This window comes from Corynebacterium sp. 212_CJEI (genome assembly GCF_001055915.1).
In the GTDB taxonomy this organism is placed as follows: domain Bacteria; phylum Actinomycetota; class Actinomycetes; order Mycobacteriales; family Mycobacteriaceae; genus Corynebacterium; species Corynebacterium jeikeium_D.
This window is the reverse complement of record NZ_JVPT01000078.1, coordinates 57,837-115,507: the sequence shown is the minus strand read 5'-3', so window position 1 is coordinate 115,507 and position 57,671 is coordinate 57,837. Positions and strand designations below refer to the sequence as shown.

Here is a 57,671-nt window from a genome sequence, read left to right as displayed (position 1 = left end):
GTAACGGTCTCTGGTTGGCAGCAGGGTTGGACGATTCCGGCCGGTATTGGTGGTGCGGTCGAGCTGACCTACCCACCGCAGCAGACCTGGCGTACTAGCATCCTGGCAGGCGGCGCACTCGCAACCGTGTACGCACTGGTCACTGTGGGGCTGGCTTTCGCTTGGCGACGCTTCGCTCTCACCACCCCGATTCCCGCGTCTTCGCTGAGCAATGACTTGCCGCGGGCGACTATTGGCATTGCGGCTGCCGCGACAGTGACGCTGGTATCCAGCTGGCCTGGCGTGGTCGTTGCCCTCGTGGTGGTTGCCACTACCCTTGGTGCGGTTTTCTGGGCACGGAAGCGTGGGGACGTCGTCAAGCCATGGCTGAACGTGCGAAACGCCCTTATTGTGACACTTGCTGCGACGATGTTGATTGCGGGCTTGGTGCTGGCGGCGAACCCGTGGCCGAAGGATGACTACGCCGGTGCCGACTGGCCGCTGCAGTTACTGGTGACGGCGGCGCTGACGATCGTGGCGTGCTGCTCGATGCTTTCCGGTGGCGGTGCTGATAACGACACCGACAACACCGCTGATTAAAAGCCGTTAGCGGTTGACCCAGACGCGTGCGAAGAAGCGGCGGGCAGGTTCCTCGACGAGCGCGTAGGAGGCGGCGGCCACCGGAATCGACAGTGCGACCGTGACAATGGTGACACTGAGCAGATGTCCGGTGAACAGCTTCACGCCAAGCAGCGGGAATGCAATGGAGAGCATCGCCACGTGCCAGAGGAAGATACCGTACGACCAGCGCCCTAGCGCCTGCATGATGGGGTGTTCAAGGAAGCGAGACTCCGGCGCTATCGTCCAGGGGCCGATGATGGCGGCACCGAAGACCAGACCGCACAGCAGGCGGCGGGTGAATTCCCAGTTGGTGAGCTCGACTAGCCCTTCGGGACCCAGGTAGGAAGCCAGAACCAGCGCACCAACGGCGATCGCCAGCCACAGCGAACGGCGGCGTGCCCAGCGCTGCATGGTCTCCACCTTCGCGCGGGCGGCATCGGTATCGACGCCCTGGAGCGATTCCAGCTCGGCGAGAATCATGCCAGCTGCGAACCAGGAAAAGTAGGCAATCGGCTGAATATGCGGGTTAACGCCTTCTGGGTACGGCAGTGGCAGGTAGGGCCAGCCGAAGCTCAAGATCGCAAGCAGGGAAATTGCCACTATGCGGCGCCCCTGCTGGCGATGCGGGTCCAACCGGCTAAGCCCAATGGCAAACAGCGGCAGCGAGATGTAGAACGCGACCTCCACCGACAACGACCACAGGTGCGTCAACCCACCGTGCAGCGAGCCGGAGAAATACACCTGTGTCAGCGTCAGATTTGTTAGCCAAATCTTGAGATCCGCGCCGCGCCCCACCGGCAGTGCGATGAGCACAATAAGCACTAGCACCCAGTACGCGGGCATAATGCGCGCGACGCGCTTCTTGTAGTACTTCGCCCAGCTCTTCTTCCGTCCGCCGTCGGCATCGGACAATGCTTTACGACGGGGAATTCCGCCGTAACCCGAGCGGTGAGAACGCCACAACAGGAATCCGGACAGCACGAAGAAAACGGCCACGAAGAAGTCGAAGCGGCCGAGGATGCGCTCCCACAGGGCTCCCACATCATGCCCGGTCTGGAATGCGACGTGCGTGCCGATGATGCCCATCGAAGCCACAGCTCGCAGGCCCTCCAGCGAAGGCAGGAAGCCTGGGCGGAATGTGGTGGCAGAGCTCGATGCAGTGCTGGATCCCGAGCTGGATACAGTGTTCGGCGTAGAGTTCGGCACAGAGCTCGACACTGTGTCTTGCCCAGCGTTTGGCGCTGCCGCATATGCCTTGGACGTCATAGTACTTTCTTACACGGATACCGGAATGAGTAAAATCACTTGTATTTTATTATGAAATAAGTCCTGTTCAGGCCGGTTTTTCCAAAACTCTTTTGTTTTCCCGACAAGTTATTTTTAAAAAACACACCACATAACTCCTAACTTCCTGCTAGGTTTTGCAGCAGAAAGTTACGTACAGTTAAAGGACTATCCGCTGATGAAGAGAACTCTCGGACATGCACTGATTATTATCGGTGCTGCATTGATTGTCATTGCCGTCCTTCTGCCAACCTTCCTGGTGCCTCGCCTCCGGGTCATCCCACTTGACACTGTGAGCGATACCATCACGGAGGTGCGCGACGGCACTCTGTTGGACTCCAGCCAGCTGGGCAAGAATGAGCCAACGCCAAACCGCAAGAATGACCCGCGCTGCAAGGCAGAGACGGACGAAGAGAAGCGCGATCTCCCGGTCCACTGCTTCATCAACGACAAGACTCCGATGCAGTCGAAGCGCCACGTTGAGATTGAGGAGCCGGCTGACGACAAGATTGCAACTCTCCAGGTCGGTACCACTCTGCTGCGCGATGACCGCGAAGAGCCGAAGAACCTCATCAATGCGACCCTCGACCGCATCACTGTTGACCGCAGCACTGCGTACCCGGTAGATGACCCGATCTCCAGCGTTGCTATTAACGCACCGCAGGGTGGTTCGGACACCAAGCCGCCGACGTTCACCCGTCCGGGCATCCAGTACCAGTTCCCGTTTGGTGCTGAGAAGAAGTCCTACCCGTACTACGACGTCCAGGCGATGCGTAACTTCGAGATTGACTTTGTCGGTGAGGAAACTCAGGATGGCGTCAAGGTTTACAAGTACTCCATGACCATTCCGCCGCAGAACCTCTACGAGTCCCTGACCGAGCACTTCACTCGCGACGGCCGCAAGCTCACCGAGGCTGACAAGTCCTCGCTGGCTTCCATGCGCCTGAGCTTCCCGGCTCACAAGTGGGGCCTGGAGGGTGACGACGACGTCGAGCTGGATCGTTACTACACCAACGTCCGTACTGTCCGCGTCGAGCCGACCTCTGGCGTGATCGTCAACGGTACTGAAGAGATGTTCATGTTCTACGCCAAGGATCAGAAGGAAGCCGAAGAGATTGCTTCTAAGGCTGGCCGTGAAAAGGAGGCCAAGGAGCAGAACCGTACCGCGATGAAGTACACCGCTCAGTGGGACGAAGGCTCCAAGGGCCGCCAGATGGACCGCGCTAAGGAAGCCCGTAAGTCGCTGACTATCGGTGGCACTGTCGCACCGTGGATTCTCGGTATCCTCGGCCTGGTTCTCATCGTGATTGGCTTCCGTGTTCGCAGCAAGTCCGCCTAAGACGCGAAACTACGGTGCCACAGGCTCTCGCTTACCCTAAGTTTCACTGAGGAAAGCGAAAAATAATTTAATATAGGGCACGTGACACAACGTTTCCGCACTACTCTGACCCAGTCGGCTCACTCTCATTCGGAGCGAGTCGCCTGGGTTTTTGTGTTGTCGTGGATTCTCCTGCTGACCGCTGCCGTGTGCTGGCCGCTCTTTGTGCCCCACAAGGCCCCGGCCGATGGTCGCTTTGGGGCACCGATGTTTCTGCTGCGCGACATGGTCATCCCCAATCACCCACCGCTTACCGACGCGGCCCTGGGACTCGGCCCCGCTGCGGCACGAGCTGTTCCGCAGGACACCGCACTGTGGGCACTGGGCTACTTTGTGGATGCCAGCCATTGGGTGCGCTTCGGCATGGTGGGCGCCTGTTTGATTGGTGGTCTTGCAGCTGCTGAGCTCGCCCGCAGGTTCACTCGCCACGGCTCGGGCACCAGTAGCGCATCCGGTGCGGGCCTTGTACCCATGACTCCGAGCTTAGCCAGCCAGCTGATTGCACCGACGATGCTGCTCTGGAACCCGTTTGTGGTCGAGCGTTTGCTCCAGGGACAGTGGTCACTGGTCATCGCCGTATTGCTGCTTCCGGCAGTTGTTCTGGCAACGCAGATGGGTAGTGCCTTGTGGCGCACCAGCGCAATTGCCGCTGCGGGTCTCACGCCGACCGGTGCCCTTTTGGCTGGTATCACCGGCATTGTTACCGCTCGCAATAGCCGCGACCGCGCTTGGATTGTGGCCACAACAGTAGCGGTCAGTTCACCGTGGCTAGTGGCATCTTTGCTGAACCCGAGTGCAGCTGGGTCCTCCGATGCGGCTGGCGCTGCCGCATTTGCGGCCAGAGCAGAGGCACACGTCGGCACGCTCGGCAGCCTGTTGGGATTGGGTGGCATCTGGAATAAGCAGGCTGTGCCACTGACGCGCGAGGTTGGTTTTTCGGCGATTATGGTGCTGGCACTCCTGGTGCTTATGGGTCTGGGATTCCGTCGTGCCTGGCATTCGCAAGAGCGCTGGCGGGGGCTGATTATCACTGGCGCCACGGCCATCATGCTCGTCGCTCTCGCCGCAACAACGCCGGGCATTTTGATGATGGGTTGGGCGCTGGAGCACATCCCGGGCGCGGGCCTGCTTCGTGATACGCAAAAGTGGATCGCGCTCGCCGTCCCCGCCTATGTCATCCTCGCCGCAAGCGGTGCGGAATACCTGGCACGCCGCGCTCGCGGGACCACCGCCAACATCGGCCAGTGGTTGGCTACTGGCGTCAGCGCGCTCATCATCATCGCCGCTGTCCCCACGCTGCCCGCCGATGTCGCTCCACTCCGCCCCATTCCGTCATGGGAAGGATGGTCGGCGGTTTCCGGTGTGGTCGCGCTTGACGACGATCGCGTTGCGGTTCTACCTGCCGGTTCTTACCGCATTATTAATGGGCGTCCTGTCCTCGACCCGGCTACGAAGATTTTGCCCGCTCCGGTGGTGAGCTCCGGCGAACTGATTGTCTCTGGGCAGTCGGTGTCTGGCGAGGGAGCCACAACCGTTGAGCGCACGCTGCTCGGTGGTGCGAAGAGACACGAGGAGCTTGAGTCTGCGCTCCAGAGTCTTCGAGACCAAGGCGTTGGCTGGGTCCTAGTGGAGAATTCGCCCGGCAACTTCGGCGACTCCGCTGACATTGTGGCAGCGTTAGACCCCGTCTATGAAACACCTGACCTGCAGCTATACCATGTCCCCGGTGTAATCGAGCCGGCCACACAACCAAGCCAGGGGGCCTATGCAGCTGCGTGGACAGCCTTTGGAATCTGGACTCTTTGCCTACTCGCTGGGCTGCTGGCGGGACTACTGACTGGAGTAATGGAAGCGCTACTGCCCCGCCGCAGGTAGCAGCTTGTCCAGTGTTGGGTTTTCCAAGACATTCAGAACTGCCTCACCGGTCTTGTCCCAGCCAAATTCCGCGGCACGGGCGACGCAGGCCTTGGACATTGCGCGATGCAGTTCACCGTTATCGAGAATCTGTCGTGTCTTGGTAATTAGGTCCGCTTCATCGCTGGCCAGCAGGCCAGTTTCACCGTCGTTGACCGAATCGCGCAAGCCCGCCGAGGAACGGTAACCGACCGTCGGCACGCCGTGCTGCGCCGATTCGATGACGGCGAGCCCCCAGCCCTCCTTGCGCGAAGGCATCAGGTGCAGACACGCCTTGGAGAGGATGCGGTGTTTATCCGCCTCGGTGACCTGCCCGTGGAATACCACGTGGTCCGAAACGCCCTTGTCACGGGCATATTCCACCAGGTTGTCGTGCCACCATCCCGAGCCAATAACATCGAGAATCGCACCTGGACGATCTTGTACAAGATCTGCAAGCACATCGATGGCGTGCTCAATCTGCTTATGCGGAACCAATCGCGACAGCGTCACCAAATGCGGTGCTGGACCGTCGCACTCGGATAGGTCCGCCATGATTTCGGTCGACTGCAACTCCTCCGGAATCGGGTCCACACCATTGCGGATTACCGCGATGCGCCCCGGCGACACTCCAAGTTCTACCAGTTCAGCGGCACTTGGCTCGGAAACTGTGATGTAGCGGCAGCGGCGGTGAATCATCGGCGACAGACGCGACTCGATGAACCACCCAAGCTTGCTAATAATCGGCCCTGCCACTGGCCACTGTTCGCGGTGGCAGTGATGTGTTAGCAGCACCGTCGGTGCGCCGGAGAAAATCCGCGCGAAAAAGGGGACACCGTTTTGGGTGTCGACCACGACATCCGGCTTGCCGCCGAGCACCTTGGCAATTGGGCCCACGCCAAATCGCGCACCCAGCATCGCGGTCCAGGAGCGCACATAGACGGAGAAGTTTCCACCAGCGCGGGAGAACGTCACGCCATCACGACGCGAAAGGGCTGGTGCGTCTGGGTAACTGGCCGTGCGGAACACCACGGTGTGACCTTGGTCGGCAAGGTAACCTGCGACGCGCTCCAAATAGCGCTCACTACCTCCACCTTCGGGGTGACCAGTGTCGCGCCAACACAACAGTAAGATTTTCATAACAATATGAGCCTAACGCTCGGCGCGGCTTTCGTTGCCGCTTTAGCTCAAATCCATACTCCCAAACCCAACCAGTCCATTAGATTGTTTGACGTGACCAGCTTTCGCTTTCCCGCTTTTATCGTCCCGCCCGCTCTGAAAGAGCTGCGCAGCTTTGCTACGCTGTCGCGCTCATTCGGGCTGCTCAACGACTTCAAATACGAGCAAACCGATCCCGATATCTTCTACGGGCACCTGGCCGAGGACACCATCGGCCTCCTAGAAGGCATCGCGGCTGGCGCGGATGGTGCGACGGGGTCGGCGGACGCAGGGGGCACGTCGTCAAGCGTTACGACGAACACCGCTCTGCGAGGCAAACGCATCCTTGATGTCGGCGGCGGCCCCGGGTATTTTGGCCGCGCATTTGCCCAGCGTGGCGTGGAGTATTACACCTGCGAGCCAGACGTGGGTGAGATGGCGGCGGCGGGGATCAAGCTGGAGTCGTCCGTACGCGGATCGGGGCTGGAGCTGCCATTTCGCGATGACGCCTTTGACCTGACGTACTCGTCGAATGTCGCCGAGCACGTGCCCGAGCCGTGGACGATGGGCGAGGAAATGCTGCGCGTGACCAAGCCGGGCGGGCTGGTCGTGTACTCGTACACCATTTGGTACGGCCCGTTCGGTGGCCACGAGATGGGGATGACGCATTACCTGGGCGGCGACCGCGCGCGACGTATGTATGAGAAGAAGCACGGCAAGCGACCGAAGAACTACTTTGGCGAATCCCTGTTCAAGGTCGGTTGCGGTGAAGGGTTGAAGTGGGCGCGCGCTGCGGCGGATGCTGGCGACTGCGAACTGCTGGCCGCATTCCCTCGCTACCACCCGTGGTGGGCCTGGTGGATGGTGCACGTGCCGGGGCTGCGCGAGTTCGCGGTGTCGAACCTGGTGCTGGTGCTGCGGAAGCGGTAGGGGGTCAGTTTCTCCCGGAGCGTGCTCCCCTGACTTCGTATCGTCTGCCACTAGACTGGAAACTCAAGCATTTTTACTGATTGAGCGGGGATTTTCACTATGAGTGACGCAGACCGGGCACAGCTGCACAGGACTATTTGGAACATCGCCAACGACTTGCGTGGCAGCGTGGATGGTTGGGATTTTAAGTCTTATGTGCTCGGCATGATGTTCTACCGCTTTATCTCGGAGAAGCTCACCGAGTACATCGATGACGGCGAACGTGCCGCTGGAAATGAGGACGCGGACTACGCTTCCCTTTCTGACGAGGATGCCGAGTGGGGCCGGGCCAGCATTGTCGAGGAAAAGGGCTACTTCATTGTGCCCTCTGAGTTGTTTACCAACGTCTGCAAGCAGGCGGCTGACGAGCACTACCGCGAGAACCTCAATGAACGACTGCAGCAGGTATTCAAAAATATCGAAGCATCTGCAAAAGGCACCGCTAGCGAAAGCGATCTTCAAGGGCTTTTCGACGACATCAACCTAGACAGCAACAAGCTTGGCAACTCGGTCATCGAACGCAATAACAAGATTTACGATCTGATGAGGCACATCGGCAATATGCCTCTCACCGTTAAAGCCGATGACAACTCCATCGACCTATTCGGTGATGCCTACGAGTACTTGATGGGTATGTACGCCTCTCAGGCAGGCAAGTCCGGAGGCGAGTACTACACGCCGCAGGAAGTCTCTGAGCTGCTGACCCGGATTACCGTGGTGGGAAAGAAGAGCGTGAACAGGGTGTACGACCCAGCTGTCGGCTCTGGTTCGCTGCTGTTGAAATTCAAGAAGGTGCTTGGCGAAGGCGGTGTCCGCGAGGGCTACTACGGCCAGGAAATCAACCTGACCACGTATAACTTGGCACGCATCAACATGTTCCTGCACGATGTGAACTTCGATAATTTCGACATTGCGCTGGGCAATACCCTCACCGAACCTGCACACTGGGATAACCAGCCGTTTGAGGCAATCGTGTCCAACCCGCCCTACTCCATCAAGTGGGAGGGCGACAACAATCCTCTGCTGATTAACGATCCACGCTACGCACCGGCGGGCGTCCTGGCCCCGAAATCGAAGGCCGATTTGGCTTTTACGATGCATATTCTCTCGTGGCTTGCGACGAACGGCACTGCCGCAATTGTTGAGTTCCCCGGTGTGCTTTACCGTGGCGGCGCGGAGAAGAAAATCCGCAAGTACCTGGTGGATAACAACTATGTGGATACGGTTATCCAGTTGCCGCCGGATCTTTTCTTCGGCACTACCATCGCGACCTGCATCATCGTGTTGAAGAAGTCGAAAAAGGACAATTCGGTTCTCTTCATCGATGCCTCCGCAGAGTTTGAGCGAAGTGGCAACAAGAACCGACTAAATGAGAAGAATCAGAAGAAGATTCTGGATTCCTTCACTGCCCGCGAGGATGTGGAGTATTTCACCAAGCTGGTGCCCGCTGAGGAGATTGCAGAAAACGACTACAACATCGCGGTTTCCTCCTATGTCGAGCCGGAGGACACCCGCGAGGTCATTGACATCGTGGAGCTGAATAAGCAGATTGTTGGCATCGTGGAGCGCCAGCGTCAGCTGCGCGAGGCCATCGATGAGATTGTGGCAGATCTTGAGGGAACCCGCACCGATGTCTGACACGAACGGCGACATGAGCATGGCGTCTGCGGGCGAGCTGGTGATGTTCCGCACGGACGACGGCGCTACTCGCATTGAGGTACGGCTTGTCGACGAAACCGTGTGGCTCACTCAGGCCCAGATGGTGGAGCTGTTTCAATCGTCAAAGGCGAACGTCTCCGAACATATTAGGAATGTGTTTGCGGAAGGTGAGCTTCCCAGGTCAGAGGCAACTGTTCGGAAATTCCGAACAGTTCAACTCGAAGGTTCAAGGGAAGTTTCGCGCGAGCGGGAGCACTACAACCTCGACGTGATTATCTCCGTGGGCTACCGAGTGAGGTCCTTGCGGGGTACTCAGTTCCGACAGTGGGCACTAGGGGTTTTGCGCGAATACCTGATTAAGGGCTTCGCCATGGACGATGAGCGGCTGAAAGAGGGCGGAGGCGGAACGTACTGGCGTGAATTGCTGGAGCGTATTCGTGACATTCGCTCTAGCGAGAAGGTCATTCATCGTCAGGTTCTAGACTTGTATGCCACCAGCGTGGATTACGACCCGCGGGCCGCTGTGAGTAAGAAGTTCTTTGCGACAGTCCAGAATAAGCTTCATTTTGGTGCTCACGGCCACACGGCAGCCGAGGTGGTTTACGAGCGTTCGGATGCCACAAAGCCAAACATGGGGTTGACGAATTGGAAGGGCGAGCGCATCACCAAGGCCGAGGTGGAGATTGCCAAAAACTACCTTGCCGAGGACGAACTAAAACGCCTGAATACCTTGGTTTCTGCCTACTTCGATGCGGCAGAATTCCGTGCGCAGATGCACCAGCCAACGTATATGGCGGACTGGATGGATCACCTCACCACAATGATTGCGGCCATGGGTGGCAAGTCTTTGGAGGGAGAAGGAACGGTTTCCCACCGCCAAGCTGTACAGAAGGCCCATGAGGAATACGAGAAGTACAAAACTGTGATGGATACCCAACCCAGTGGCGTGGAACGGGATTATCTCAAGGAAATCACTGCAGTTCAGAAACAGATTCAGCAAACACCGAAGGAGCAGAAGTGAACCAGATTGAAAAGCTCATCGAGGAACTCTGCCCGAATGGTGTGGAGCACAAACCGCTGGGCGAGGTTGGCACTTTCAGTCGTGGTGGTGGGCTCCAGAAGAAAGACTTCACCGAAAGCGGTGTCGGCTGTATCCACTACGGCCAGATTTATACCCACTACGGAATCTGGGCTACGGAAACTAAGTCGTTTGTCAGTGATGACTTCGCCGCTAAGAAGCGGAAGATGTTACCTGGCGATGTGTTCATCGCTACCACGTCTGAAAACGATGAGGATTTGGGCAAAGCCACGGCTTGGCTCGGCACTGAGGAAATTGTTACAAGCGGCGACGGTTATGTCTTTCGACACAGTATGAATCCAAAGTTTGTTTCATACTTTTTTAATAGTTCACTTTTCCACCGATCAATCGAGCGCTGGATTACTGGAACAAAAGTTCGTCGTATTTCTTCAGCGGCAATGTCGAAAGTGATGGCACCATGCCCTCCTTTAGAAATCCAACAAGAAATCGTAAAAATTCTCGATACCTTCCAATCGCTGGAAGCGGAGCTGGAAGCGGAGCTGGAAGCGGAGCTGGAAGCGAGGAAAAAGCAGTATGAATTTTATCGTGACCAACTGCTGACGTTTACCGAGAGAGAGAGAGTCCGGTGGGTGACCTTGAACGAAGTGGCCCAACGCATTTCCTCTGGTGGTACGCCTCGGTCCGGGACAAAAGAGTTTTACAACGGCTCAATCCCGTGGTTACGTACCCAAGACATCGACTACAGGGACGTCTATAAAACCTCAGCATCTATTACTGATGCAGGCCTCAATTCATCTTCGGCGAAATGGGTTCCAGAAAACTCCGTAATTGTGGCGATGTACGGTGCAACAGCAGCGAAAGTTGCGGTTAACAAGATTCCACTGACCACCAATCAAGCCTGCTGCAACATCACTGTAGATAGTGATATCGCACACTATCGATACGTTTATCACTGGATTGCTAAACAATACTTTATTTTGAAAAACCTAGGTGAAGGTTCCCAAAATAACCTTAACGCGAGAAAGATTAAGAACTTCCCAATCCCCATTCCTCCCCTCGAAGAGCAGCAGCGCATCGTGAATATTCTCGACAAGTTCGATGCACTCGTGAACGACCTCACCTCCGGCCTGCCAGCCGAAATTGAGGCGCGACGCAGCCAGTACGAGCATTACCGTGATAACCTATTCAGTTTCTAAGACCATTAGCAAAGCCAAATTAAAGGGATAATAAGGATGACACATACCGTTCGGCAGCATCCTTAACGCCTTTAGGGTTCTTATCTATTTCCTGAATAGGCGCATCGGAGAAACCATTTTTCTCATTTACCCCAAGCCACCAATCGTGCATGAACTTGTCAGAATTTAAATCTTTCCACTCTTTAGCGTATTTACACAAGACTTCATTAACATCCGCCACGCTTTCATTGACGAAGTTAAATGTCTCTTCGAACTGGAATTTAGGATAGTATCTCACTTCACCGATTAGATACGAGAAAATTGCCCCCTTCCCACGCAGGTATTTAAGGAAGTCTTTCCTTCCCCTCTCATTTCTCTCAGGAGAAAACAACTTCACCAACTGAGATTGCCTTATGCAATCTATGTCTGTTACACGGTCAACCAAGTCAGAAATCTCTGTGTTTTGGCGATACTCACCTGACCATATAGGCGACTCTTCCCACCCTTCAGGAAATCCCATATCTCCAATATTGACATGATTTAGCTCCGTGAATGATTTTATTAGAGCAATAATTTCCTTTGCCCATGCAGTAGATGGATCAATTCGACATAACAGGAAGTGTATTGCCACTATCGTTTTATAGAGTTTGTGCGGCAATTTATTAAAATCAGGTAGGTACGGATCGGAAATCTTCGGAGTAGAAAGTGATGTATCAAATACCCGGTTCCAGATCCGTGAATAATGCGCACAGCAGTTTCGAACATACCGAAGATGATTTATCCAATTGGCTAGCGAAGGATAATCACCCTTGCCTCTTTCGCTCACCAAACCAGCTCTCATTGCAATAAGAGAGCAATCCTCTTCGGGAAGTTGTGGAAAAAGTCGACTGAGATTCCCAAACGACATAATCTCAGTCGCCGCCCATACAGGCAAATGCGGACCATACTTCTTTCTAAAATGACTGACAAAATCCCCCTGACTTCTTTTCTCTTCACGGGTATAGTCAGCCAACCACTCCGCATGATATGACATCCTGATAGAAGTAGGCGCTGCAGTCCAAACCGTTCTTTCTCTCCTAAGCATAGTCGGCAATCGATGGGCGAAGGGGTCATGGGCCCCCAAGCGATTCCCTATTTGTCCCCTCATCCATATTTCGATTATTCGGAGCGCCTCAATTAATTTTTTTCTTACTTCGTCATCAAACTCATAAAGATTAATTATATCGGAGAACTTTACACCAGGATGGAACTCGCCGCCGTCCTTAAAATAATAAGCATATCCTGAGAATCGAAAATAGCTGCAATTTTGGAGGAATTTTTTTGCAGTTTCCATATCGTCAATTAACAATCCATGTGACGACAGCTTGGTTATCTGCGAATTTAAATCAAAAGACTTTTTCTTGTATTTGCTTTTACGATACGAGTTATACTGGTCAGTTTGCATAAAAAAAGAGTAGCCGCCTCTCTATACAGAAAGGTCGGCTACTCGTGATGTCATCAATTTAGCCGGGGACGGACATACCTTCAACTGCAACTACCCCCATGGGGGGTGTTTTTGGTGCCTCTCAAGACGTTTCCTCGTCACGCTTTGTTTGGTCTTTCTCGTTCGCCTGTAGGTTACTAGGTTAAGCACTCGCTTTCTTTATTGGCATCGACTCGATGGATAGGGCAGGCTGTATGAATCAGGACGGCGTCGGCAAGCGACGAGTAACCAAGTACGACCCAATTGCTGTCGGTGAGCAGAGCACGGTCGTCGCGGAATACCAGGCCGAGGAGCGCACCTCGGAGGACTACCAAACCGAGGCACAACTGGAGCAGGAACTCATCAACATCCTCCAGTCGCAGGCCTACGACTACCTGCCCATCCACAGCGAAGCAGACCTCGTTGCCAACCTGCGCCGTCAACTCGAAACTCTCAACCACGTCACGTTTAGCGACGCGGAATGGGAACGGTTCTATCGCACCTGCGTCACCAGCGCCAACGACGGAATCAAGGAAAAGACCCGTCGCATCCACGAAGACCACATTCAGGTTCTTACGCGTGACGACGGCACGAGCAAAAACATCCGACTGCTGGATAAAGCAAATGTCCATAACAACCAGCTGCAGGTCATTAACCAGTACGAGGTGGAAAAGGGCGAAGGCGGTGCGAAACACTCCAATCGTTATGACGTCACCATTCTGGTCAATGGCCTTCCCATGGTGCACATCGAGCTCAAGCGCCGTGGCGTAGATCTGCGTGAAGCCTTTAACCAGATCAGGCGCTACCAGCGCGACTCTTTCTGGTCTGGTGATGGTTTGTTCGATTATGTGCAGCTGTTCGTCATCAGCAACGGCACGCTGACAAAGTACTACTCCAACACCACCCGTGAACTACACATCAAAGAAACGGGAGGAAAAGGCCGCCCGGCGCGCGGTGCTAAGAGCTTTGAATTCACATCGTGGTGGGCTGACGCAAACAACAAACCCATCCGGGATCTTGTTGGCTTCACTAAGACATTTCTGTCCAAGCACTCGCTTCTCAATATTCTGACTAAGTTCTGCGTCTTCACTGCTGCGGAAGAACTACTGGTGATGCGCCCATACCAGATCGTCGCCGCTGAGAAGATTCTGCAACGAGTTGAGATTTCCAATAACTATCGTGAACGCCTTGGCACCACGGAGGCTGGCGGCTACATCTGGCACACAACCGGTTCGGGGAAAACCCTCACCTCATTCAAAGCCGCACAGCTGGCTAGCAAACTTTCGCATGTAGATAAGGTTCTCTTCGTCGTCGACCGTAAAGACCTCGACTACCAAACCATGCGTGAGTACGACCGCTTCCAAAAGGGCGCTGCGAACTCCAACACCTCGACCGCCGTGCTGAAGAAGCAGCTGGAAGACGACGACGCATCCATCATCATCACCACAATTCAGAAGCTGTCGAACTTCATCGCAGGCAACAAACACCACGATGTCTACGGCAAGCACGTGGTCATCATCTTCGACGAATGCCACCGCTCCCAATTCGGTGACATGCACACTGCCATCACGAAGGCGTTCAAGAAATACAACCTCTTCGGTTTCACCGGAACGCCCATCTTCGCCGACAACTCCACCAGCGGAACCAAAGCCAACCTCAAAACCACCGAGCAGGCTTTCGGCAAACGACTCCACTCCTACACCATCGTTGACGCCATCAACGATAAGAATGTCCTGCCCTTCCGGATTGACTACGTCAACACCATCTCGGTTGGAAGCGTTAAGGACAAGGAAGTCGCAGGCATCGACACCGAAGGCGCACTCCTGGCGGAGCCACGCCTGAAAAACGTCGTCGACTACACGCTCGAACACTTCGCTCAGAAAACAAAGCGGGAAACCTTCTACGAACACCGCGTTGTCGAGAACGTATCCGCCTCAGCAAAGGCCCGGCACCGCGGTCGGATTAAGGAAATAAAGAAAGAACAACGAGTTCGTGGCTTCAACGCTATCTTCGCCACCGCTTCTGTTGAGGCTGCCTACACTTACTACAACCTCTTCAAAGAAGCGCAAGTATCACTGCCAGAAGCAGAGCGCCTGAAGATTGCCATGATTTACTCATTCGCACCAAATGAGGCCGAAAAGGATGAGTCACCGACGATTCCGTCGTCAAGCGAAAAGAAAAGCGATGCGGCAGCTACTGCCGTGGCCGACGAGGCAGGCCTGCTCCGTGAAGAAGGCATGGAGCCCGAGCAGCTACCCAAGGTTGCGCGCGATTACCTGGAAGCGGCGATTGCCGACTACAACGGGTATTTCAAGACCAACTACGACACCTCCGCCGAGAAATTCCAGAACTACTACAAAGACCTCTCCCTGCGAATGAAGAACAGGGAAGTCGATATGACCATCGTGGTCAACATGTTCCTCACCGGATTCGACGCCACTACCTTGAACACGCTGTTCGTGGACAAGAACCTGAAATACCACGGGTTGATTCAGGCATTCTCGCGTACCAACCGAATCCTCAATTCCGTCAAGACGTACGGCAACATTGTCTGCTTCCGAGACCTCGAAGACGCCACAAATCAGGCGCTGCGGCTCTTCGGCGATACCAAGGCGCAAAGCGTGGTACTGCTTAAGCCCTACGCTGAGTACTTTGCCGAATATGCCAAGCTAGTGAAGCGACTGCTCCAGGAATACCCGCTGGATAAGGTCATTGTTGGCGAGAAGGCGAAGAAGGAGTTCATCAAGCTCTTCGGCGCGATTCTGCGTGTCCAAAACATCCTGACTTCCTTCGACCAATTCGCTGTTGACGCGCTGTTGACGCCGCGCCAGGAGCAGGATTACCGCAGTATCTACCTCGACCTTTTTGCGGAATTCCGTACTGAAAGCGACGGGGACCGGGAGTCCATCAATGACGATGTCGTCTTCGAGATGGAGCTAATCAAGCAGGTCGAGATCAATGTCGACTACATTCTCATGCTCGTCGAGCAATACCGTGAAACCCACGGCAGCGACGAGAGAGAAGAAATTCGTGCCCAGATTTCTCGTGCTGCAAACTCCAGCCCATCGCTGCGGAACAAGCGCGACCTGATTGAAGAGTTCGTCAGCACCGTGAGCCTGACACAGCCCGTTGATGAGCAGTGGGAGGAGTTCATCAGGACCAAACGCACGGAAGAACTCAATGCGATCATCACGGAAGAAAGACTGCGGATGCCCACTGCGCAATCTTTCATTGAAGAGGCGCTGACCACCGGCATTGTCAGCACGCTTGGCACCGGAATTGTTCGAGTTCTTCCACCAATGTCGCGGTTTACCCCAGGTAATGAGCGTGAAAAGGTCAAGACGCGGGTGCTGCAGCGCATCCAGGCCTTTGTCGAACGCTATCAGAACTTGGGGTTCGCCGAGGATGATGGAGAGGCGGCATGATGGTTGCGGGCGGACGTTTGCGAGGGCTGGAGGGGCTGACGGAGTGGCAGCTGGGCGGGCGTAACGGTTAGGCCTTCACATAGCAGACCGTTACCGCCTCACTTCCGCGACTCCACGCCCCAAACTACTTATGTAATTACCCCCGGTTTCTCCCATAACCGCAGGTAGACAGGTGCGACGAGCTAACTTTCTCCCCAGTACCCCTCAAATTACCCCCGGCAATCCGGCATTCGTTATAGAGTGACGCACGACACTTTACGACGAATCTGTGAGGTAAAAACACATGACTTCCGCCACCATTCAGCCGGGCGGCGAGGCCTTCATCTACGAGGCAATTCGCACCCCGCGCGGCAAGGGCAAGAAGGACGGCTCCCTCCACGAGGTACGCCCGGTATCACTTCTCGTCGGCCTCATCGACGAAATTCGCAACCGCTTCCCGGAGCTGGATGAAGAACGCATCAGCGACCTCATCGTTGGCTGCGTCAGCCCGGTCGGCGACCAGGGTGCGGACATTGCCCGCACCGCAGCACTCACCGCAGGTCTGCCGTACCGCACCGGCGGTGTCCAGATCAACCGCTTCTGCGCTTCGGGCCTCTCAGCCATCAACTTGGCTGCTCAGAAGGTCCGCTCCGGCATGGACGAGCTCGTCCTCGCCGGTGGCGTCGAGTCCATGTCCCGCGTGCCAATGATGTCCGACGGCGGCGCAATGGCAATGGATGCACAGGTCTCGTTCGCAACTGACTTCGTCCCGCAGGGTATCTCCGCTGACCTGATTGCATCACTTGACGGCTTTGACCGCGAGTCCCTCGACGAAATGGCAGCACTCTCCCACGCCCGTGCCGCAAAGGCATGGTCCGAGGGCCGCTTCGACCGCTCCGTTGTCCCAGTCAAGGACGCTAACGGTCTGACCATCCTCGACCGCGATGAGACCATCCGCGAAGGCGTCTCCGCAGAGTCCCTCTCCGGCCTGCGCGCAGCCTTCACCATGATGGGTGAGCAGGGTGGCTTCGACGCAGTTGCACTGAAGAAGTACCCGCAGCTCGAGCGCATCAACCACGTCCACCACGCAGGTAACTCCTCCGGCATCGTCGACGGCGCTGCATTGACCCTGGTTGGTTCTGAGAAGGCCGGCGCAGACATGGGTCTGACCCCACGCGCACGCGTTGTCGCCACCGCCGTCAATGGTGTCGAGCCGACCATCATGCTCACCGGTATCGAGCCGGCTGTCCGCGAGGCACTGGCCAAGGCCAACCTGACCGTCGACGATATCGACGTCTGGGAAATCAACGAGGCGTTTGCCGCCGTCGTCAAGCATGCCCAGCAGAACCTGGGCATCGACTACGACAAGCTCAACATCAACGGTGGCGCAATGGCCATGGGTCACCCGCTGGGTGCAACCGGTGCCATGATCACCGGCGCCGCAATCGACGAGCTGCACCGCACCGGTGGCCGTTACGCTCTCATCTCGCTCTGCGTGGCTGGCGGCATGGGTGTTGCAACCATCATCGAGCGCGTCTAAAGCAAACCGGAACGAAACTCACAGCGACAATTACCGCGGTCACACCGCGATAACCACAAAGGACTGACTGATTTATGAGCACAGATAACATGTTCCGGTGGGATCAGGACGACGCCGGAATCGTCACCCTCACCATGGATGACCCGAATGCGCCGGTCAACACCATGAACAAGACTTTCCAGGACGACATCCGCGCCACCGTGGAGCGCCTGGAAAACGAAATTGGCGACGGCTCTGAGACCTCCATCAAAGGCATCATCATCACCTCTGCGAAGAAGACTTTCTTCGCAGGTGGCGACATCAAGCAGATGTCCAAGGCCACTGAAGACGATGCAGCTGACATGTTCAACATGGTCGAGGATATGAAGGCCTCTCTGCGTCGCCTGGAGAAGCTCCCGGTGCCGATTGTTGCCGCCATCAACGGCGCAGCATTGGGCGGCGGCCTCGAGGTCGCGCTGGCTGCTAACCACCGCGTTGCTGCCGATGCCCACGGTTCCAAGATTGGCCTGCCAGAGGTCACCCTCGGCCTCCTGCCGGGCGGCGGCGGTGTCTCCCGCGTCGTTCGCATGCTGGGCATTCAGGACGCGCTGATGAAGGTCATTCTGACCGGCGCGCAGATGAACCCGGGCAAGGCCCTCGCAGCTGGCCTCGTTGACGAGGTTGTTGCCCCGGAGAAGCTCATTGACACTGCTCGCGCATGGCTGACCAGCGAAGATGCCAAGGCCGCACAGCCGTGGGATGAGAAGGGCTTCAAGATTCCGGGTGGCGACCCGAAGACTCCTAAGTTCGCAATGAACCTGCCGTCCTTCCCGGCAAACCTGACCAAGCAGCTCAAGGGCTCCCCGATGAAGGCTCCGCGCCTTGCGATGCAGGCTGCCATCGAGGGCTCTCAAGTCGACATCGACACCGCACTGCGTGTCGAGTCCCGCTACTTCACCGAGCTGGTCACCGGCACTCAGTCGAAGAACATGATGCAGGCGTTCTTCTTCGACCTCAATCACGCTCAGGGCGGCGGCTCCCGTCCGCTGCAGGCTGACGGCACCCCGTACCCGAAGCGTGAGTTTAAGAAGGTGGCCGTTGTTGGCGCCGGCATGATGGGCGCAGGTATCGCCTACGTGTGTGCAAAGGCTGGCATGGAAGTTGTCCTGAAGGACATTTCCCTGGAGAACGCCGAGCGCGGCAAGTCCTACTCCGAGGGCCTGGAGGCGAAGGCTCTCAAGCGCGGTCGCACCACTGAGGAGAAGTCCGCAGCACTGCTGAACCGCATCAAGCCGACCGAGTCCTACGACGACCTGGCCGACGTCGACCTGGTCATTGAGGCCGTCTTCGAGAACACCGACCTCAAGCACAAGGTTCACGCCGAGATCGAGGCCGCAGTTCCGGAGACCTGCATCCTGGGCTCCAACACCTCCACCCTGCCGATTACCGAGCTGGCTTCCCACGTCAAGCGTGAGAAGGACTTCATCGGCCTGCACTTCTTCTCCCCGGTGGACAAGATGCAGCTGATTGAGATCATCTCCGGCGACAACACCGACCCGGCAATCCTCGCCGCTTCGCTGGACTTCGCTGTTGCAATCCGCAAGATCCCGATTGTTGTCACCGACTCCCGCGGTTTCTACACCTCCCGCGTCATCGGCACCGTCATCAACGAGGCCCTGCGCATGGTCGCTGAGGGCTACGACCCGGCCATCATCGAGGCCGCTGGTCGCCAGGCTGGTTACCCGGCACCGCAGCTCCAGCTTGCCGACGAGCTGAACCTCAAACTCATGGAGAAGATCGCTGGCGAGACCCGCGCTGCCGCCGAGGCTGCAGGCCAGACCCTGGACGAGGGCGGCGTACCGGCTCTGGTCGAGGCCATGCTGCACAAGTTCGAGCGCCCGGGCAAGCTCGAGGGCAAGGGCTTTTACGAGTACGTCGACGGCAAGCGCTCCGGTCTCTGGCCGGGCCTGTTCAACGAGCTCCGCGAAGAGCTGAACATCACCCCGATCGCTCCGGAGGACACCGACCTGCAGGAGCTGGTTGACCGCATGCTCTTCATCGAGGCCATCGAGACTCAGAAGTGCGTCGACGAGGGCGTTCTGCTTCACGACGCCGACGGCAACATCGGCTCCATCTTCGGTATCGGCTACCCGGCCTGGACCGGTGGTACTCGCCAGTTCATTAAGAACTACGACGGCGCCACTGTTGTCGACCCGGCCGCAGCTCACCCGGAGCGCCGCGGTGTCGCAGGCTTCGTCGAGCGCGCCGAAGAGCTGGCCGCTAAGCACGGCGAGCGCTTCAACGCTCCGGAGTCCCTGAAGAAGTAGGGCTACCCCGAGCGCACCCCGGTTGCTGGAATTGTTCCAGCAACCGGGGTTTTCCGCCTTCGAGGCCACGTCAACGTACGTAGCACCGCTGAACGCACCAGCGCGCCAACCCCAATTCGGCCTACCCGTTAAACTGCGCACATGGCTAGAAACGTCGCTGATCTGCCCACCGCACTGCCTGAACTCGCTATCGACCAGCAGGGGTTTGACGCCCCATCGCCGCAGCTGGTCATGCTTAACGACGAGCTCGCGACCCAACTCGGCCTCTCCCCACAGTGGCTCCGGTCAGACGCTGGCCTGAAGTTCCTCACTGGCCGCGGAGTCGGCAAGGAAACCGATACCCCACCCGGCGCATACACCACCCCGATGGCCACGGCCTATGCCGGCCACCAGTTCGGCAATTTCGCAGGCCTACTCGGTGATGGTCGCGCGCTCTTGCTTGCCACAGTTGAGGCTGAACCGGGGCTGACTGGGCTGCACTGTCCGCCTAACCAGCCCGACTGCCCCAAAGAGACAACCCACAGCGACAACACCCAGGCCTACGAGATTCAGGCGAAAGGCACCGGCCCCACGCCCTTCTCCCGTGGCGGTGACGGCAAAGCCACGCTGACCTCCGCCCTGCGGGAGTACCTCATCAGCGAAGCCATGTATGCACTCGGCATCCCCACCACCCGCGCGCTGGCGGTCATCAAAACTGGCGAAGAGATTTACCGCGGCTCGCAAACCCCATTCGACAACACCGACCCCACCACCGAACTTCAACCGGGTGGCATCGTCGTGCGCGTAGCATCCAGCCACCTGCGAGTTGGCACGTTCGAGCTGGTCGCTCGCTCCGGAACGGACACCGGAATCATGGATCGGCTCATCGAGTTCGCCGCGCAGCGGCACGTCTACGAAGGTTCGGCGGAGTCGGTTCTCCGGGACGTCGTCAAGCGGCAAGCCAATCTCGTTGCGGCGTGGTTGGCCTGCGGTTTTGTTCACGGCGTGATGAACACCGACAATGCCAGCATCGCGGGCGAGACCATCGACTTTGGGCCGTGTGCGTTTCTGGATGCGCACGATCCGCGGGCGGTGTTTAGCAGCATTGATCGAGGCGGTCGATACGCGTTCGGCGCGCAGCCGACGATTGCCGGGTGGAACATGTCGAAGCTTGCGGAGACTTTGCTACCGCATTTCGCAGGCACCCCGGAGGAAGCCCTCGCACGCGCCCGCGACCTCCTGGGCGAATTCGCCGACGAGTTCACCGATGCGCTCAGCCGCAGGTGGCTGCCCAAGTTGGGGATTCTCCCCTCGCTTTACGACGACCCGCTGGCCACCCCCTTGGTACAGCAGTGGCAGGCGTTGCTGGCGAAGTTTGGGCTCGACCACACGAATGCTCATCGGGCGCTGATTGAGGTTCTTGCCAGCGATGATGGGCAGGATTTCACTGCGCTGACCGCGCTGACCAGACTGACCGCTGATCCTGCGTTCCCCGCCGCCGCGGCTGAGTGGGGACAGTTGTGGAAGCAGACGCGGGAAGAGCTGGGAATCGACCAGACGACGGCCCTGACACTTATGGAGGAAACGAATCCGCTGTATATTCCGCGAAACCACCTGGTCACGGAAGCGTTAGCGGCGGCAGGGGCGGGGGATCTGACCGACTACCGGCACCTGCTGGAGGCGGTAACCAACCCCTTTGAGTCGCAAGACGTCCCAGCGGGGTTCACGGAGCCGGCACCGCGGGAGTTGGGTGCTTTCCACTCGTACTGCGGGACTTAATGCGCTGTCTCTCCGCCTCCTTCAAAGTCCACTTCCTCTTCCAAAACCCACTTCACGACACGGGTGTCACCTCGTGCCAACTGTGGAGGTGGCATGAGGTGACATAGCTGTCGTGAAGTCGCGGATGGGGCCCGCGGACGGGCCCAACGCGGGTAGGGCCCTGACTGAGTGCCAGCGGCGCGGAGAACCAAAGGGCAACCCCTGCGGGGGTGCCAGAATGTTACAACGTTGCACCACTGCACAGGATTAACTCCCCAATCGAGGGTAAAAGACACCGTCAAATAAGGGATGATTCGCCTGATTAATACTCATATGTTTTTTGGACTTGTATGGTTAGAGACTGTATTGAACGGTCGTATCCAAACCTTAGAGTCCACCACACCCAAGTTGTCACCACCACCATTGCTTATGCAGGTGGGAGGTGGGTATCTAAGTCATTTGGAGTGAGCCGATCGCCAAATTCATATCGCCTATCTGGCAGAATCTAGAAAGGCTCGCGATGCATAGACCCGTTGCCTCCGGCCCCTTCCACACCCGGCAGAAACTCCGGCGGAAGCTCCGACAGCGAGAGAAGTCCCGTGCCACAAAACTGCACGCAACAACGCTCAGCGGAAAAGGAAAGTTCACGCTGCATGTCCGCCAGATCCTGGCGGCTTTGCTGGTAATCGCCTTGCCAGGAAGCGCGCTCGCTGCCTGCAGCACTGACCAGCAACAGGTCGGCGCGGGGTTCATTGTGGTCCAGAACTCGGAACCGCAGTCGCCGCTGTACACCACTGACACCAATGAAACCGGTGGTGGCGATATCCTCCGCATGCTCTACTCGGGTCTGGTGCGCTACGACACCGACGGCTCGATGATCCTGGATCATGCGGCAGAAATTAAGCCCAACGAGGACTCGACCCATTTCGACATCACGCTGAAACCGGGCTGGACCTTCCACAACGGCGAACCAGTCACCGCGCAGAGCTACATCGATGCCTGGAATTACGCTGCCTACGGACCGAACCTGCAGAAGCAGCAGTCCTTCTTCGCCAACGTGCAGGGTTTTGATGCTGTTTCGGGAGAAAAGGCCACGGAGAAAACACTCTCCGGCCTGAAAAAGGTCGATGACCTGAGGTTCACCGTGGATCTGACCAACCCAGATTCTTCCTTCCCGCTCAGCCTCGGCTATGTCGCGTTTATGCCGCTGCCGAAGGCCGCGTTCGAAGACAAGAAGGCTTTCGGTGAACACCCAATCGGCAATGGACCGTACAAGATGGCCGAAGGCCGCGCTTGGCTGCACAACAACCAGCTAACTGTGGTTCGCAATGATGACTTCGCCGGTGAGCACAAGGCCCGTAACAACGGCCTGGTATACCGCTTCTACTCGGACGTGGACACCGCATATGCAGACCTCCAGGCCGGCCGCCTGGACACGCTGCCACGCACAATTCCACCAACGGCTCTCGCCAGCTTCCAAACCGACTTCCCCGACTCCAGCGCAAACGTCCCGACCTCCTCTTCGCAGTACTTCGCAATTCCGCGAAATCTGCCAGGTTTTTCGGGTGAAGAGGGCAAGCTTCGTCGTCAAGCGATTTCCATGGCGATTGACCGGAAACTAATCACTGAGAAGATTTTCTTCGACACCCGCACCCCGGCGCGCGAGTTCAGCTCGTTGACGCTCGGCGACCTTGACCCGAACGTACCTGGCCAAGAGGTGCTGGAATACAACCCGAAGAAGGCCCGCCAACTGTGGGCCGAAGCCAACAAAATTGCGCCGTTTACCGGCTCGTTCGACATCGCCTACAACGCCGACGGCGGACACCAGCAGTGGGTCGAAGCGGTGACCAACATGATTGGCGAGACCCTCGGCATCGATTCCCACGGCAAGGCCTACCCGACCTTCAAGCAGCTGCGCGATGAAATCTCCAACGAGACCATCACCAGCGGCTACCGCACTGGCTGGGCAGCTGACTACCCATCTGTGGCCAACTACATGATCCCGCAGTTCGTCACCGGTGGTTCCTCGAATGACAACCACTACTCCAATCCGGAGTTCGACAAGCTGATTCAGGAGGCGGCCTCGGCAAAGAGCGCAGACGATGCCAAGCCAATTTATGTCAAGGCTCAGTCTGTGCTGATGGAGGACCTGCCAGCGATTCCGCTGTGGTACCCCAATGCTTCGGTGGCGTGGAACCCGAAGCTGCGCAATGCCGTAGTGATGTGGGACGGCATCTTGGACTACCCGATGATTGAGAAGGACTAGCACCATGGGTTGGTATATCGGAAAGAGACTCCTGCAGATGGTGCCGGTATTCTTCGGTGCCACACTGCTGATTTATGCAATGGTCTTCGCCATGCCAGGCGACCCCATCGCTGCACTGGCTGGCGATAAGCAGCTGCCACCGGAGCAGGTCGCAGCACTGCGCGCCCACTACCACCTGGATGAGCCTTTCCTCGTCCAGTACTGGGAGTACCTCAAGGGCCTGTTCACCCTGGATATGGGCGAGACCTTCTCCGGTCGCTCGGTCGGCGAGGAAATCGCGCTGGCCTTCCCTATTACAATTCGCCTGGCTCTGATGGCCGTTGCCATTGAGGCCATTTTCGGTATCGGCCTCGGCGTTATTGCCGGTATGCGCAAGGGCGGCTTCTTCGACTCCACCGTTCTGGTGATGTCCCTGCTGGTTATCGCAACTCCGACCTTCGTGCTCGGCTTCGTGGCCCGCTACCTCTTCGGTGTGCGCTGGGAGATTGTCTCCCCCACCGTTGGTAGCGATGCCTCCTTTACCTCCCTGCTGCTGCCGGCATTCGTGCTGGGTCTCGTCTCGGTTGCTTATGTTCTGCGACTGACGCGTTCCGAGGTCTCGTCGGCACGCCATGCTGACTTCGTACGCACTGCCCGCGCCAAGGGCTTGCCAACCTCTGAAGTCACCCGCCGCCACATCTTGCGCAACTCGCTAATTCCCGTTGTGACCTTCATCGGCGCTGATCTCGCGGCTCTGATGGGCGGCGCAATTGTCACCGAGGGCATCTTCAACGTGCCAGGTATCGGTGGCCTGATCTTCCACGCCGTCCAGATTGGTGAAGCTCCCACCGTGGTCAGCATCGTGACCATCCTGGTGGTTATTTACATGTTCGCCAACTTGCTCATCGACTTGCTCTACGCAGTCCTGGATCCGAGGATTCGTTATGCCTAAGCCAGATTCGACGCAGTTAGATTCGACTCAGCCAGAAAAGCAGTCCAACGCCGCGCATACCGGCACCGCGCAGGCACCAAACCCGGCGACGAACCCCGACCACAAGCAGTTGCCGGATACCCCGCCACTGGGGCTCTGGGGTTCGGCCTGGCAGAACCTGCGTTACCGCCCACTGTTCTGGGTTTCCGCATTCATTATTTTGCTCTCCATCGCAGTGGCCGCATTCCCGTCGCTGTTCACCTCTGTGGACCCGACGGCGGCAAACCTGCGTGACTCGCTGGCCCCAGCCCGCGACGGCCACCCGATGGGCTTCACTCAGCAGGGCTACGACGTCTACGCCCGTGTCATCTACGGTGCCCGCGCCTCGGTCATCGTCGGCATCGGCGTCACCCTGGCCGTGACCGTGGTGGGCATCATCCTCGGTGCCATCGCTGGCTATCTCGGCGGTTGGGTCGACGCGGTGCTCTCCCGCATCACGGACATGTTCTTTGCCATCCCCCTGATTCTCGCCGGCATCGTGCTGATGCAGCTGTTTACCGAACGCACCATCTGGTCCGTGGTCTTCGTGCTCGCCGCTTTCGGCTGGCCGCAGATGGCGCGCGTGGTGCGCTCCTCGGTGATCTCAGTGAAAAACGAGGAATACGTCACCGCCTCCAAGGCGCTCGGTCTGTCCAGCACTGGCATTCTCTTCCGCCATGTGCTGCCGAACTGCCTCGCCCCTGTCATCGTCATGGCCACGACCTCACTGGGTATTTACATCGTCGCCGAGGCCACGCTGTCCTACTTGGGCATTGGCTTGCCGACGACCACCGTTTCCTGGGGCAACGACATCTCTGTCGCACAGCAGGTGCTCCGCCAGGCCCCGTCCAACCTGTTCTGGCCAGCACTCGCCCTGGCGATTACCGTTCTCGGCTTCATCCTCATGGGTGACGCTTTGAAGGATTCTCTCGACCCGAAGGAGCGTCGTCGATGAGCACCGACACCAATACTTCCGCAGCGCCCATTCTCACCTTGAAGGATGTCTGCATTGGCTTTCCGACGACCACAGCGTCCGGCCGCCGCAGTAAATCGTTGACCGATGTGGTGCATGACGTCGACCTGGAGGTTTTCCCCGGTGAGACGGTCGCCATTGTCGGCGAGTCCGGCTCGGGTAAGTCCACCACTGTCCACGCCGCGCTGGGGCTGTTGCCCGGTGATGGTGAAGTCACCGGTGGCACCATCACCTTCGATGGCCGTGACATCACACACCTGACCGACCGCGAGTTTGTTAGCATCCGTGGCAACGGCATCGGCCTGGTCCCCCAGGATCCGATGACCAATCTCAATCCGGTGTGGACCGTCGGTTCCCAGATTAAGGAGGCGCTGCGCGCTAACAACATCGCCACTGGCTCTGAGGCCCACAAAAAGTCGATTGAGCTGCTGGAACAGGCCGGCCTGCCGAATGCTAAAAAGCGCATCGACCAATATCCGCATGAGTTCTCCGGTGGTATGCGCCAGCGCGCACTTATCGCGATGGGCTTGGCCGCGCACCCAAAGCTACTGATTGCCGATGAGCCCACTTCCGCACTCGACGTGACCGTGGCGAAGAAGATCCTCGACCACCTCGACAAGCTCACTAGCGAACTCGGCACGTCCGTGGTGCTGATTACTCATGACCTCGGTTTGGCTGCCGAGCGCGCTGACCGACTCGTCGTTATGCAAGCAGGACGTGTCGTGGAGACCGGCCCTGCCCTGCAAGTTCTCACCCGCCCGCAGCATCCATACACCAAGCAGCTAATCGCGGCGGCTCCATCGCTGGCTGCCCGGCGCGGTGATCGCGTGGTGGCGGCGCCGACGACATCGGATGCGGACCAGAAGGAGATTCTGGTCGCGAAGAACTTGGTGCGCGACTTTGCCATCCGCGGCGACCGTCCGTGGCGCAAGGATTCCTTCCGCGCCGTCGATGACATCAGCTTTACGCTGCGTCGCGGTCGCACCATCGGAATCGTGGGCGAATCCGGTTCGGGCAAGTCCACTGTCGCCAACATGGCGCTGGGGCTGCTCGATCCGACCGAAGGCGAAGTGCTTTTCGACGGCAAACGCGTCCAGGGCCGGAGTCGTAAAGAGGAGCTGGAGCTGCGGCGTCGCATTCAGCCGATTTTCCAGAACCCGTATGCGACGCTGGACCCGATGCGCACGGTGCATTCCTCCATCGAGGAGCCGCTGCGGATTCACAAGATTGGCACCAAGAAGGAGCGTGAGCAGCGCGTATTCGAGCTTCTCGACCGCGTCGCACTTCCCGCGGAGATGGGGCGCCGCTTCCCCGGTGAGCTGTCGGGTGGTCAGCGTCAGCGTGTGGCGATTGCGCGTGCGCTGGCCCTGAACCCTGAGGTTGTGGTCTGTGACGAGGCAGTATCGGCCCTCGACGTGGTGGTGCAGGCTCAGGTGCTCGAACTACTCGCTGAGCTGCAGGAAGAGATGGATTTGGCCTACCTCTTTATTACGCACGACCTCGCTGTGGTGCGGCAGGTGGCTGATGAGGTCATCGTGATGGAGCACGGCAAGATGGTTGAACACCGTCCGACCGACGATCTCTTCGACCACCCGGAGAAGGAATACACCCAGCGGCTGCTGGACGCCATCCCAGGTGCGTCGTTGGATTTGGATCTGTAGCTGGGCAGTGGCCTGTTTCCCCAGGGCACTTCGCTCCGCCCCCCCTCTGGGCCACTTCACGACACAGGCGTCACCTCGTACCAGCTGTGGAGGCGGCATGAGGTGACATAGGTGTCGTGAAGTGGCTGGGCGATTTTGAGTCGGAGCGGATTGAGCGGGAGAAGAGAGAAAGCTATCCGGAAAGACCGTCCAGACAGCCTGCTAGTCCTCCGGAGCAAGCTCGCTTTCAGTAACCCACTTGTGGTTCTTCATGGTCATACCATCATCGTCAATGTCGACCATGTACACCGGCTCCTGGGTGGAGTAGTCAACAGTGCCCTTGGCCCCCTTCATGCCCGCCATATGCTCGGCGTTGATGGTGATCTCGGAGCCGTCGGCAAGCGGTGCTTCGCCTGGGTTCTCCAGCTCCTCATGAACGACCCAGCGGTGGTCCTTCACCGGCTCACTGCCATCGGTCGGGGTGTAGGAAACGGAGTAGGTAGTGGTGTTGAAAACACCAACAACCTTGCCTTCTGCACCCTTCATGCCCGGCATGTGATCGGCGAGAACCTGCACTTCACTGCCGACCGGGAACTTCGCGTTGTCCGCCGCAATCATTCCCTCTGGAGCCGGACCACCATCGGCCGGATGGTCATGGCCGGCCATCGCGTCATCACCATGGTCACCATGACCGCCATGCTCATCGGCATCGTCCATATCATCCATGTCGTCATGCCCCTCAGAGCTGGTGGCCGACACGGAAGAGCTGGTTTCGCTAACAGTGCTGCTTGCCTCAGTACTAGCCGAATCATCGGAGGAGCAACCGGCCAGCACAAGGACGCTGGCGGCACCCGCGGCTACGAGAGCATCTAGTGGTCGAATATTCTTTGCCATGGTTGAGCTCCTTTGTTGTTGATGTCAATCAATCTATGCCCTCACCCTAACAACGCTCCCCCAGCTTCACCAGGGCTTATCGCCCGCGGCGGACGGAAATCGTCCAGCCAGCTTCACCGGTCTGCTCAAAGTTGGTGACCTCGTGGCCATCCTTCGCAGCCCAGCGCGGAATCGCATCCGTGGCCTGGGTGCAGTCGAATGGGATCACCAGCTCCTCGCCGATCTCAATCTTGTTGATCGCGTCCTTGGCCTCGATCAGCGGGAATGGGCACACCGCGCCGACGGTGTCGAGCTCGTAACGCCCATCGCCCAGTGGCTTAAGCTTGCCGTCTTCTTGCTTTACGACGCTCCGGTCGAGCAACGCCACCGGCGCGACCGCAAAGGCACCCGCCAGCGGGGAGGCCTCGGTGCCAGCGGCACCGGCACCTTCGCTACCCGGCAGGGACACAGGAGAAGTAGCAGCCGAAGCGACCGGAGCAGTTGCCGATACCGCCGTGTCGTTGGTGGTGGAAGGGGTGCTCGGGACGTCGCTAAGCGAAGGCGCGGACGGCTTCAGCCAAAGCTTGGCGGCGATAGCGACACCTGCGGCGATGGACGCCAGCGCGAGCCAACCCTGGTAGCTGAACAGCGAAGTCTGGACCATGCCGTTGCCGACGGTGCAGCCGCCGGCCCACGCAGCGCCGACACCCATGAAGATGCCGCCGACGACGGAGCGAGCGCCCTGCGTAGCGTCCGGGACGCGGAGACGGAATTCACCGGAGGCCTTGGCCGCGATGAAGGAACCGACGAGGATGCCGAGGACGAGGAGGACGCCCCAGTCGAAACGCTCGGTGTCACCAGTGACAACGTAGTTAGCGAGGTTGGAGGACGGAGTGGTGATGCCGAGGCCATCGTTGCGGCCGGTAGCTGCGGACAGCGGCCATGCGATAACGCCAAGTACACCGACGATGGCGGCGGTGGCGTACACGTGCCAGGGCTTCTCAGCCAGGATGTGCGCGAGACCGGACTTACGCGGTGCCAGAGTTACCGGGCGCGGGCCGGAGAATTCTTCGCGCAGGAAGCGGACGGCGAAGTATGCCGTGACGGCGCTCAGCGCGATGACCAGTGGCCAAATGCTAATGCCGAGAGAGGCATGAATGCTGGTCAGGCCGACGGTGCGGTCCTTCAGGGAATTCTGCAGGCCGCCCAGGAAGCCAGTCTTCATAGCAGCAGCGGATAGGGCGTAAAAGACCAGTGCGATCCAAGAGCCGATCAGGCCCTCACCGGAGCGGTACCAGGTACCCGAGGCACAGCCACCGGCCAGGACGATACCCAGCCCGAAGATAACGCCACCGACGATAACGGCCACCGGTGCCAGTTCGTTGTATTCGGGAGTAATCACGCCGGCGCTGGTCAGTGCGGCCAGGCCGATGGCGTGGACGGAAATAACAATCAGCAAGGCGACGAAGCCGCGCCAGCTGCGCTGAGTGAAGATATCGCGCAGGAAACCGGTGACGCAGAAACGTCCTCGCTGCATAACAAAGCCGAGCACGGCGCCCAGCGCTAGTCCTGAGATGAGCATGAAAGTAGTTCTCCTAAGTTTTGTGGACAGACCTGTCTATCTGGTGTTTAGGAAACTACTTTATACGCAGAGAAAAGTCCAGGTTTATTGCGTTTTTGCAGGATAACCGCACCCCCCACTAGACAGACCGAACCGTATATAACACTGTCGTCCAGGAAGGATTCACCACTCCGAGTTCCACTTTGTGGCAGTGTGGAAAGTTGTGAGTGCAAAAAGTTTCGCGATGACCCCGGTACAGCGATTCCTTGTGCTGCGCTCCATAATCGATCTGCCTTTTACCCGGACATTCGCCATCGACGCGGAGCAGGTCGTCGAAATCTCCGGCGTCGCTCGACTCAGCGAGCTCAACGCCAAAAATGCCGTAATAATCGACAGCTTGCGTTCACTCGCCCACACCAACACACAGGACTTTTACGCCATCGATGATGCCGCCGAGGCGCTGGGCACCGCGCTTCGCATGGCAGTGTCTTCCAGGCAGCTACTGTGGCTCAGCTCGCTTCCCAAAAGCGACGTGGACAAGGTGCGCGCAATCCTCGGTGATGACTTGGTGCACGTGGTGGGCCCAGCACTGGCCGTCGACAAGCTCAACGACGACATCCTGGAGGTTCCCGACGCACTGAAGCGCCGTGGCGAACCGCTTGTTCCCATTGCACTCTCGCCGACTGCGCTAGTGCACGCGTGGGCACATGGCACGCATGAGCAGCAAAAAATGCTGGCGTACCTGCTCGAAGGCACCAACACATTGGTGATGGAGAGCAAAAATCTGCATGCGCTGCGCAAAGTCGGGGCGAACCTCATTGAGCGCAACCTGATCTGGCGGCTGCTCTACAACCCCAAGGTGCTCGCGTATCTGGTGGTGCTGATTTACTCATCTCTGCGCGCGCTACCAGTAGTTTTTGTCCCCGGCTTCCACGGCAATGTCTGGGTGCTCTGGACTATCGACATCATCACGGCAATCCCCTACACCTGGGGAATTGTGGAGATGTTCACCGGCAGCTCATTCTGGCGCCGAATGCTGGGACTGCTGGTCACACTGGTGACTTTTATCTCGCCGTATGTCTATTTCTGGTTCAACGGCCGCGACTATCCCGTGTGGGTCACCGCATTCGTCATCGCCATGATCGTGGGCGCCTTCGCCGTCGAATTCATCCGCTGGCTACGCGACCGCCTCATCCACACAATCCTGCACCAACTGCCCGCCGCTACCGGCCGGTAAACGAGCGACGCACACCACCGACAATCAGCCACGCACCGGCGGCAACGTTGACGGCCACCATCGCATGGCTCACCGTCAGGCTTAACGACGCCGCTTTCGTCACAATTGCGATAAGCAGGCCTGTCGTGACAATCCAGACAAACGTTGCAGCAATGTTGCCCACCTTGCCGCGTTGCACGCGGAACGGGTGCGTGTAGTGCAGCGGTACCAGCGTCATTGTGCTGAAGATAACGATTGCGGCGATACACACTGCCATCGGCGCATTCCACACCCATAGCAGGACTGCCACAATATTCCACGCCGCCGGGAAGCCCACAAAGTAGTAGTCCCCAGACTTGGCGGCTTCGTTGGCATAACAGAACATCGAGGAGACCAACACTACGATGGCCAGGAAAATCGCCAGCGGACGTGGCCCCAGCGGCAGGTACATAACCATGAACGCTGCAGGAATGGCCGTCCACGTGAGGTGGTCGACAATATTGTCCACCACCGCACCGTTAAACCAGGGCACGACTTCCTTGATGTGGTGCTTACGCGCCATGTTGCCATCGACACCGTCGACGACAAGCGCGATACCCAGCCAGAGCCACATCCATTCCGGCTTGCCGTCGAGAAGCGCCACTACCGCCAGCGTTGCCCACACCAAACCGGTCAGCGTGAACCCGTGAACCGCCCAGGCGATAGCATGCTGCCTCCGCGTGAAGGTCTGGGGAGCAGCAGAACTGGCAATGTCAGAGCTAGTAGAAGCGTTCACGGCAGATGTCCTTTAGAGAACAAATTGCGCACAACTGCAAACCTTTATCGCAGTTGTGCGCAGAGTCGATTTTTTTCAATCGGTGAGTATAACGGCTGATGGGTCGTTTTCCCGTATTTTTGCTCGGGCTTGTGCCGAGTTATTTAACGACGATCCTCGAACCAACCGGTAACAGCCGGCGCCGTGTTCTCGTAGACCAGCTTGGCTTCGGTGTACTCTTCCAGGCCGGTCGGGCCCAGCTCGCGGCCAATACCGGACTGGCCGAAGCCACCCCATTCGGCCTGTGGCAGGTAGGGGCCAAAGTCATTAATCCAGACGGTGCCGTGACGCAGCCCGCGGGAAACGCGCTCAGAAACCTCGCGGTTGGATGTCCACACCGCACCGGCCAGGCCATATTCGGTGTCGTTGCCAATCTCGATGGCCTCGTCAACCGTGGTGAAGGTCTCCACCGTCACCACCGGGCCAAAGGCTTCGTCGTGAACGCAGTCCATTTCGCGGGTGACCTGGTCAATCACGGTTGGGAGGTAGAAGTAGCCGTCGGCAAGCGAGGCGGAACCGTCAGCGGTGGCGCCGGTGGCAATCTCGCCGCCAACGCGCACGCGAGCGCCCTGTTCACGGGCCCGATCGACGTATGCCGCGACCTTATCCAGGTGCTGCTTCGAAATCAGCGCACCGGTCTCGGCCTTCTCGTCGAGCGGACCGCCGAGCTGGATGTGTCCGGCGCGCTCGACCAGATCGTCGACAAACTTCTCGGCGATGGACTCCTCCACAATCAAGCGAGCGCCCGCCGAGCACACCTGACCGGAGTGCAGGAACGCAGCATTGAGGGCATTGTCCAAAGCGGCTTCGTAATCGGCGTCGGCGAAGATGATGTTCGGGTTCTTGCCGCCGAGCTCAAGCGCGACCTTCTTCACAGACTTAGCCGCTTCACCAGCAATAATCTTGCCAGTGACAAGACCGCCAGTGAAGGAGACCATGTCCACCTTCGGATGCGAGGACAGCGGTGCGCCCGCTTCGGCACCGGCTCCGGTAATGAGGTTGGCAACGCCTGCCGGAACACCCAGATCATCGATGACGTGCATGAGCAGAATTGCTGTGTGCGGAGTCAGCTCCGCCGGCTTGAGCACAAAGGTATTGCCCGTGGCCAGCGCCGGTGCAACCTTCCATGCGGTCTGCAGCAGTGGGTAGTTCCACGGCGTAATCAGGCCACAGACACCAACAGGTTCACGCACAATACGCGCGACGACGGACGGGTCATCCGCATCCACGAGACGACCGGCATCATTGCCCGCGAGCTTCCCGAAGTACTCAAAGCAGGCAATGATGTCATCCATATCGGCTGCCGCCTCAGGCAGGCGCTTGCCGGTATCCATAGCCTCTGCCCAGGCAAATTCGTCCTTGCGCTGCCTGATGGCAGCTCCGATATCGAGTACCAACTTGCTGCGCTCAGCTGTGCTCCAGGATGCCCAGGAACCTTCTCCGGTACGTCGGAAAGCAGCGTCGGCGGCGGCGATGGCGCGCTCGGTGTCGGTTGCGTCTGCTTCTGCGACCTCGGCGATGAAAGAGCCGTCGGCCGGGCACTCGATGGTGCGAGTATTGCCAGCGGCTGCAGCGGACCAGGTGCCGTTGATAAACAGCGTGGCGGCCCCTTCGTGAGATTTGGCGGTCTCGGTTGCGAGAGCCTTATCAGTAGTGGAAGGCTTAAAGGTCATTTAGGAATCCTCCTTGGCGTAGTCATCAGACCATTCGCGGACAGGTTCGGCATTATCGGACAGATCTGAGGTGCCCGGGAGATCAGACTGCATATGCAGGAACTCTAAGTGCCGTTCGTAGAGGTCGAGGACGTCGGAAATCAGCTGCTCTTGGGTGTAGCCATAGACGTCGTAGCCGAGCGAGCCGGTAAGCGTGAAGACCTCGAGACGGTAGTAGTAAATATCAGCATCACTGTCCAGGTGTACCAGGCCAGCGAAAGACGGCGTCAAGTGTTCAACCGGATAGACCTGGTAGCGGAAGCTCATCTCCTCGCCGAAACCGACCTGCAGGTCAATCTGGTCGATGCCAACTTCTTCTGCTGGTTCACGGTGCAGCGTCACTTCGCCGCCACGATCCCTGATAGCTTCTGCCACCTGTTCAAGCGCGGGCTGTACCACTCGGTCGAGGTAGCGCATGACTGGCTTCTTGCCCGGGAAGGACATGGAGCGGGCAAGTCGCTTACGCCAGTCGCCCTGTTCGCCATCTACGGCGCGGCCCGACATCGCCCCATGGAGGGCTCGACGTGTCGAATCCTGTTGCAGCAGCTCCAGTCGCAGCGACTTAAAGAGGCCATACATCACCAGATAGATGACAAAGGCGAACGGCAGGCCCATCACAATCGTCGCGGACTGCAGTGTCGGAATACCGCCGACGTAGAGCATCGCGATGGTCAGCACACCGACCACGACAGCCCAGAAAATACGGGTCCACTTCTTACCGTCCTGCTGTGTGTCGGTGATCTTCGAAGTGAAGTTACTCATCACCAGTGCTGCCGAGTCAGCCGAGGTGATGTAGAGCAGCAGACCGATCAGGGAGGCGACTGCCGCCACCAACATCGGTGCCGGGTACTGCTCTAGCAGAAGGTAGAAGGCGCGCTCCGGGTAATCCAATGCAGTCTGCCCAAACTCCGAATCGCCACCGATAACCAGGTCCAGAGCCGAGTTACCGAACACCGATACCCACATCAGAACGAAGAGGAATGGAATGGTCAGCGTGCCGACGACAAACTGACGCAGACTACGGCCACGGGAAATGCGAGCCAGGAACAAACCGACGAACGGTGCCCAGGCCACCCACCAAGCCCAGAAGAACAGGGTCCAGGAGTTCAACCATTCCTGCGCTCCGGAGAACGCGTAGGTATCCATAGTCATGGACGGGAACTTCGAGACGTACTCACCGACGTTCATCACCAGTGCGTCAAACAGGAACGCGGTGCGGCCGGTAACCAGGATGTAGAGCATCAAGCAGATGGCCAGGCCAACGTTGAGCTCCGAGAGACGACGAATTCCCTTGTCGACACCGGAAACTGCGGAGGCGATAGCCACCGATACGGCCACGACGATTAGAGCGATCTGCCAGGACGTACTCTCATCCACCCCGAACAGCACACGCAGGCCGTAATTCAGCTGGACGACGCCGATACCCAGCGAGGTTGCGACACCGAAAACGGTACCCAGCATCGCCGCGATTTCGACCGCTTCACCAGCGGGGCCGTGGATGCGCTTGCCGATAATCGGATAGAGCGCCGAACGAATGGTCAGCGGCATGTTCAGGCGATACGCGAAGTAGCCGAATGCCATACCCATCAGGGCGTAGAGTGCCCAACCGGTCACGCCATAGTGGAAGAGCGTGAACACCACTGCCTGACGTGCAGCTTCGATGGTCTCCGCGTCTCCGGTCGGCGGGCCATAAAACTGTGCCACCGGCTCCGCTACCGAGAAGAAGAGCAGGTCAATGCCGATACCCGCCGCAAAGAGCATAGAGGCCCAGGAGAACAGACCAAACTGAGGCTTGGCGTGATCGGGGCCGAGCTTAATCTGTCCCGTTCGCGAGATAGCGACGTAGAGCATGAAGAGCACTGCCACCGTCGCGGTCACAATATAGAACCAGCCGAAGTTCTTCGATACCCAGGCGACAATGCCAGCTAGGGTGTCCGCTGCATTGTCCGGGGCAAAAATAGCCCACAGGGCAATGGCAAGAATGCCAACACCTGAAATAATAAATACAGGCCAGTTGACCTCAGGCTCGGAGGTCACACTCGCTTGCGCTTGTTGTGGAGGGGCCGACTGCGATCGCTGCATTCCTTGCGACGATCCAGATTTTTCCTCCGTTACCTTCTCAGTTGGCGGAGTATCAGACATAGGAAAATCCTTCAGATTCGGGAACTAACCCAGCATACCTAGTTTGAATAATCCCTCAAGTTTAAGAATCGATTCAGAAGAATTCTCCACCCCAACATCAACATCTTCACCTGCATATTTATCCAGTTTTCAAGGCGTTTAAAATCATTCCAACTGGAATTGAATACCAATTGTGTGGCATTCTATATAGGTGAAGGGGATTTGAGATACGCCTCCGGCCACTTATTCCAATATCAATATATAGGGCCTGCCTTTAAATATTACTTGGGGCTTATCGGGGCTTATCGCAGTCCTTGAAAACCATTCCGATATGCATCGGCAAACAACCTACGGAGGTACACCAGAACATGGGAGCTTTCCCGGCTGTCTTCAACTTCGGTAAAAAGAATGGCAACACCACAGTCGAACACCGCGACGTCGTCATCGTTGGCGCGGGCTCTGCCGGCTCTGTGCTGGCTAACCGGCTGTCCGCAGACCACACTCAGCAGGTGCTCGTACTCGAGGCCGGCCGCATGGACTCCCTCTGGGATCTCTACATTCACATGCCTTCGGCGTTCTCCTTCCCAATCGGTAACAAGTACTACGACTGGAAGTACGAATCCGAGCCGGAACCGGAGATGAACGGTCGCCGCATCTACCACGCCCGCGGCAAGGTCGTCGGCGGCTCCTCCTCCATCAACGGCCAAATTTACCAGCGCGGTAACCCCATGGACTACGACAAGTGGGGCGACACCAAGGGGCTGGAGAACTGGGGCTGGAACCACGTTCTGCCGTACTTCAAGCGCATGGAAAATGCGCTCGGCTCCGACAAGGACGACCCGCGCCGTGGCCACGACGGCCCACTGCGCATGAAGCGCGGTCCGGCCGATTCTCCGCTGTTCAAGGCCTTCTTCAAGTCTGTCCAGCAGGCCGGCTACAACTACACCCCGGACGTCAACGGCTACCGCCAGGAGGGCTTCGGTCCCTTCGACGCGAACATCGACAAGGGCCGTCGCCTCTCCGCTGCCCGCGCATACCTGCACCCAGCCCTGCAGCGTCCAAATCTGGAGCTCCGCACCCGCGCAGAAGCCACCCGCATCCTCTTCGAGGGCACCAAGGCCGTCGGCATCGAGTACACCTGGAAGGGTCGTACACACCAGGTGCGAGCAGACAAGGTCATCCTCTGCGGTGGCGCTTTCAACTCTCCGCAGCTGCTCGAGGTCTCCGGCGTTGGCGATGAGAAGATTCTGAATGCCGCCGGAGTGAACGTCGTCAAGCACCTGCCTGGTGTCGGCGAGAACCTGCAGGACCACCTGGAGGTCTACATTCAGTACAACGCCACCCAGCCGGTGTCTTCACAGCCGTACCTGGAGAAGTGGCGTTGGCCGTTCATCGGTCTGTGGTGGATGCTCACCCACAAGGGCCCGGTGGCAACGTCGCACTTCGAGGGTGGCGGTTTCGCGCGCTCCAACGACAACGAGCCCTACCCGAACCTGATGTTCCACTTCCTGCCGCTGGCCATGCGTTACGACGGCACAAAGATCGATAGCCCGCACGGTTTCCAGTTCCACGTTGGCCCGATGTACTCGGATGCCCGTGGCCATGTCCACATCACCTCCTCGGACATCAAGGTCAAGCCGTCGATTCTGTTCAACTACCTGTCCACTGATCAGGACCGCCGTGAATGGGTCGAGGCTGTCAAGGTCTCCCGTAAGCTGCTGGACACCCCGGCAATGAAGGAGTACACCGACGGCGAGATTTCCCCGGGCGCAGATGTGCAGACCGACGAGGAAATCCTCGAGTGGGTCCGCAGGGATGCCGAGACCGCACTGCACCCATCCTGCACCTGCAAGATGGGACCGGCCTCCGACGAGATGGCCGTGGTCGATCCGGAGACCATGCAGGTTCACGGCACCGAGGGCCTCTACGTGGTTGACGCTTCGGTCATGCCGGGCATCACTAACGGCAATATCTACGCACCGACCATGATGATTGCCGAAAAGGCCGCTGACCTCATCGCCGGCAAGACTCCGCTGGCACCGCAGGACATCCCGTTCTACCGCGCCGGCCAGGGTATGCCGCTGGATCCGCCGGAGAGCAATAAGTAGTTCTTGAGGCGGTAGCGGGTAGCGCGGAGTCTATTGCGCAACGCCGTTCGTCGGCATTGGCCGGGTTCTCCCACATAGGGGAATCCGGCCTTAGTGTTACTCTCGCCCTATGAGCAGCACAACCTCGCAATCACCCGAAAACCTACGACGCTCATCAATCATCTTGGCACCGATGGCCGGTGGTCCATCCACGCCCGAACTCGTCGCTGCAGTTTCCAATGCTGGTGGGGTTGGCACGCTTGCCGCCGGCTATCTCACTGTTGAAAAGCTCACTGAACAGGCACGGCAGACGTGCGCACTGCTTGACGACGGCAAAGGTTTCGGCATTAACCTCTTCTGCCCCAACACGGCTGACGCCGGTGGCGGAACCTCCGAGGAGGGGCTTGCGCAGTGGACCACGTTTCGCGGCCACTTAGCACCGGCAGCAGACCACTTCGACATCGACTTGCCCGATGCTCCGACCTGGTCAGATGACTACTTCTCGGCGAAAGTCGAGGCAATTCTCGCTGATGATTTTCTGCCCAACCCCGATGCGCTGGAGTTCGTCTCCTTCACCTTTGGCTATCCAGATAAAGAGGTCATTGCTCGGGTAAAGGAATCTGGCCGCAAAGTGGTGCTGAATGCGACCTCAATTGAGGGGGTGCGGGCGGCGGCTGCGGCTGGCGCTGATCGCATTGTTCTGCAGGGATTAGCTGCGGGTGGACACCGCGCATTCGTGAAGGGCAAGGACTCGTCCGACAACATTGGGGCCTCTGTAGAAGAGCTCGCCCAAGCAGTCACCGAGGCGAGTACAGTTACCGATGCACCCATCATCGCCGCTGGTGGGGTGGGCCACCGAGAGGACGTCGTCAAGCTTTTGGGTGCTGGTGCGACAGCTGTACAAGTTGGCACACGGTTCCTCACCACCGCAGAGGCGGGTACGAAGGAGACGCACCGACGGGCATTGCGTGAGCTCACGGAGCGCGGCACCGTTTTGACCCACGCCTTTTCCGGCAAGCCCGCGCGGGCAATTGAGAACACGTTTACCCGGGAGTTTTCTAGGGTCGCGCCGGAACTTTATCCGCAATTGCACTACTTGACCACGCCAATCCGTGGTACCGCGAATCAGGCCGGCGATCCAGAATATCTCAACTTATGGGCGGGTATTGCTTTTTCTCAGTGCGAGAACCAAACTGCGGGCGAGGTTGTTGCGGAGCTTTCCGGCTCAGCCGAGTAATACGAAGCCACCGAAGCTACAAACAGCACAATGACCAGCCCCGGGCATACATCGTGGCTGGTCATTCGGCTTTATTTGTGACGATGGCTTTTATGCCGACGGCGCAGTTGTGGCGTTAGGCGTCGAGCAGCCAATCGTTCGGGCTGAACAGCTCGAAGTGAATGTTATTGCGATTGACGCCACGCTTGGCAAGCTGATCACGCACGGCCTGCAAGAAGCCATTGCCACCGCAGAGGTAGAACTGCGCCCCCTCCGGCAGGTCAACATCGGTCAAATCCATCAGATCCGGCTCGTACCACACCTGCTGGCGGGCATTGACCAGTGCAGAGACTGCGTTATTGCGTTCTGCGCGCAGTGCGTCGGTGTTCTCGGCGCGGTCCGCGTGGAGGACGACAACATCACGCTTAGAGTCGGCGGCCACCAGGGCATCCAGCATGCCGATCATGGGGGTGGCGCCAATACCTGCGGAAATGAGCACTACCGGGTCATCGGACTTTGTATCCAACACCAGGTCACCTGCAGGCAGAGAAATTTCGATGGCATCGCCCGGCTGCACCTTTTCCCACAGCTGTGTGGAAACTTCGCCAGCCGGCAGGTCCTCGGAGGCATCGACACGACGAACCGCGAAGGTCAGAACACCTTCCTCGCCGCCGACCAGAGAGTATTGCCGTAGCTGGCCGGCGCCGTCCGGCATGGTCTGACGCACAGAGATGTACTGTCCCGGGAGGTAGGAAACGGGGGTTTCGTCGTCAAGCTTGACGGAGAACACTGCGACGTCATCACCGCGCTCTTCACGGGAGACGACATGAGCGGCGCGGAAGACATCTCCTGCTTCGACACCGAGGTCGTCATAGAGCCCCTTCTCGAAGTTGATGAGAACGCGCTGCATCTCCAGGTAGACGGCATCCCATGCGTCGCGGACAGCCCCCTGAAAGACCTCTGGGGTGAGGATTTCCTCGATGGCATCGAAGAGGTGCTTGTGTACGATTGGGTACTGCTCCGGCTTGATGCCAACGGAGATGTGCTTGTGGCCGATGCGGGAAAGCAGTTCTTCCGGGGCGGGAGCATCTGGGTCGACCAGGGTAGCTGCGAAGGTAGCGACGGATGCCGCCAGCGCCTTCTGCTGAGCACCTTGCTTCTGGTTGCCGCGGTTGAAGGTATCGGCAATGAGCTCTGGGTGAGCAGCGAACATCCGATTGTAGAAGTTCGGCGTGATCTTCTCGATGTTGGCACCGACGACGGGCAGGGTTTGAGTGACGATTTCAGCCTGCTCTGGAGTCAGGCCGTTCTTGTTAACATTCAGGTTTGGCATGACTTCACAATAACACCATATTGCGCATTCTGTTTGCGTATTATTGCCCAATGGGGTCCATAACTACTCTTTGTGGTTGAGTTTTACCCGTCTTGAACTGCACAAATGGCAATGTCGAAAACTTCACCAGAAAACTTCGACGGCACCATTTTTAGCTTTTTCAACCCGCGGTCAGACCTTCAGCTCTGCACCTAAACCGGACGAATATTGAGCTGGGTACTCCCCTGCGGACCGTCTCCCTCGGGGCGATTGGCATCCACACCATTAGCCGATTTGGGCGGAATGAGATCAGCAATCAACACCGGATCCAGTGCGGCGAAGAACGCCTCCTGCGCAGCCGCTAACTTGCCACGCAACAGGCACGTCGGCAGTAATGGGCAGTCAGTGCCGACACAATCGACGACCTCGTTGTTTTCCAGAGTGCGCAGCAGCTTGCCGACGGATTTTTCCGTAGCCGACTCGCGCAGATAGATGCCACCATTGCGCCCCTTGACCGCTTCCAAGAAGCCGAGCTCCACAAGTCGCGAGACGACCTTGGAAACATGCGCGCGAGACGCATTGAGAGACTCCGCCACCTCAGCAGCGGTGTACTTCCGTCCCGGCTCCCCCATCGCCATCAAAGTGATGACACGCAGGCTCAAATCAGAGAAAAGCGTTAATTGCATTGCGTGTCACCCTTCATCGTTGTACTGCACAAACCACCCCCTTGCCAGCCACTTCGGGCAACAAGGGGGTGGTTCTATGTTCTAGCTTTTAGCAAGGCTAGCTAGCAAGATCTTAGTCCTGCAGGCTCTTCTCGATACGAGCCTTCAGAGCCTCGAACTCGTCCCAGACTTCCTGCGGAACGCGGTCGCCGAGGAACTTCAGCCACTCCTCGTTGTCCGGCAGGTCACCCTGCCACTTAGCAGCCGGTGCCTTCAGGGCTTCCTTGACATCTTCAAAGTCGATGTCCAGGCCAGTCAGGTCCAGGTCCTCTGCCTTAGCGGTGTGACCAACAACGGTCTCCTTGGCGCCAACACGGCCCTCAATGCGGTCGATGATCCACTTGAGAACGCGAGAGTTGTCACCGAAGCCCGGCCACAGGAAGCGGCCGTCTTCGCCGCGGCGGAACCAGTTGACCAGGAAGACCTCTGGCATCTTGTCGCCGCCCTTGACACCCATGTCAATCCAGTGCTGCAGGTAGTCACCGACGTTGTAGCCAATGAACGGCAGCATTGCCATCGGGTCATGGCGCAGGGAACCGACCTTGGCCTCAGCGGAAGCAGCGGTCTGGCCGGAAGCCAGGGTTGCACCGATGAAGGTTGCGTGGTTCCAGGACAGTGCCTGGGTCACCAGCGGCACAGTGTCCGGGCGGCGACCACCGAACAGGATGGCGTCGATCGGGACACCCTGCGGATCGTCGTACTCCGGTGCGGCGACCGGGCACTGCGAAATCGGGGTGCAGTAACGGGAGTTCGGGTGCGAGGACAGCTCGTCGGAATCCGGAGTCCAGTCATTGCCCTTCCAGTCAATGAGGTGCTCCGGCTTGCCTTCCATACCTTCCCACCAGACGTCACCATCGTCGGTCAGCGCAACGTTGGTGAACAGGGTGTTACCGGCCTCCATGGTCTTCATGGCGTTCGGGTTGGAGGAGTAGTTGGTGCCCGGTGCAACACCGAAGAAGCCGTTCTCCGGGTTAACAGCGTACAGGCGACCGTCCTCACCGAACTTCAGCCATGCAATGTCGTCGCCGACGACCTCGGCCTTCCAGCCCTCGATGGTCGGAGTCAGCATAGCCAGGTTGGTCTTACCACATGCAGACGGGAATGCAGCGGCGATGTGGTAGGCCTTGCCCTCCGGATTAGTGAGCTTCAGGATGAGCATGTGCTCAGCCATCCAGCCCTCTTCCTTGGCCATGACCGAAGCGATACGCAGTGCGTAGCACTTCTTGGCCAGGATGGCGTTTCCGCCGTAGCCGGAACCGTAGGACCAAATCTCCTTGGTCTCCGGGAACTGGGTGATGTACTTCTCATCGTTGCACGGCCATGCAACGTCCTCCTGGCCCTCCTCCAGCGGAGCGCCAACGGAGTGCAGAGCGTGGACGAAGTCTCCGTCCGGGCCAATCTTGTCCAGGGCATCCTGACCCATGCGGGTCATGATTCGCATAGAGAGAACCACGTACTCCGAGTCGGTCAGCTGAACACCCAGCTTCGGCTCCGGGTCGGTGATCGGACCCATGCAGAACGGAACGACGAACATGGTGCGGCCCTTCATGGAACCGCGGTAGTGCTCGGTCATTTCCTTCTTCAGCTCGACCGGATCCGCCCAGTTGTTGGTCGGGCCAGCGTCCTCTTCCTTTTCAGAAGCGATGAACGTGCGGGACTCCACACGAGCAACGTCCTTCGGGTTAGAGCGGGCAAGGAAAGAGTTCGGGCGCTTTTCCTCATTCAGCTTGATAAGAGTTCCCTTATCAACCAGGTCCTGGGTAAGGCGGTTCCACTCTTCTTCCGAGCCATCAGCAAAGACAACCTTGTCTGGCTGGGTCAGTTCTGCGACCTCAGCAATCCAGCGCAGCAGTTCGGCGTTCTCGGTCGGGGCCTGGCCCTCGAGACCAGGAATAGAAGGTGCGGACATCAGTTCTCCTGACTCATTGATTCGCGTCTTGATTTAAGGCTACCGGGGGATACCGAAAGTTGCCGGGCCCCACATCGACAATCGACTCGCTCCCCCATTTTGAAAGCCGTTACATCACGGCTTTACAACAAAAGATTTTCCCCGTCCCATTCTTGCGACCTGTTCATTTACGGCTATAACCAGCGAATAAGGCCAGCCTTACCGCACAAATTCACAACCATTAACCCTTTGACTGCAGTTACCCCCATTTGTAAGCAACTGGGACACGGGTACCCCCGTGCACAGCGTTCCCAAAGTCGTTAGTTCCAGCTGCCCCGGGCCGATTGCTCCCAGGAGTACGCATCCCACTTCCCCGCCGCTGGTGTCGCTTCCACTGCCGCTTTGCCAATCGCGTCAGCAGCCCTGACATCATCGCTGCTCCAGGACTCCCAAGTACCGTCAAAACGGACCGTCGTCACGTGATCCACCGCGCCGTCACCGTCCAAATCCGAATAGATTGACAACCCGGAATCGTCGGCAAGCGTAATCGACCCTTCGTCATCACCGAGGTCGTAGAGCTGTCCATCGACCTCCACGACCAGCCCGGCGTCGCCAATACCCGCCGACTGCCCATCAATCGGCGTCGCCGCCTCCAACCCACACGGCGTAGCGAGCGACCGGGCGTCCGTCCCACCATCGGACGCAGGCTGTTCGGAAAAGTACTGCAGTAAAGAAAACTCATCCATCGTAATCTCCCCTATCTCTCCTGGCTGTCACGGCTATCTAGCGGACGTTCCGCTGTACTCCGCCAGCTGTTCTATTCGCCATCCCGGCCCCCGCGCACCAAGGGCCTCTCGCACCGCCACCTCCGCGGACTGCGTCCATCTTCGCCGCAGGTGGGCAAGGTAGTTTGCCCGCCACTGTACGGTTCGTTGGCGTGCGTTACGACGAATCGTTGCGCCCACCGCCACCACCGCAACACAGAGACCTATTGCAAGTGCGACCAGCTGCGCCGCAAGCATCGGCACCCCAATCCACATGAACAACCCGTGGACAATCCGCACTACACCGACCGCCACGCCGAGCGATGCCACCGCAACCAGGGCTTCCATGACATAGCTGGGGCGAGTCGGACTTTCTGGAGCGGGCACCGAGATTTCCACGCAAAGCCCCAATTCATCACCGCACCGCTGTTGCAGTCGCGCCGCTGCGTCCTCGGCACGGCCCTGCAGTTCCGCTTGGCCACCTGCGGGTTCATCAGCCACTTCCTGCAGTGCATCCCGCACCGCGCTTTCAGCTGCCAACTGCATCTTCCGCTGCAATCGCGCCGCCGCCCCGGCTCCGCGCGATCGCTCCTGTGCCAGCTGAGCTCGCACGTTTCGAACCCGGCGCACGCTCAGGGTTTCCCCCGAGTTTCTGGGCGGCCCTTCTGCCAAAAGAACCAGGGTTCTGGCCATCCTCTCGTCCAGCGCTCCCATTGGAATTGTGCTGTCGATTTCCTGGCGCCAGGCCTCGGCATGCTCGCCATTGCCAATCAGACCTACTGCAACGCGGCCGGTGGCCTGACTAATTGCTGCAACCGTGCTGACGCACTCCCGTGTTGGCTGCACCTCGCTGTCTGCGACATAGAGCACGACAGCGCTGCGTTTATCCACAAATTCCAAGCGACGTGACGGCACTGCAGTGTCAACGACCTGCGAAAAATCCGCGCGGTCTGCAGCGGTACCAGCCTTGGTGACAAGGAGCGGTGGCTGCTCAGACCCCTCCGCCGAGACCGGGCGTGGCTCAACTACGTCCGGTGTTGCCATAGCAACTCCTCCAGGCTGTCTCTAGCCGCGGGAAAGGCTGCCGCGATCTCAGTCAACTGCACTGCGAGTAGCCCGTCATCATTGCGTGATCCGCCTTCCGCACCGAGGCGTTCGGCAATCTTCCGCAACGCGGAACTGAACAAAAAGGTGTGTTCAGCTGTCTCGTTTGTGGTGATGTCGCAATACTCGTCGGCAAGCGAATGGCGAATCGGTTGTTGCTCGATGACCAGCGCGACAGGGGCGGACAGCTTGTCGGCCAGCTCCGCGTGACATTGCGAAAATGCCTCGCGCACAGCGGTTTCACGCACGCCCCTGCGCAATCGCGCGCAGATTATCGGTGGCCGTTTCTCGCGCTCAAGCGCCTTGGCGACGCACACCTCCGCGCCGCTCGTGTTAGCGGTGTCCGAGTGCGAGGCCTGTCGTGATGACAGCCAGTCCACCACGGCAGCGCGCAACGACGACGATGTAGATCCCGTTGACGGCTGTGTTGTTTCCGTGACATCAGTTGCGGAAATAAGGTCCATCCGGCCTAGTCCCCTCCCATAAATCCCCTGCGTGGTTTAGTTAAAACCTGCGTAACCCCCATACGGCCCGTGAGCCAGATTCCGCGCCCTGAAACGCTGCGCTAGGCAGACCCCAAGCACCGCTTCAACAAACGAATAAGCGCGGCTTCGCGTTCAGCCTACAGCGGACCGCGGATTCGGCAAGTCGACAAAACAACTCGCCCGCCGTGCCACCAACTCAGGACGACGCGGCATCGCCTACCGGTGTGAAACCGCCAGGACAACAACAAAAATCCTAGGGGCAATGATTGGATAGTTGGCCGATGTCATGGACAATAGGGAACGTGACTACTTCTGATTTTTCTGAAAATATCGAACAGCCTGCGGTTTCGCAGCAATCTGAACCATTGCCAACTCGCGCGGACGAGCAGGCGGAACAACCGCATGAACGCCAGCCGAAGAAGGGCGAATTGCCTGCAGGTCGTCCGGAAAAGACCCAATTCGACGATGGTCTTGACTACCCGCGCATCGGCAATCTGTCCTTCCGCCGCGGCACTTTGACTCCCAACCAGGAAAAGATCTGGGAAGACAACTGGGACACGTACGGCAAGGTCCTCTCCGACGAAGTCATTGACGTGGAGGAATGGTTCGGCCGCAAGGGACCGACCATCGTCGAGATTGGCTGCGGCACCGGCACGTCCACCGTGGCTATGGCTCCGCAAGAACCGGACCACAACATCATTGCCGTTGAGCTCTACCGCCCTGGCCTGGCGAAACTGCTCTCCGCCACCGTGCGCAATGAGGTGTCGAACATCCGCATGGTCCGCGGCGACGGCGTTGAGGTTTTGCAGCGCATGATCGAGCCGGAGTCGCTGGCCGGCGTGCGCCTGTTCTTCCCGGACCCGTGGCCGAAGGCACGCCACCACAAGCGCCGCATTGTGCAGTCCGGTACGTTGCGCCTGATTTCTTCGCGTCTGAAGCCCGGTGGCATTTTCCACGCCGCCACCGACCATGCGGACTACGCAGAGTGGATTGAGGAACTCCGCGAGGTCGAGCCGACGCTCGAGCCTATCGCCTGGCCCTGGCCGGAATCCCCCATGCTTCTCGACCGACCGACGACCAAGTTCGAAGCCCGCGGCCTGAACCTCGACCACGACATCCACGAGTTCATCTGGCGCAAGAAAGAGGCATAGGAACATGAGCACTACCCAAAACACCTCTGCCAGCTACAACACCACTGAGACGCACCCGACCGCACTACTCGTGTGGGACGCCCCGAACTTGGACATGGGGCTCGGCGCCATTTTGGGATCCCGCCCGACCGCCGCACACCGCCCGCGCTTCGACGCCGTGGGCAAATGGCTTATCGACGAAGCCGAGCGCGTATCCCACAACATCGGTTCCGATGTCCTCCCCGAGGCCACGGTGTTCACCAACGTCAACCCGGGCTCAGCGGAGATTGTCCGCCCCTGGGTCGAGGCTCTGCGCAATGTCGGTTTCGCGGTCTTCGCAAAGCCGAAGATCGAAGAGGACACCGACGTTGACCCGGACATGATTGCGCACATCCAAAGGCGTTACGACGAAGGCGTGTTGCGCAGTGTCGTCGTTGCGTCCGCCGATGGCCAGAATTTCCAGGAGCTGCTGGAAAAGCTCGCATCCGAGGGGATTCGGGTAACCGTCATCGGTTTTCACGAGCACGCTTCCTGGGCGCTGGCCTCCGATGCGATTCGCTTCGTTGACCTGGAGGAAATCAAGGGCGTCTTCCGCGAGCCGCTACCGCGTATCGATCTCGACCGCCTGCCTGATGGCGGTGCGTGGCTGCAGCCGTTCCGTCCGCTCACGTCGTTGCTCAAGGAGCGCGACGGCAAGAACGACGACTAGGGAGACCACCGCGGCGACGTCTAGGGAGACGAACAGGAAGACGAACAGGCTTCTTATTTATGTCACGACTTAAAAAAGTCCTCAAAACCGGCAATTCGAGCTGGCTACGATCGATAATCCTCGTGGCCCTCGTGATTGCCGGTATCGTCCTGACGGTAAGAAACTGGGACAGCGTCGTCCAGGGGCTCCAAATCCTTGCGGATGTCGACGCTAAGTGGCTGTTCATCGCCATTTTTTCCGTGGCTTTTTCGCTCTACGCGATGGCGGAAGTGATGCGTCTGCTGTTGCGAGCTGGAGGCGTAAAAGCAGCCACTCGCCGTAGCACCAATGCGCTAACCCTCGCATCCAACGCGTGGGCGGTCACCGTTCCCGGTGGTGCTGCATTCTCCACGGCGCTACAGATTAAGCGCATGATGCAGTGGGGCGCATCCGCGGTCCTTGTCAGCTGGTTCGTGCTTTTTTCGGGCGCGTTGTCGTTTTTAGGTCTGGCATTTCTGGGGCTTGGCAGCCTCTTCTTCGTCGGACAGGGTGGCACGACCGCGGTGCTCATCGCTATGGCAATTGCGGTTTTACTAGCCACCATTTTGCTGTGGCGGATTTCGCAGAACCCGGCTTTTCTCAACAAGACAGGCGCGTGGTGTCTGCGTGTCTTTAACAAGATTCGAAAGAAGCCCGCGGACACCGATGTCGACCGACTTGAAGAGTCCGTCAAACAGCTGACCAGCGTGAAGTTGCCCGTGCAAACTTTGGCTCTTTCCTTCACCTGGTCCTTTATCAACTGGGTCGCGGAAATTGTCTGTCTCTACGCCGCCATCCGTGCCGTTGGTGTCGATGACATCTCCGCTACGAAGGTGCTGCTGGCCTTCGTAACCGGCAAGCTCGCTGGTTTCATCCAGGCCACACCGGGCGGCATCGGCACTGTCGAGGCCGCTTTGACCGCGGCTCTCATCGCAGGCGGCACCACCGGCGCCGAGGCCTTTGCAGCGGTGCTGGTCTACCGCATCGTTTCCTTCGTCCTGGTGGCAATTGTGGGCTGGATTATCTACGCCCTCGGCTTCGACCACAAGGATCAGCCCGAGCATCAGCCAGTCGCTGACCGCTAATGGCTTCCTCGCCGCTGGTCGCTGGTCCCCCACCAATCTGAGGGGTCGCTAGACTAAGAAGCATGAACACACGCGTATCGACGTTCTTGATTGACATCCTCGCCATCTTTATTTTCGCCGTGTTAGCGCGCCTGGCTCACAACACTCCCGAGGATTCTTTTACCTTCATCAATATCCTCGATACCTGGTGGCCGTTCGCATTCGGTGTCCTCCTGGGCACCGCGCTGATTAAGAACGAGCCGAACCCGCGTGCAGTGAGTTCAGGCGCAATTGTGTGGCTCGGCACTGTCGTCGTCGGCCTAGCTGTGTGGGCCACCCGCAATTCGGCAGTCCCGCACTGGTCCTTCATTCTGGTTGCCTCAGTCATGAGCGCCTTGCTGCTGCTGGGTTGGCGAGCAGCGTCGAATGCGGTTGCTCGTAAGTCTCTGGACTAAGCCTTTGGCCCCGTTCCTAACCCTTCGATTTAGTTCACTGACTAAATCTGGTTTTTAATTTTTGCACTCCGCCTCGATAATTGAAGAATGGACAAATCTTCAGACGAGGCTCTCGGCAATCAACCAACTGCTGAGACCCAACGAACTCATAACCCCGCAGGGTCCAGCGAAGACCGCACCTTCATGGGCCAACCGTGGGGTCTCGCCAATCTCTTCGGCATCGAAATGTGGGAGCGCTTCAGCTTCTACGGCATGCAGGCCATCCTGGCTTTCTACATGTACTACGAGACCACTCAGGGCGGTCTCGGCCTGGACAAGGGTGCTGCTACCTCTATCGTCGGTGCTTACGGCGGTCTTGTCTACATGGCCGCACTCGTTGCCTCTCTGGTTGCTGACCGTATCCTTGGCTCGGAGCGGACACTGTTCTACTCCGCCATCCTGGTCATGTTTGGCCACATCTCCTTGGCATTCATCCCCGGCGTGATTGGCCTGGCTATTGGCCTTGTCTCCATCGCAATCGGCTCCGGCGGCGTGAAGACCAACGCACAGGTCGTGCTGGGTCAGCTCTACGCAAAGGACGACCCGCGTCGTGACGCCGGCTTCTCCATCTTCTACATGGGCGTCAATATCGGTGCCCTGTTCGGCCCACTGCTCACCGGCTGGATCTGGGGAATGAAGGGCTTCCACTGGGGCTTCGGCCTGGCCGCTATCGGTATGGCTGCCGGTCTGATTCAGTACATCCTGATGCGCAAGTCCACCATCGCCGAGGCTGGCCATGAGATTCCGAACCCGCTGCCGAAGAAGCAGTACCCGGTATGGATTGGCATCGCAGTGGTCATCACTGTTGTCTCGGTTACGCTGGTTTCCACCGGAATTGTTCCGGTCACGACTCTTTCCACTGTGGTCACAGTGATTGCACTGATCGCCGCTGTGGTGCTGTGGTGGCAGATGTACTCCTCGCCACTTACGACGAAATCGGAGAAGACTCGCCTGGTCGGCTTCATCCCGATGTTCGTCTCAGGCGTGCTGTTCTTCGGTATCTTCCAGCAGCAGTTCACGGTGCTGGCCATCTACTCGGACATCCGCCTCGACCGCGAGATCTTCGGTTGGGAAATGTCCCCGGCCTGGATTAACTCGATCAACCCGATCTTCATCATCGCCTTCTCGATGGTCTTTGCAGCCGCCTGGTCCAAGCTTGGTGACCGCCAGTGGTCCACCCCAGTGAAGTTCGGTGTCGCCAACATCATCATCGGTATCTCGCTGTTCTTCTTCATCCCATTCTCCGGTGGCGGTGAGAACTCCACTCCGCTGTATGCGATTATCTGGATTCTCTTCCTGTTCACCATGGGTGAGCTCATGCTGAGCCCGGTCGGCAACGCCCTTGCTACCAAGGTCGCTCCGGCAGCATTCCCGTCGCGCATGATGGCCGTCTGGCTGATGGCAGTCGCTATGGGTACTTCACTGGCAGGCACCCTGGCCGGCTTCTACAACTATGAGGATGCCGCTGCTGAGAACACCTTCTTCATCACCCTGGGTATCGCCTCGGTTGTCTTGGGCTTGATTCTGCTCGCCCTGCGCAAGTGGATTGTCAAGGAGTTCGTCGACGTCCGATAGGGCTGGCTCCGTAAGGCTTGCCCCCGCTCTGGCACAGCCCACGCTCACGCCCCTCCCCTCCTCCTCACTTCACGACACCTATGTCACCTCATGCCGCCTCCACAGATGACACGAGGTGACATAGGTGTCGTGAAGTGTTTTTGGGCGGCCCTGAACATGCTTCGCCACAAACTCGCCACCAGCACAACCGCCATCCACAGATTTTCCCCACCTCCCCACCGGCTAAAATTGAGGCCATGTTTGCCATCATTACCGTCACCGGCGAGGATCACACCGGCATCATCGCCGCCGTCACCACTGCTCTGGCGGAGCAGGACGTCAACATCGTCGATGTTTCCCAGACCCTCATGGATAAATGGTTCACCATGATCCTGCGGGTGGAGTTCAACGAGAAGGCCACCCCTATCAGCACGCTGCAGGGTTACATGGATTCCGTCGGCAAGCGGGAGGGGCTTGTCATTCGAATCCAGTCTGAGGCGCTGTTCAACGCCGTCAACGAGATTTAAAGGGCGCGACCAGGATGGATTTCAACTTCGCGCAATCTAAGTTCCTCGACACCATTGACATGATCGAGAAGTACCGTCTGGATATCCGGACGGTCACCATGGGCATTTCCCTGCTCGAGTGCTCTCGCTCTGAAATGGAAGCCACCGCACAGGCGGTGTATGACCGCGTAACCAGGCAGGCCGCTCGCCTCGTGGAGGTCTGCGAGGGTATCGAGGCGGAGCTGGGCATTCCGATCGTCAATAAGCGCATCTCCGTCACACCAGTTTCCCTCATCACGGCCGGTTGCGAAGGCGATCCCACAGTGGTTGCCAAGGCGCTCGACCGCGCCGCCCGCGATTCTGGCGTGAACTTCCTCGGCGGCTACTCGGCGCTCGTCGAAAAGGGCGCGACCACCAGCGAGAAGTGGCTCATCGACTCCATTCCCCACGCTCTGAGCGAGACCGAATTGGTGTGCAGTTCGGTCAACGTTGCGTCGTCACGCGCGGGCATCAACATGGATGCAGTGCGACGCATGGGCGAAGTGGTGAAGGAAGCTGCGGCGCAGACCGCCGACCGCAGCTCGATTGCCTGCGCAAAACTGGTGGTTTTCGCCAATGCGGTGGGTGACAACCCCTTCATGGCCGGCGCGTTCCACGGTGTTGGAGAGCCGGATTGTGTCGTGTCCGTCGGCGTTTCGGGTCCGGGTGTGGTCGATCGCGCGCTCGGCGATCTGCAGGGCGCCAGCTTTAACGAAGTCGCCGAGGAGATCAAGAAGGCAGCGTTCAAGATCACACGCACGGGTCAGCTGGTCGGCACGATGGCGTCGGAGCGCCTGGGCGTGCCTTTTGGCATCGTGGATCTCTCGCTCGCGCCGACCGCCGAGATGGGCGACTCCGTCGCTCATATTCTCGAGCACATGGGGTTGGAGCAGGTCGGCACGCACGGCACCACTGCCGCGCTGGCACTGCTTAACGACGCCGTCAAGAAAGGCGGCCTGATGGCGTGTTCACGCGTCGGTGGACTGTCCGGGTCGTTCATTCCGGTCTCTGAGGACAAGGGCATGATTGATGCTGTGCGCGCGGGGTCGATCAGCATGGACAAGCTGGAGGCGATGACCTCTATTTGCTCGGTGGGCTTCGACATGATTGCGATTCCCGGTGACACGCCTGCGACCACGATTTCCGGCATGATTGCCGACGAGGCCGCCATCGGTGTGATGAACCACAAGACCACCGCCGCCCGCCTCATTCCGGTGCCGGGTACCAAGCCGGGCGATGAGGTGAACTTCGGTGGTCTGCTCGGATATGCGCCGGTCATTGATGTCAATGCCAAGGGCAATGCCGAGTTCATTGCCCGTGGCGGCTACATCCCCGCCCCGGTGCACGGGTTCAGGAACTAGCGGCTTCGGACGAGGCTCCTACGATTGCAGGCGGCGCCCATTTGCGTCATAGGCGTAGGAGCCGCTACCGACGAGAATCAAAATGAACTCGATAAATGCCCAAATGCTGACGCCGATGATTAGGAAGAAGCCAACCAGGAAAATGGCGGTAATCCAGCCGAATACCGTCAGTGCTAGCTGAATAGCACCACGTGAGTTGTGCCCCAGGTAGAAGTTGTGCACACCGAGGGTACCCAGGAAGAAGGCAAGCAGAGCCGCTGCAATCTTGGACTTATCCGAGACAGGAGCACCTGCGCCTCCGTAGCCCTGGTGCGGGTTTGGGCCACCGAATCCAGCGGAATACGCCGGTGCCTGCTGGTTTGGGTAACCACTCTGATACGGGTTCGAGTACCCGTTGTGGAAATTGTGCTGGCTCGGGTCCTCATAGCCCAGCCCCATGTTCGGCTGCTGCGGTGGGTACGAATCCGAGTACGGCATACCGGAACTGTAAGCACCCGAGCTGTCAGCGAACTTTCCCCGGGACCTCGGCATACCGTCTTCGTCGAAATCTCCATATGGGTTTGTCGGATTCGTCATTGCACCCTACCTTTTCGACTAGATTATCCGGTCATGAACAGCAGTTCCTTGGGGCGATAATAACCGGTTCTGTCAGACTGCTTCCTGCAATTTTTGTCAATTTCTTTCGAAACTTTAGCGAACCTGTTGTTTTGAAACGTTAAACACCAGTTCTTGAGCAAGATTCTAACAGCAAGTACCCGTCGAGGTCGGGCGCGTCTCGCACATTTTTGAGCTGCCTCGACTACCGCGCCAGCGATTGTTCAATCAGTTCGCGAGTCCAGCCCTCAGTCCAGGCCAGCGGAGTCGTACCCGGGATCGCTACGTCATTCGTGGCGTAGGTTGCGTGCGCACCCGCGCCCGCAATCATCTCCTGCGCTCGCGCAATCGCATCAGCCACTGCCGGAGGAACATCACAGAAGGAATCCGATGGCACGCAGACATTCTGAACCTTGTCATTAAGAGGCCCAAAGCCGTCTCGTGGACCGCGCATCGTTGCGCCCGGAACCACAGCCTGCACAATGCCGCCGAGGGGCTGCAATGACAGCTCGACACCCACACCAGCCAGCGGAACGCCCTGGTTCACGCCCTGATTAGGGTCACGCCGCGGGTCGCCCAACAGAGCCACGCCCGCGATGCGCTCGGCCGGGACCACACCGCGGCCGTTGCCGATGTCAGAGGCCAAATCACCTGCAATAGCCGCACCCTGGGAGAAGCCCATCAGGACGAAGTCCGTCAGCGGGCACTGCCCGTGTAAGTCAGCCATTTCCTTAGCGGTGACATCGCGCCCGACTGCCTGCGAATCATCGTAAGTGAGTTGGTCGGGCAGCTGATGCGTCTTGATCTGTGCCGGGTACGGCGTAGTCCAGACCTTGACATCGCCCTCCGAGTAGGACTCCGAAATCGAGTTCGTCAGGCCAAGCAGCAGCGAATGCGGATTCGCGGTCGGGGCCATCGGATCGTCGTCAGCACGCGATTCCGCAGTTCCGGGCACCGCGATAACTTCTACCGCCGGGCACCACTCGGGCTGTTCGGCCAGAATCCCACCATCGTCGCCGGGGGTCGGTGGGGTTTGACCGCCTTGGTCGTCGTTAAGCCATTGCACTACGCCGAAGCCAATAGCGGCCACCAGCACAATGACCGCCAGAATTGTCAGCACTTTACGCATGAGTGCTAGCAATACGCCTTTTTAGCGGAGCTTGCAATAGTCTTCGCCACTTCTTCGGCGCTTTCCTGTGAGCGCCCCTGTGCGACCAGCTGTCCGGCAATCGCCAGCGCGATGACCTGACGCTCCTCCTCCGGTGCGTCTGCGCATGCCGCGCGACCTGTGCCGATGAGCTGATCCTCCACCCCAGCAACATCAATTCCCGCTTTTTCCAGCGCTTCGAGGTATGAATCGTCCGCCTCACTGAGCTTCATCTGCCCATCGGGCGCTTCGTCCACGCGCTTAGCTTGGGGATCTGTGATCTCCGGCGCAGACTTTTCGCTCGACTTCGGCGCAGAAGTCTTCGTGCTTGACGACGTCGTGGAGGTCTTCGTAGTCGTCGACGAGGTGACCTCCGAAGATTCCACTGTGGAACTGCCACAGGCGGCCACTCCGAAGGTCAGCAGCGCAACAGCTGTGGTTGTAGCCAGTGTCCGGAAGGACTTGTTCATGGACATTTGTCTATCCCTTATTCAGTGCCCTGCTTTGGTTGGCTTACTTGTCATCACCGTTGTCGGCGGCTGGGGCCGGCGCTTCTGGCTTATTGCGCTCTTCGACAATCTTGCCGTTGAGCTGACGAATCCAGCCACCCTCGAACTGCTGCTCAAGACCGCCGGCCTTGACTGGCTGCAGTGGGCCGACCGGGTAGCCGAACGGGCCATTTTCGTAGCCAGTGCTGCCCCAGTGGTCAGTGATGTCGTTGGAGCGCACCGGCTGTGCACCAGTTTCCGGAGTCCAGTAAATGGCACCGTGTTCGAAGCGCTGGAAAGCGCCGCGGGCGAGCTTGACCTCGTCGCCGTCGACAGGCAGACCCAGATCGGACTCAGCGCCACCGAGCTCCTTGTAGACACGGCCGATTTCACCACGCACGATGCGAGGTTCTTCGCCGCCGATCTTGACGATGGTGCCACCCTGGAAGTCCTGGGCGACACCGCCCGGAATATCGCGGTGGTTGGCGACTGGGTAGCCCAGCGGACCGGTCTCGAAGCCGGCCTTGCCCCAGACGTTCATAATGTCACCGGTGACTTCGTGGGCTCCGCCTTCCGGAGTCCAGTAAATCGAGCCCTTTTCAAAGTGGACGAATCGTCCCGAGCCATCCGGCGTAGCCAATTCGTTGGTCACTGGGTAGCCGAGCGGCGAGGACGGACCGCCGAGCTCGTTGTAACGCGAACCGATGCGCCCCCAGACCACATGTGCCCCGGAATCCGGGTGCCAGTAGGCGGTACCGCCGGTGAAGTCCTGAGCCACGCCATTCTTGGCGACACCATACTCATCCGACAGGCAGGTGCCGATTCCCGGCAGCGATGCGACGGCCTTTTCAATCTCGCCGCCTACACGGCAGACCGCGCCACGATCGGACTCCGGCAACTGGAGTGCATCGGCCAGCGTTGGCCAGGCCTGACTGACCTCGAATTGCCAGTACGGCCAGGTGTGAGTACCCGAGCTCCGGAAGTTCACAACCGGCTCGACGCCCTTTTCACGAGCATTCCGGATGAAGGTCTCACTGGTCATGCGGGAAAGCACTTCCAATGCGTAACCGGTCGGATTGTCCGGCTTCGTCGGATCGATCTGCGACGGCACGTCCCACTCACCGGTGTTGCCGTTACCCGCCGAGATGTACAGCGACATGCCCTTGAGCTTGTCGATGTTCAGCTTCGGATCATTGTCCTTCCAACGCTGCGAACCGAGCGGGCCCCACATCTTCGTCGCGTCATAGCCACCGGTGTTCTTCATCGCCAGAGCGATTGCCTGCGGCATGCCGGGCGAAGTCATGTCTAGGTAACCTGAGAGGCTACCGGCAAACTTCCACAGCTCCGGCGAGTGTGCTGCGACGTTGTAAGCACCGGTAGCGCCCATGGAGATACCGATGATGCCGCGTTCATCGTTGCCGCGGAAGCCGTTGGTGATAACCGGCACGAGCTCCTTGGTAATGAAGCTCTCCCACTTGTAGTTCTGACCGTTATCCGGCTGATCCCAGTCAGAGTAGAAGGACGATGTACCGCCGGCGGGCATAACCACCAGGACATTCTTGTCCTCGTAGAAGCGTTCGATATTGGTAGCGCGAATCCAACCGGAGTAGTCATCAAACGATGCCATACCGTCAAGGTGGTAGACGCTCGGGAATGTGCGCTCCTTGTCGCGGTACCAATCGCGCGGCAGCAAAATCTCAACCTGAATTGGCTTCTCCGGCATGGCAGCCGAGCGAATGTGCGCAATGACGTGGTGATCTGTGTACCACTCGACCTTGTCTACGCTGACTCCACTGGGGAGGTTCGCCACTGCGGGAGTATCGACTTTAAATGGCGTACGCTCCGGCCCTGGCATCGGCTTCGGCATACCCAGGCCAGGTAGCTGCGCACCAGCAGCTTGCGCTGCTTCAGCGGCCTTAGCAAGGTCTCCCAGGTCTTCAGATTGAGCCAACTGCCCCTGAACGGCCTGAAGTTCCTCGTAGCTAGGCAGACCTGGCTGAGCTGGCTCGGGAGCCGCCACTGCAGCAGGGGCACCGAGAGCGAGAGTCAACGGTAGTGCCAAAAGTGCGGTCAACGCCCGCGATGACTTCCGGCTGTTGCCGAGGCCACCACGGAGGAATCTAGCGGTTACGCGCATAAGAGGGCTTCCCTTTACAAAGTCGCTGGTTGAAATTATTTGAGACGTTGAGTGTTGCACCGGCGCCGGTTAGGCACCTGCAGATAGCATCACGCGGCGCTAGAGCTATGCGTTTACCGTTCGGCTTCGCAGAATTACGTGGTGACCAGCAACGTATCCGAAGGTTCCCCTCCTCCGGCGTGCCGCTGCACGAAGAATCTCACACACGTTCTGCGAAACAAACGGTATAGCTACCTGAATAGCTTCACCCTTTACTTTAAGGTTCGACTCTCATGTTTACCCTCTTACGGGTAAAAACCGTGGAGACACACGCAAAAGGAACTGAATTCAAGCTTTGACAGCGCAACTCTTTGCGCCCCTCTGTAGGCCGTTACCCACACCTTCCGCTCAGCATCCAAACCCGGACTCGACACAGAAAAAAGACCAATCCCAACAAAAGGATTGGTCTTTCTTCAAAATTGAGACTTCTTAAGAAGCTAGCCCCTTTAAGAAGTCATCCAGCACCAGCGCTAGGTCAGCGCGCCAGAGCGCCCTGAAATAACTATCGACCTAAAGGCCCAGCGCCCGAAGAATGTGCGGGCGAGCAAGCGCGGCATCACGGCCCCACAGCTCCCACGAGTGGATACCGTTCGGGCTGTAGACAAACTGCGCATTGAGGCCGGCAGCGCGAGCATCCTGCTCAAAGCGCTGCGTCGAAGCGCGGGATACGGACTCCATCACGGCACGCCAGACGGTGTCAGGGAGCTGCGGCACCGGACGGTTCAAAACCTCCGGATCACTCCACAGGCTCTGAACACCCTGGGCGGAGGAAACATACATCGGCAGCCCCTTGAGCTGGTCGAGCAGCATCGAAGGGTCATGGGCCTGGCGTTCCGCCGAAGCCGGAACCGGAAGACCCCACATGCCAGTCGGATTCACTACACCAGTGCTAGCCACCATTGCAGTGGTACCCGTAGCAACTACCTCGTTCGACATCTGGTAGTAACCGGACAGCGAAGTAACATGCTTGAACTGGTCACGGTGGCGGGCTGCCAAAGAAACCGCCGCAGCCGCACCCATGGACAAACCAGCAATCGCGTTGCGGTTTGGATTAACACCAAACTCACGCTGCAAATAAACC

Annotated in this window: 44 protein-coding genes (2 of these 44 cut by a window edge); 25 read left to right on the top strand and 19 right to left on the bottom strand. The window is 58.5% G+C overall.

Annotated elements, in window-relative coordinates; genetic code table 11:
• A protein-coding gene (locus ADB02_RS10520) for an alpha-(1->3)-arabinofuranosyltransferase domain-containing protein (protein ID WP_049191032.1) crosses the window boundary here: on the top strand, nt 1–579 show its 3' portion. The gene continues 3,012 nt to the left of window position 1, outside the view; only the last 579 of its 3,591 coding nucleotides appear in the window; the start codon falls outside the window, past its left edge; it ends in the stop codon at nt 577–579.
• A gap of 6 nt (nt 580–585) precedes the next feature.
• Here the strand turns inward: ADB02_RS10520 and ADB02_RS10515 are convergent, their stop codons facing one another.
• Nucleotides 586–1,806: an acyltransferase family protein gene (locus ADB02_RS10515; RefSeq protein ID WP_241482472.1), complete on the bottom strand. Its 1,221-nt coding sequence runs from the start codon at nt 1,804–1,806 to the stop codon at nt 586–588.
• 256 nt (nt 1,807–2,062) lie between these two features.
• Between ADB02_RS10515 and ADB02_RS10510 the strand changes: the two genes are divergently transcribed.
• A complete protein-coding gene (locus tag ADB02_RS10510; RefSeq protein ID WP_049191031.1) occupies nt 2,063–3,223 on the top strand; it encodes a DUF3068 domain-containing protein in 1,161 nt (386 codons plus the stop codon).
• A gap of 81 nt (nt 3,224–3,304) precedes the next feature.
• On the top strand, nt 3,305–5,137 hold the full coding sequence (locus ADB02_RS10505; RefSeq protein WP_049191029.1) for a hypothetical protein: 1,833 nt from the start codon (nt 3,305–3,307) through the stop codon (nt 5,135–5,137).
• On the opposite strand, the gene ADB02_RS10500 is transcribed toward ADB02_RS10505, so the two are convergent.
• Entirely contained in the window at nt 5,117–6,295 is a 1,179-nt protein-coding gene (locus tag ADB02_RS10500) for a glycosyltransferase family 4 protein (RefSeq protein WP_049191027.1), read from the bottom strand. The genes ADB02_RS10505 and ADB02_RS10500 overlap by 21 nt on opposite strands.
• Before the next feature lie 93 nt (nt 6,296–6,388).
• Here ADB02_RS10500 and ADB02_RS10495 point away from each other — a divergent pair, with 93 nt between their 5' ends.
• From ADB02_RS10495 to ADB02_RS10480, 4 genes are all read left to right on the top strand, one after another.
• Nucleotides 6,389–7,243: a class I SAM-dependent methyltransferase gene (locus ADB02_RS10495; RefSeq protein ID WP_241482471.1), complete on the top strand. Its 855-nt coding sequence runs from the start codon at nt 6,389–6,391 to the stop codon at nt 7,241–7,243.
• A 99-nt stretch (nt 7,244–7,342) separates the two neighbouring features.
• Complete coding sequence (locus ADB02_RS10490) at nt 7,343–8,920, top strand: type I restriction-modification system subunit M (protein WP_049191026.1); 1,578 nt, start codon at nt 7,343–7,345, stop codon at nt 8,918–8,920.
• Nucleotides 8,913–9,962, top strand: coding sequence for a virulence RhuM family protein (locus ADB02_RS10485; protein WP_049191023.1), 1,050 nt, complete (start codon nt 8,913–8,915; stop codon nt 9,960–9,962). The genes ADB02_RS10490 and ADB02_RS10485 overlap by 8 nt, the downstream gene beginning before the upstream one ends.
• Nucleotides 9,959–11,176: a restriction endonuclease subunit S gene (locus ADB02_RS10480; protein WP_049191020.1), complete on the top strand. Its 1,218-nt coding sequence runs from the start codon at nt 9,959–9,961 to the stop codon at nt 11,174–11,176. Before ADB02_RS10485 ends, ADB02_RS10480 begins: the two co-directional genes overlap by 4 nt.
• Before the next feature lie 19 nt (nt 11,177–11,195).
• Here the strand turns inward: ADB02_RS10480 and ADB02_RS10475 are convergent, their stop codons facing one another.
• Nucleotides 11,196–12,599, bottom strand: coding sequence for an Abi family protein (locus ADB02_RS10475; protein ID WP_049191019.1), 1,404 nt, complete (start codon nt 12,597–12,599; stop codon nt 11,196–11,198).
• A gap of 233 nt (nt 12,600–12,832) precedes the next feature.
• Here ADB02_RS10475 and ADB02_RS10470 point away from each other — a divergent pair, with 233 nt between their 5' ends.
• The 8 genes from ADB02_RS10470 to ADB02_RS10435 all read left to right on the top strand — a co-directional run bounded on the left by ADB02_RS10470 (nt 12,833) and on the right by ADB02_RS10435 (nt 27,453).
• A complete protein-coding gene (locus ADB02_RS10470; protein WP_049191017.1) occupies nt 12,833–16,042 on the top strand; it encodes a type I restriction endonuclease subunit R in 3,210 nt (1,069 codons plus the stop codon).
• 283 nt (nt 16,043–16,325) lie between these two features.
• A complete protein-coding gene (locus ADB02_RS10465) occupies nt 16,326–17,561 on the top strand; it encodes an acetyl-CoA C-acetyltransferase (RefSeq protein ID WP_048734356.1) in 1,236 nt (411 codons plus the stop codon).
• A gap of 74 nt (nt 17,562–17,635) precedes the next feature.
• A complete protein-coding gene (locus ADB02_RS10460) occupies nt 17,636–19,867 on the top strand; it encodes a 3-hydroxyacyl-CoA dehydrogenase NAD-binding domain-containing protein (protein WP_049191015.1) in 2,232 nt (743 codons plus the stop codon).
• Between the two features lie 141 nt (nt 19,868–20,008).
• The gene (locus ADB02_RS10455; protein ID WP_049191014.1) at nt 20,009–21,625 is read left to right on the top strand and encodes a protein adenylyltransferase SelO family protein; all 1,617 of its coding nucleotides are present in this window, start codon (nt 20,009–20,011) and stop codon (nt 21,623–21,625) included.
• Between the two features lie 499 nt (nt 21,626–22,124).
• Nucleotides 22,125–23,870 carry a peptide ABC transporter substrate-binding protein gene (locus ADB02_RS10450; protein WP_049191012.1) on the top strand — a complete coding sequence of 582 codons (1,746 nt, stop codon included), beginning with the start codon at nt 22,125–22,127 and terminating at the stop codon, nt 23,868–23,870.
• Between the two features lie 4 nt (nt 23,871–23,874).
• Nucleotides 23,875–24,801 carry an ABC transporter permease gene (locus ADB02_RS10445; RefSeq protein WP_016421610.1) on the top strand — a complete coding sequence of 309 codons (927 nt, stop codon included), beginning with the start codon at nt 23,875–23,877 and terminating at the stop codon, nt 24,799–24,801.
• Nucleotides 24,794–25,774, top strand: a complete 981-nt coding sequence (locus ADB02_RS10440; RefSeq protein ID WP_049191009.1) for an ABC transporter permease — start codon at nt 24,794–24,796, stop codon at nt 25,772–25,774. Before ADB02_RS10445 ends, ADB02_RS10440 begins: the two co-directional genes overlap by 8 nt.
• On the top strand, nt 25,771–27,453 hold the full coding sequence (locus ADB02_RS10435; RefSeq protein WP_049191005.1) for a dipeptide ABC transporter ATP-binding protein: 1,683 nt from the start codon (nt 25,771–25,773) through the stop codon (nt 27,451–27,453). The genes ADB02_RS10440 and ADB02_RS10435 overlap by 4 nt, the downstream gene beginning before the upstream one ends.
• A gap of 201 nt (nt 27,454–27,654) precedes the next feature.
• On the opposite strand, the gene ADB02_RS10430 is transcribed toward ADB02_RS10435, so the two are convergent.
• Together ADB02_RS10430 and ADB02_RS10425 are read right to left on the bottom strand one after the other, a co-directional pair.
• The gene (locus tag ADB02_RS10430) at nt 27,655–28,326 is read right to left on the bottom strand and encodes a YdhK family protein (protein ID WP_172954625.1); all 672 of its coding nucleotides are present in this window, start codon (nt 28,324–28,326) and stop codon (nt 27,655–27,657) included.
• 76 nt (nt 28,327–28,402) lie between these two features.
• The gene (locus tag ADB02_RS10425) at nt 28,403–29,887 is read right to left on the bottom strand and encodes a YeeE/YedE thiosulfate transporter family protein (RefSeq protein ID WP_049191002.1); all 1,485 of its coding nucleotides are present in this window, start codon (nt 29,885–29,887) and stop codon (nt 28,403–28,405) included.
• Nucleotides 29,888–30,089: 202 nt separating this feature from the next.
• On the opposite strand from ADB02_RS10425, the gene ADB02_RS10420 reads away from it, so the two are divergent.
• Nucleotides 30,090–31,103 carry a hypothetical protein gene (locus ADB02_RS10420; protein WP_224784016.1) on the top strand — a complete coding sequence of 338 codons (1,014 nt, stop codon included), beginning with the start codon at nt 30,090–30,092 and terminating at the stop codon, nt 31,101–31,103.
• Here the strand turns inward: ADB02_RS10420 and ADB02_RS10415 are convergent.
• The 3 genes from ADB02_RS10415 to betT all read right to left on the bottom strand — a co-directional run bounded on the left by ADB02_RS10415 (nt 31,090) and on the right by betT (nt 35,750).
• On the bottom strand, nt 31,090–31,857 hold the full coding sequence (locus ADB02_RS10415; protein ID WP_053087292.1) for a CDP-alcohol phosphatidyltransferase family protein: 768 nt from the start codon (nt 31,855–31,857) through the stop codon (nt 31,090–31,092). The two genes, ADB02_RS10420 and ADB02_RS10415, sit on opposite strands and share 14 nt — an antisense overlap.
• 143 nt (nt 31,858–32,000) lie before the next feature.
• Complete coding sequence (locus ADB02_RS10410) at nt 32,001–33,569, bottom strand: aldehyde dehydrogenase family protein (RefSeq protein WP_049191000.1); 1,569 nt, start codon at nt 33,567–33,569, stop codon at nt 32,001–32,003.
• Nucleotides 33,570–35,750, bottom strand: coding sequence for a choline BCCT transporter BetT (gene betT, locus ADB02_RS10405; protein ID WP_049190998.1), 2,181 nt, complete (start codon nt 35,748–35,750; stop codon nt 33,570–33,572).
• Between the two features lie 347 nt (nt 35,751–36,097).
• On the opposite strand from betT, the gene betA reads away from it, so the two are divergent.
• Together betA and ADB02_RS10395 are read left to right on the top strand one after the other, a co-directional pair.
• The gene (betA, locus tag ADB02_RS10400; protein WP_049190994.1) at nt 36,098–37,837 is read left to right on the top strand and encodes a choline dehydrogenase; all 1,740 of its coding nucleotides are present in this window, start codon (nt 36,098–36,100) and stop codon (nt 37,835–37,837) included.
• Nucleotides 37,838–37,946: 109 nt separating this feature from the next.
• Nucleotides 37,947–39,053: an NAD(P)H-dependent flavin oxidoreductase gene (locus ADB02_RS10395; protein WP_049190991.1), complete on the top strand. Its 1,107-nt coding sequence runs from the start codon at nt 37,947–37,949 to the stop codon at nt 39,051–39,053.
• 115 nt (nt 39,054–39,168) lie between these two features.
• Here ADB02_RS10395 and ADB02_RS10390 read toward each other — a convergent pair whose 3' ends face one another.
• From ADB02_RS10390 to ADB02_RS10365, 6 genes are all read right to left on the bottom strand, one after another.
• Nucleotides 39,169–40,365: a globin domain-containing protein gene (locus tag ADB02_RS10390; RefSeq protein WP_049190990.1), complete on the bottom strand. Its 1,197-nt coding sequence runs from the start codon at nt 40,363–40,365 to the stop codon at nt 39,169–39,171.
• A 191-nt stretch (nt 40,366–40,556) separates the two neighbouring features.
• A complete protein-coding gene (locus ADB02_RS10385) occupies nt 40,557–41,030 on the bottom strand; it encodes an RrF2 family transcriptional regulator (protein WP_049190987.1) in 474 nt (157 codons plus the stop codon).
• Between the two features lie 112 nt (nt 41,031–41,142).
• Nucleotides 41,143–42,978: a phosphoenolpyruvate carboxykinase (GTP) gene (locus ADB02_RS10380; protein WP_049190986.1), complete on the bottom strand. Its 1,836-nt coding sequence runs from the start codon at nt 42,976–42,978 to the stop codon at nt 41,143–41,145.
• A 299-nt stretch (nt 42,979–43,277) separates the two neighbouring features.
• Entirely contained in the window at nt 43,278–43,703 is a 426-nt protein-coding gene (locus ADB02_RS10375; RefSeq protein WP_049190983.1) for a DUF6802 family protein, read from the bottom strand.
• Between the two features lie 33 nt (nt 43,704–43,736).
• A complete protein-coding gene (locus tag ADB02_RS10370; RefSeq protein WP_049190980.1) occupies nt 43,737–44,765 on the bottom strand; it encodes a hypothetical protein in 1,029 nt (342 codons plus the stop codon).
• Nucleotides 44,747–45,289 carry a hypothetical protein gene (locus ADB02_RS10365; RefSeq protein ID WP_049190977.1) on the bottom strand — a complete coding sequence of 181 codons (543 nt, stop codon included), beginning with the start codon at nt 45,287–45,289 and terminating at the stop codon, nt 44,747–44,749. Before ADB02_RS10365 ends, ADB02_RS10370 begins: the two co-directional genes overlap by 19 nt.
• 323 nt (nt 45,290–45,612) lie before the next feature.
• Here ADB02_RS10365 and trmB point away from each other — a divergent pair, with 323 nt between their 5' ends.
• The 7 genes from trmB to ADB02_RS10330 all read left to right on the top strand — a co-directional run bounded on the left by trmB (nt 45,613) and on the right by ADB02_RS10330 (nt 52,185).
• The gene (gene trmB / locus ADB02_RS10360) at nt 45,613–46,461 is read left to right on the top strand and encodes a tRNA (guanosine(46)-N7)-methyltransferase TrmB (RefSeq protein ID WP_224784268.1); all 849 of its coding nucleotides are present in this window, start codon (nt 45,613–45,615) and stop codon (nt 46,459–46,461) included.
• A gap of 4 nt (nt 46,462–46,465) precedes the next feature.
• On the top strand, nt 46,466–47,149 hold the full coding sequence (locus ADB02_RS10355) for an NYN domain-containing protein (RefSeq protein WP_049171810.1): 684 nt from the start codon (nt 46,466–46,468) through the stop codon (nt 47,147–47,149).
• Nucleotides 47,150–47,208: 59 nt separating this feature from the next.
• A complete protein-coding gene (locus ADB02_RS10350) occupies nt 47,209–48,252 on the top strand; it encodes a lysylphosphatidylglycerol synthase transmembrane domain-containing protein (RefSeq protein WP_016421635.1) in 1,044 nt (347 codons plus the stop codon).
• A gap of 62 nt (nt 48,253–48,314) precedes the next feature.
• On the top strand, nt 48,315–48,686 hold the full coding sequence (locus ADB02_RS10345; RefSeq protein WP_049171813.1) for a DUF3054 domain-containing protein: 372 nt from the start codon (nt 48,315–48,317) through the stop codon (nt 48,684–48,686).
• Between the two features lie 87 nt (nt 48,687–48,773).
• Entirely contained in the window at nt 48,774–50,300 is a 1,527-nt protein-coding gene (locus tag ADB02_RS10340) for a peptide MFS transporter (RefSeq protein WP_016421637.1), read from the top strand.
• 236 nt (nt 50,301–50,536) lie between these two features.
• On the top strand, nt 50,537–50,806 hold the full coding sequence (locus ADB02_RS10335; RefSeq protein WP_016421638.1) for an ACT domain-containing protein: 270 nt from the start codon (nt 50,537–50,539) through the stop codon (nt 50,804–50,806).
• Between the two features lie 14 nt (nt 50,807–50,820).
• On the top strand, nt 50,821–52,185 hold the full coding sequence (locus ADB02_RS10330; protein WP_048734261.1) for a PFL family protein: 1,365 nt from the start codon (nt 50,821–50,823) through the stop codon (nt 52,183–52,185).
• Between the two features lie 18 nt (nt 52,186–52,203).
• On the opposite strand, the gene ADB02_RS10325 is transcribed toward ADB02_RS10330, so the two are convergent.
• From ADB02_RS10325 to ADB02_RS10305, 5 genes are all read right to left on the bottom strand, one after another.
• Nucleotides 52,204–52,761, bottom strand: coding sequence for a TM2 domain-containing protein (locus ADB02_RS10325; RefSeq protein ID WP_049190975.1), 558 nt, complete (start codon nt 52,759–52,761; stop codon nt 52,204–52,206).
• 223 nt (nt 52,762–52,984) lie between these two features.
• Nucleotides 52,985–53,908: a cutinase family protein gene (locus ADB02_RS10320; RefSeq protein WP_049190971.1), complete on the bottom strand. Its 924-nt coding sequence runs from the start codon at nt 53,906–53,908 to the stop codon at nt 52,985–52,987.
• Between the two features lie 5 nt (nt 53,909–53,913).
• Complete coding sequence (locus ADB02_RS10315; protein ID WP_049190969.1) at nt 53,914–54,402, bottom strand: DUF732 domain-containing protein; 489 nt, start codon at nt 54,400–54,402, stop codon at nt 53,914–53,916.
• A gap of 37 nt (nt 54,403–54,439) precedes the next feature.
• Nucleotides 54,440–56,551, bottom strand: coding sequence for an alpha/beta hydrolase-fold protein (locus tag ADB02_RS10310; protein WP_049190966.1), 2,112 nt, complete (start codon nt 56,549–56,551; stop codon nt 54,440–54,442).
• Nucleotides 56,552–57,100: 549 nt separating this feature from the next.
• A protein-coding gene (locus tag ADB02_RS10305) for an alpha/beta hydrolase (RefSeq protein ID WP_049190964.1) crosses the window boundary here: on the bottom strand, nt 57,101–57,671 show its 3' portion. 473 nt of this gene lie beyond the right edge of the window; 571 of the gene's 1,044 nt are visible here — the last part of the coding sequence; its start codon lies beyond the right edge, outside the window; its stop codon occupies nt 57,101–57,103.

What these genes read in the sequence shown, in the direction of transcription:
- ADB02_RS10510 (WP_049191031.1), top strand. Translation starts at nt 2,063, where the DNA reads ATGAAGAGAACTCTCGGACATGCACTGATTATTATCGGTGCTGCATTG.
- ADB02_RS10500 (WP_049191027.1), bottom strand. Translation starts at nt 6,295, where the DNA reads ATGAAAATCTTACTGTTGTGTTGGCGCGACACTGGTCACCCCGAAGGT.
- ADB02_RS10490 (WP_049191026.1), top strand. Translation starts at nt 7,343, where the DNA reads ATGAGTGACGCAGACCGGGCACAGCTGCACAGGACTATTTGGAACATC.
- ADB02_RS10485 (WP_049191023.1), top strand. Translation starts at nt 8,913, where the DNA reads ATGTCTGACACGAACGGCGACATGAGCATGGCGTCTGCGGGCGAGCTG.
- ADB02_RS10475 (WP_049191019.1), bottom strand. Translation starts at nt 12,599, where the DNA reads ATGCAAACTGACCAGTATAACTCGTATCGTAAAAGCAAATACAAGAAA.
- ADB02_RS10470 (WP_049191017.1), top strand. Translation starts at nt 12,833, where the DNA reads ATGAATCAGGACGGCGTCGGCAAGCGACGAGTAACCAAGTACGACCCA.
- ADB02_RS10465 (WP_048734356.1), top strand. Translation starts at nt 16,326, where the DNA reads ATGACTTCCGCCACCATTCAGCCGGGCGGCGAGGCCTTCATCTACGAG.
- ADB02_RS10460 (WP_049191015.1), top strand. Translation starts at nt 17,636, where the DNA reads ATGAGCACAGATAACATGTTCCGGTGGGATCAGGACGACGCCGGAATC.
- ADB02_RS10455 (WP_049191014.1), top strand. Translation starts at nt 20,009, where the DNA reads ATGGCTAGAAACGTCGCTGATCTGCCCACCGCACTGCCTGAACTCGCT.
- ADB02_RS10450 (WP_049191012.1), top strand. Translation starts at nt 22,125, where the DNA reads ATGCATAGACCCGTTGCCTCCGGCCCCTTCCACACCCGGCAGAAACTC.
- ADB02_RS10445 (WP_016421610.1), top strand. Translation starts at nt 23,875, where the DNA reads ATGGGTTGGTATATCGGAAAGAGACTCCTGCAGATGGTGCCGGTATTC.
- ADB02_RS10440 (WP_049191009.1), top strand. Translation starts at nt 24,794, where the DNA reads ATGCCTAAGCCAGATTCGACGCAGTTAGATTCGACTCAGCCAGAAAAG.
- ADB02_RS10435 (WP_049191005.1), top strand. Translation starts at nt 25,771, where the DNA reads ATGAGCACCGACACCAATACTTCCGCAGCGCCCATTCTCACCTTGAAG.
- ADB02_RS10430 (WP_172954625.1), bottom strand. Translation starts at nt 28,326, where the DNA reads ATGGCAAAGAATATTCGACCACTAGATGCTCTCGTAGCCGCGGGTGCC.
- ADB02_RS10425 (WP_049191002.1), bottom strand. Translation starts at nt 29,887, where the DNA reads ATGCTCATCTCAGGACTAGCGCTGGGCGCCGTGCTCGGCTTTGTTATG.
- ADB02_RS10410 (WP_049191000.1), bottom strand. Translation starts at nt 33,569, where the DNA reads ATGACCTTTAAGCCTTCCACTACTGATAAGGCTCTCGCAACCGAGACC.
- betT (WP_049190998.1), bottom strand. Translation starts at nt 35,750, where the DNA reads ATGTCTGATACTCCGCCAACTGAGAAGGTAACGGAGGAAAAATCTGGA.
- betA (WP_049190994.1), top strand. Translation starts at nt 36,098, where the DNA reads ATGGGAGCTTTCCCGGCTGTCTTCAACTTCGGTAAAAAGAATGGCAAC.
- ADB02_RS10395 (WP_049190991.1), top strand. Translation starts at nt 37,947, where the DNA reads ATGAGCAGCACAACCTCGCAATCACCCGAAAACCTACGACGCTCATCA.
- ADB02_RS10390 (WP_049190990.1), bottom strand. Translation starts at nt 40,365, where the DNA reads ATGCCAAACCTGAATGTTAACAAGAACGGCCTGACTCCAGAGCAGGCT.
- ADB02_RS10385 (WP_049190987.1), bottom strand. Translation starts at nt 41,030, where the DNA reads ATGCAATTAACGCTTTTCTCTGATTTGAGCCTGCGTGTCATCACTTTG.
- ADB02_RS10380 (WP_049190986.1), bottom strand. Translation starts at nt 42,978, where the DNA reads ATGTCCGCACCTTCTATTCCTGGTCTCGAGGGCCAGGCCCCGACCGAG.
- ADB02_RS10375 (WP_049190983.1), bottom strand. Translation starts at nt 43,703, where the DNA reads ATGGATGAGTTTTCTTTACTGCAGTACTTTTCCGAACAGCCTGCGTCC.
- ADB02_RS10370 (WP_049190980.1), bottom strand. Translation starts at nt 44,765, where the DNA reads ATGGCAACACCGGACGTAGTTGAGCCACGCCCGGTCTCGGCGGAGGGG.
- ADB02_RS10365 (WP_049190977.1), bottom strand. Translation starts at nt 45,289, where the DNA reads ATGGACCTTATTTCCGCAACTGATGTCACGGAAACAACACAGCCGTCA.
- ADB02_RS10355 (WP_049171810.1), top strand. Translation starts at nt 46,466, where the DNA reads ATGAGCACTACCCAAAACACCTCTGCCAGCTACAACACCACTGAGACG.
- ADB02_RS10350 (WP_016421635.1), top strand. Translation starts at nt 47,209, where the DNA reads ATGTCACGACTTAAAAAAGTCCTCAAAACCGGCAATTCGAGCTGGCTA.
- ADB02_RS10345 (WP_049171813.1), top strand. Translation starts at nt 48,315, where the DNA reads ATGAACACACGCGTATCGACGTTCTTGATTGACATCCTCGCCATCTTT.
- ADB02_RS10340 (WP_016421637.1), top strand. Translation starts at nt 48,774, where the DNA reads ATGGACAAATCTTCAGACGAGGCTCTCGGCAATCAACCAACTGCTGAG.
- ADB02_RS10335 (WP_016421638.1), top strand. Translation starts at nt 50,537, where the DNA reads ATGTTTGCCATCATTACCGTCACCGGCGAGGATCACACCGGCATCATC.
- ADB02_RS10330 (WP_048734261.1), top strand. Translation starts at nt 50,821, where the DNA reads ATGGATTTCAACTTCGCGCAATCTAAGTTCCTCGACACCATTGACATG.
- ADB02_RS10325 (WP_049190975.1), bottom strand. Translation starts at nt 52,761, where the DNA reads ATGACGAATCCGACAAACCCATATGGAGATTTCGACGAAGACGGTATG.
- ADB02_RS10320 (WP_049190971.1), bottom strand. Translation starts at nt 53,908, where the DNA reads ATGCGTAAAGTGCTGACAATTCTGGCGGTCATTGTGCTGGTGGCCGCT.
- ADB02_RS10315 (WP_049190969.1), bottom strand. Translation starts at nt 54,402, where the DNA reads ATGTCCATGAACAAGTCCTTCCGGACACTGGCTACAACCACAGCTGTT.
- ADB02_RS10310 (WP_049190966.1), bottom strand. Translation starts at nt 56,551, where the DNA reads ATGCGCGTAACCGCTAGATTCCTCCGTGGTGGCCTCGGCAACAGCCGG.